This window comes from Caulobacter sp. 1776, assembly GCF_040545685.1.
Taxonomy (GTDB): Bacteria; Pseudomonadota; Alphaproteobacteria; order Caulobacterales; family Caulobacteraceae; genus Caulobacter.
Map to the genome: position 1 here is coordinate 279,557 of NZ_JBEPMI010000003.1, position 55,850 is coordinate 335,406.

The 55,850-nt window shown below is 67.9% G+C and carries 52 protein-coding genes, 3 tRNA genes and 5 pseudogenes (2 of these 60 running past the window's edge); 29 read left to right on the top strand and 31 right to left on the bottom strand.

Translation table 11 applies throughout. The features are described 5' to 3' along the window. Positions 1-152 carry the 5' portion of a TIGR01244 family sulfur transferase gene (locus ABIC66_RS09855; RefSeq protein ID WP_354069819.1) on the bottom strand. The gene continues 256 nt to the left of window position 1, outside the view, so the window shows 152 of its 408 coding nt (coding positions 1-152); the start codon lies at positions 150-152; its stop codon lies off the left edge, out of view. Between the two features lie 640 nt (positions 153-792). On the opposite strand from ABIC66_RS09855, the gene ABIC66_RS09860 reads away from it, so the two are divergent. Both ABIC66_RS09860 and ABIC66_RS09865 read left to right on the top strand, forming a co-directional pair. Further along, the gene (locus ABIC66_RS09860) at positions 793-3,921 is read left to right on the top strand and encodes a TonB-dependent receptor (RefSeq protein WP_354069820.1); all 3,129 of its coding nucleotides are present in this window, start codon (positions 793-795) and stop codon (positions 3,919-3,921) included. Between the two features lie 119 nt (positions 3,922-4,040). Next, on the top strand, positions 4,041-4,820 hold the full coding sequence (locus ABIC66_RS09865; RefSeq protein ID WP_354069822.1) for a class I SAM-dependent methyltransferase: 780 nt from the start codon (positions 4,041-4,043) through the stop codon (positions 4,818-4,820). A gap of 55 nt (positions 4,821-4,875) precedes the next feature. Here the strand turns inward: ABIC66_RS09865 and sppA are convergent, their stop codons facing one another. Then, positions 4,876-6,663, bottom strand: coding sequence for a signal peptide peptidase SppA (gene sppA, locus ABIC66_RS09870; protein WP_354069823.1), 1,788 nt, complete (start codon positions 6,661-6,663; stop codon positions 4,876-4,878). 189 nt (positions 6,664-6,852) lie between these two features. Here sppA and ABIC66_RS09875 point away from each other — a divergent pair, with 189 nt between their 5' ends. Next, positions 6,853-7,932 carry a hypothetical protein gene (locus ABIC66_RS09875; protein ID WP_354069825.1) on the top strand — a complete coding sequence of 360 codons (1,080 nt, stop codon included), beginning with the start codon at positions 6,853-6,855 and terminating at the stop codon, positions 7,930-7,932. A 116-nt stretch (positions 7,933-8,048) separates the two neighbouring features. Here the strand turns inward: ABIC66_RS09875 and ABIC66_RS09880 are convergent. Beyond that, positions 8,049-8,125 (bottom strand) — tRNA-Pro (locus ABIC66_RS09880). A gap of 165 nt (positions 8,126-8,290) precedes the next feature. On the opposite strand from ABIC66_RS09880, the gene ABIC66_RS09885 reads away from it, so the two are divergent. After that, positions 8,291-8,364: transfer RNA gene (locus ABIC66_RS09885), tRNA-Gln, on the top strand. A gap of 512 nt (positions 8,365-8,876) precedes the next feature. Continuing rightward, on the top strand, positions 8,877-9,305 hold the full coding sequence (locus tag ABIC66_RS09890) for a Ros/MucR family transcriptional regulator (protein WP_354069827.1): 429 nt from the start codon (positions 8,877-8,879) through the stop codon (positions 9,303-9,305). 87 nt (positions 9,306-9,392) lie between these two features. Here ABIC66_RS09890 and ABIC66_RS09895 read toward each other — a convergent pair whose 3' ends face one another. From ABIC66_RS09895 to ABIC66_RS09905, 3 genes are all read right to left on the bottom strand, one after another. Continuing rightward, the gene (locus tag ABIC66_RS09895; protein WP_354069829.1) at positions 9,393-11,213 is read right to left on the bottom strand and encodes an ATP-binding protein; all 1,821 of its coding nucleotides are present in this window, start codon (positions 11,211-11,213) and stop codon (positions 9,393-9,395) included. An 82-nt stretch (positions 11,214-11,295) separates the two neighbouring features. Next, positions 11,296-11,847 carry a GNAT family N-acetyltransferase gene (locus ABIC66_RS09900; RefSeq protein WP_354069830.1) on the bottom strand — a complete coding sequence of 184 codons (552 nt, stop codon included), beginning with the start codon at positions 11,845-11,847 and terminating at the stop codon, positions 11,296-11,298. Beyond that, complete coding sequence (locus ABIC66_RS09905) at positions 11,844-14,045, bottom strand: S9 family peptidase (protein WP_354069832.1); 2,202 nt, start codon at positions 14,043-14,045, stop codon at positions 11,844-11,846. The genes ABIC66_RS09900 and ABIC66_RS09905 overlap by 4 nt, the downstream gene beginning before the upstream one ends. Positions 14,046-14,080: 35 nt before the next feature. On the opposite strand from ABIC66_RS09905, the pseudogene ABIC66_RS09910 reads away from it, so the two are divergent. Both ABIC66_RS09910 and ABIC66_RS09915 read left to right on the top strand, forming a co-directional pair. After that, positions 14,081-15,026 (top strand): annotated as a pseudogene (locus tag ABIC66_RS09910) (trypsin-like serine peptidase). A 74-nt stretch (positions 15,027-15,100) separates the two neighbouring features. Beyond that, positions 15,101-15,291, top strand: a pseudogene (locus tag ABIC66_RS09915) (CsbD family protein); the annotation flags it as partial. A 182-nt stretch (positions 15,292-15,473) separates the two neighbouring features. Here ABIC66_RS09915 and ABIC66_RS09920 read toward each other — a convergent pair. After that, entirely contained in the window at positions 15,474-16,403 is a 930-nt protein-coding gene (locus ABIC66_RS09920) for an alpha/beta fold hydrolase (RefSeq protein ID WP_354069833.1), read from the bottom strand. A 121-nt stretch (positions 16,404-16,524) separates the two neighbouring features. On the opposite strand from ABIC66_RS09920, the gene ABIC66_RS09925 reads away from it, so the two are divergent. Next, entirely contained in the window at positions 16,525-17,334 is an 810-nt protein-coding gene (locus tag ABIC66_RS09925) for an MmyB family transcriptional regulator (protein ID WP_354069835.1), read from the top strand. Here the strand turns inward: ABIC66_RS09925 and ABIC66_RS09930 are convergent. From ABIC66_RS09930 to ABIC66_RS09960, 7 genes are all read right to left on the bottom strand, one after another. After that, positions 17,316-17,789: an OsmC family protein gene (locus ABIC66_RS09930; protein WP_354069836.1), complete on the bottom strand. Its 474-nt coding sequence runs from the start codon at positions 17,787-17,789 to the stop codon at positions 17,316-17,318. The two genes, ABIC66_RS09925 and ABIC66_RS09930, sit on opposite strands and share 19 nt — an antisense overlap. A gap of 4 nt (positions 17,790-17,793) precedes the next feature. Continuing rightward, positions 17,794-18,111 (bottom strand): DUF1272 domain-containing protein, encoded by a 318-nt coding sequence (locus ABIC66_RS09935; RefSeq protein ID WP_354069837.1) that lies wholly within the window; start codon positions 18,109-18,111, stop codon positions 17,794-17,796. Positions 18,112-18,292: 181 nt separating this feature from the next. Continuing rightward, a complete protein-coding gene (locus ABIC66_RS09940) occupies positions 18,293-18,742 on the bottom strand; it encodes a MaoC family dehydratase (RefSeq protein ID WP_354069839.1) in 450 nt (149 codons plus the stop codon). Between the two features lie 185 nt (positions 18,743-18,927). Further along, on the bottom strand, positions 18,928-20,274 hold the full coding sequence (locus tag ABIC66_RS09945) for an Nramp family divalent metal transporter (RefSeq protein ID WP_354069840.1): 1,347 nt from the start codon (positions 20,272-20,274) through the stop codon (positions 18,928-18,930). A 31-nt stretch (positions 20,275-20,305) separates the two neighbouring features. Then, complete coding sequence (locus ABIC66_RS09950; protein WP_354069842.1) at positions 20,306-21,322, bottom strand: nucleotidyltransferase family protein; 1,017 nt, start codon at positions 21,320-21,322, stop codon at positions 20,306-20,308. A gap of 62 nt (positions 21,323-21,384) precedes the next feature. Beyond that, positions 21,385-22,923 (bottom strand): acyl-CoA synthetase, encoded by a 1,539-nt coding sequence (locus ABIC66_RS09955; protein ID WP_354069844.1) that lies wholly within the window; start codon positions 22,921-22,923, stop codon positions 21,385-21,387. A 132-nt stretch (positions 22,924-23,055) separates the two neighbouring features. Beyond that, a complete protein-coding gene (locus ABIC66_RS09960; protein WP_354069846.1) occupies positions 23,056-24,723 on the bottom strand; it encodes a GMC family oxidoreductase in 1,668 nt (555 codons plus the stop codon). A gap of 181 nt (positions 24,724-24,904) precedes the next feature. On the opposite strand from ABIC66_RS09960, the gene ABIC66_RS09965 reads away from it, so the two are divergent. The 8 genes from ABIC66_RS09965 (at position 24,905) to ABIC66_RS10000 (ending at position 31,093) form a co-directional block, all read left to right on the top strand. Next, on the top strand, positions 24,905-26,239 hold the full coding sequence (locus ABIC66_RS09965) for a cytochrome P450 (RefSeq protein ID WP_354069847.1): 1,335 nt from the start codon (positions 24,905-24,907) through the stop codon (positions 26,237-26,239). Between the two features lie 202 nt (positions 26,240-26,441). Next, positions 26,442-27,326, top strand: coding sequence for a crotonase/enoyl-CoA hydratase family protein (locus ABIC66_RS09970; RefSeq protein WP_354069849.1), 885 nt, complete (start codon positions 26,442-26,444; stop codon positions 27,324-27,326). Positions 27,327-27,533: 207 nt separating this feature from the next. Then, positions 27,534-28,757 carry a DUF2336 domain-containing protein gene (locus tag ABIC66_RS09975; protein WP_354069851.1) on the top strand — a complete coding sequence of 408 codons (1,224 nt, stop codon included), beginning with the start codon at positions 27,534-27,536 and terminating at the stop codon, positions 28,755-28,757. Between the two features lie 215 nt (positions 28,758-28,972). Beyond that, positions 28,973-29,392: a Ros/MucR family transcriptional regulator gene (locus ABIC66_RS09980; protein WP_354069853.1), complete on the top strand. Its 420-nt coding sequence runs from the start codon at positions 28,973-28,975 to the stop codon at positions 29,390-29,392. A 196-nt stretch (positions 29,393-29,588) separates the two neighbouring features. Next, entirely contained in the window at positions 29,589-30,083 is a 495-nt protein-coding gene (gene mopJ / locus ABIC66_RS09985) for a motility/cell cycle regulatory protein MopJ (protein ID WP_354070315.1), read from the top strand. Positions 30,084-30,171: 88 nt separating this feature from the next. Then, positions 30,172-30,558, top strand: a complete 387-nt coding sequence (locus ABIC66_RS09990) for a hypothetical protein (RefSeq protein WP_354069855.1) — start codon at positions 30,172-30,174, stop codon at positions 30,556-30,558. Further along, the gene (locus ABIC66_RS09995) at positions 30,555-30,821 is read left to right on the top strand and encodes a DUF5985 family protein (protein WP_354069856.1); all 267 of its coding nucleotides are present in this window, start codon (positions 30,555-30,557) and stop codon (positions 30,819-30,821) included. The genes ABIC66_RS09990 and ABIC66_RS09995 overlap by 4 nt, the downstream gene beginning before the upstream one ends. Then, positions 30,818-31,093, top strand: a complete 276-nt coding sequence (locus ABIC66_RS10000; protein ID WP_354069858.1) for a DUF5985 family protein — start codon at positions 30,818-30,820, stop codon at positions 31,091-31,093. The genes ABIC66_RS09995 and ABIC66_RS10000 overlap by 4 nt, the downstream gene beginning before the upstream one ends. Here the strand turns inward: ABIC66_RS10000 and ABIC66_RS10005 are convergent. The 3 genes from ABIC66_RS10005 to ABIC66_RS10015 are packed head-to-tail and all read right to left on the bottom strand — an operon-like array spanning position 31,090 to position 33,133. Beyond that, a complete protein-coding gene (locus ABIC66_RS10005; RefSeq protein ID WP_354069860.1) occupies positions 31,090-32,001 on the bottom strand; it encodes a ribokinase in 912 nt (303 codons plus the stop codon). The two genes, ABIC66_RS10000 and ABIC66_RS10005, sit on opposite strands and share 4 nt — an antisense overlap. A 26-nt stretch (positions 32,002-32,027) precedes the next feature. Next, complete coding sequence (gene fliP / locus ABIC66_RS10010) at positions 32,028-32,828, bottom strand: flagellar type III secretion system pore protein FliP (RefSeq protein WP_354070317.1); 801 nt, start codon at positions 32,826-32,828, stop codon at positions 32,028-32,030. After that, on the bottom strand, positions 32,825-33,133 hold the full coding sequence (locus tag ABIC66_RS10015) for a FliO/MopB family protein (RefSeq protein WP_354069862.1): 309 nt from the start codon (positions 33,131-33,133) through the stop codon (positions 32,825-32,827). The genes fliP and ABIC66_RS10015 overlap by 4 nt, the downstream gene beginning before the upstream one ends. 116 nt (positions 33,134-33,249) lie before the next feature. On the opposite strand from ABIC66_RS10015, the gene flgB reads away from it, so the two are divergent. Genes flgB through ABIC66_RS10035 form a run of 4 tightly spaced genes read left to right on the top strand, consistent with a single transcriptional unit; the run spans position 33,250 to position 36,553 of the window. Continuing rightward, positions 33,250-33,693, top strand: coding sequence for a flagellar basal body rod protein FlgB (gene flgB, locus ABIC66_RS10020; protein WP_354069864.1), 444 nt, complete (start codon positions 33,250-33,252; stop codon positions 33,691-33,693). Positions 33,694-33,704: 11 nt separating this feature from the next. After that, complete coding sequence (flgC, locus tag ABIC66_RS10025; protein ID WP_354069865.1) at positions 33,705-34,124, top strand: flagellar basal body rod protein FlgC; 420 nt, start codon at positions 33,705-33,707, stop codon at positions 34,122-34,124. Positions 34,125-34,134: 10 nt separating this feature from the next. Beyond that, positions 34,135-34,449, top strand: coding sequence for a flagellar hook-basal body complex protein FliE (fliE, locus tag ABIC66_RS10030; protein WP_047410540.1), 315 nt, complete (start codon positions 34,135-34,137; stop codon positions 34,447-34,449). Positions 34,450-34,507: 58 nt separating this feature from the next. Beyond that, positions 34,508-36,553: a glycoside hydrolase family 2 protein gene (locus tag ABIC66_RS10035; RefSeq protein WP_354069867.1), complete on the top strand. Its 2,046-nt coding sequence runs from the start codon at positions 34,508-34,510 to the stop codon at positions 36,551-36,553. Positions 36,554-36,640: 87 nt separating this feature from the next. Here ABIC66_RS10035 and ABIC66_RS10040 read toward each other — a convergent pair whose 3' ends face one another. Next, positions 36,641-36,808 (bottom strand): hypothetical protein, encoded by a 168-nt coding sequence (locus tag ABIC66_RS10040; protein WP_354069869.1) that lies wholly within the window; start codon positions 36,806-36,808, stop codon positions 36,641-36,643. A gap of 169 nt (positions 36,809-36,977) precedes the next feature. Between ABIC66_RS10040 and ABIC66_RS10045 the strand changes: the two genes are divergently transcribed. Together ABIC66_RS10045 and ABIC66_RS10050 are read left to right on the top strand one after the other, a co-directional pair. After that, positions 36,978-37,742, top strand: a complete 765-nt coding sequence (locus ABIC66_RS10045) for an ATP-binding cassette domain-containing protein (RefSeq protein ID WP_354069870.1) — start codon at positions 36,978-36,980, stop codon at positions 37,740-37,742. Next, complete coding sequence (locus ABIC66_RS10050) at positions 37,735-39,288, top strand: glycine betaine ABC transporter substrate-binding protein (protein ID WP_354069872.1); 1,554 nt, start codon at positions 37,735-37,737, stop codon at positions 39,286-39,288. Before ABIC66_RS10045 ends, ABIC66_RS10050 begins: the two co-directional genes overlap by 8 nt. 88 nt (positions 39,289-39,376) lie before the next feature. Here ABIC66_RS10050 and hutU read toward each other — a convergent pair whose 3' ends face one another. Both hutU and hutG read right to left on the bottom strand, forming a co-directional pair. Further along, on the bottom strand, positions 39,377-41,041 hold the full coding sequence (gene hutU / locus ABIC66_RS10055; RefSeq protein ID WP_354069873.1) for a urocanate hydratase: 1,665 nt from the start codon (positions 41,039-41,041) through the stop codon (positions 39,377-39,379). A gap of 146 nt (positions 41,042-41,187) precedes the next feature. Further along, positions 41,188-41,988 (bottom strand): annotated as a pseudogene (gene hutG / locus ABIC66_RS10060) (N-formylglutamate deformylase); the annotation flags it as partial. Between the two features lie 11 nt (positions 41,989-41,999). Between hutG and ABIC66_RS10065 the strand changes: the two are divergent. Next, positions 42,000-42,146 (top strand): annotated as a pseudogene (locus ABIC66_RS10065) (hypothetical protein); the annotation flags it as partial. Here the strand turns inward: ABIC66_RS10065 and hutH are convergent. Beyond that, positions 42,122-43,663, bottom strand: a complete 1,542-nt coding sequence (gene hutH, locus ABIC66_RS10070) for a histidine ammonia-lyase (protein ID WP_354069875.1) — start codon at positions 43,661-43,663, stop codon at positions 42,122-42,124. The pseudogene ABIC66_RS10065 and the gene hutH overlap by 25 nt on opposite strands. After that, positions 43,648-44,853, bottom strand: coding sequence for an imidazolonepropionase (hutI, locus tag ABIC66_RS10075; protein ID WP_354069877.1), 1,206 nt, complete (start codon positions 44,851-44,853; stop codon positions 43,648-43,650). The genes hutH and hutI overlap by 16 nt, the downstream gene beginning before the upstream one ends. 71 nt (positions 44,854-44,924) lie before the next feature. On the opposite strand from hutI, the gene ABIC66_RS10080 reads away from it, so the two are divergent. From ABIC66_RS10080 to ABIC66_RS10090, 3 genes are read left to right on the top strand one after another with little or no spacing between them, the layout of a single operon-like run. Next, positions 44,925-46,313: a formimidoylglutamate deiminase gene (locus ABIC66_RS10080; RefSeq protein ID WP_354069879.1), complete on the top strand. Its 1,389-nt coding sequence runs from the start codon at positions 44,925-44,927 to the stop codon at positions 46,311-46,313. Next, positions 46,310-47,017, top strand: a complete 708-nt coding sequence (gene hutC, locus ABIC66_RS10085; protein WP_354069881.1) for a histidine utilization transcriptional repressor HutC — start codon at positions 46,310-46,312, stop codon at positions 47,015-47,017. The genes ABIC66_RS10080 and hutC overlap by 4 nt, the downstream gene beginning before the upstream one ends. 40 nt (positions 47,018-47,057) lie before the next feature. Further along, positions 47,058-47,597 carry a DUF1993 domain-containing protein gene (locus tag ABIC66_RS10090; RefSeq protein WP_354069883.1) on the top strand — a complete coding sequence of 180 codons (540 nt, stop codon included), beginning with the start codon at positions 47,058-47,060 and terminating at the stop codon, positions 47,595-47,597. A 5-nt stretch (positions 47,598-47,602) separates the two neighbouring features. On the opposite strand, the gene ABIC66_RS10095 is transcribed toward ABIC66_RS10090, so the two are convergent. The 7 genes from ABIC66_RS10095 to ABIC66_RS10125 all read right to left on the bottom strand — a co-directional run bounded on the left by ABIC66_RS10095 (position 47,603) and on the right by ABIC66_RS10125 (position 52,020). After that, on the bottom strand, positions 47,603-48,016 hold the full coding sequence (locus tag ABIC66_RS10095) for a GFA family protein (RefSeq protein WP_354069885.1): 414 nt from the start codon (positions 48,014-48,016) through the stop codon (positions 47,603-47,605). 40 nt (positions 48,017-48,056) lie between these two features. Then, positions 48,057-48,133: transfer RNA gene (locus tag ABIC66_RS10100), tRNA-Met, on the bottom strand. A gap of 54 nt (positions 48,134-48,187) precedes the next feature. Beyond that, a complete protein-coding gene (gene ybaK, locus ABIC66_RS10105; protein ID WP_354069887.1) occupies positions 48,188-48,664 on the bottom strand; it encodes a Cys-tRNA(Pro) deacylase in 477 nt (158 codons plus the stop codon). A gap of 195 nt (positions 48,665-48,859) precedes the next feature. Further along, on the bottom strand, positions 48,860-50,764 hold the full coding sequence (gene uvrC, locus ABIC66_RS10110; RefSeq protein WP_354070319.1) for an excinuclease ABC subunit UvrC: 1,905 nt from the start codon (positions 50,762-50,764) through the stop codon (positions 48,860-48,862). A gap of 33 nt (positions 50,765-50,797) precedes the next feature. After that, positions 50,798-50,938 (bottom strand): hypothetical protein, encoded by a 141-nt coding sequence (locus tag ABIC66_RS10115; protein WP_354069889.1) that lies wholly within the window; start codon positions 50,936-50,938, stop codon positions 50,798-50,800. A gap of 13 nt (positions 50,939-50,951) precedes the next feature. After that, positions 50,952-51,143 (bottom strand): hypothetical protein, encoded by a 192-nt coding sequence (locus ABIC66_RS10120; protein ID WP_354069891.1) that lies wholly within the window; start codon positions 51,141-51,143, stop codon positions 50,952-50,954. Between the two features lie 10 nt (positions 51,144-51,153). After that, the gene (locus ABIC66_RS10125) at positions 51,154-52,020 is read right to left on the bottom strand and encodes a hypothetical protein (protein WP_354069893.1); all 867 of its coding nucleotides are present in this window, start codon (positions 52,018-52,020) and stop codon (positions 51,154-51,156) included. A 111-nt stretch (positions 52,021-52,131) separates the two neighbouring features. On the opposite strand from ABIC66_RS10125, the gene ABIC66_RS10130 reads away from it, so the two are divergent. The 3 genes from ABIC66_RS10130 (at position 52,132) to ABIC66_RS10140 (ending at position 54,897) form a co-directional block, all read left to right on the top strand. Beyond that, the gene (locus ABIC66_RS10130; RefSeq protein WP_354069894.1) at positions 52,132-52,752 is read left to right on the top strand and encodes a TIGR02466 family protein; all 621 of its coding nucleotides are present in this window, start codon (positions 52,132-52,134) and stop codon (positions 52,750-52,752) included. A 49-nt stretch (positions 52,753-52,801) separates the two neighbouring features. Next, positions 52,802-53,350, top strand: a complete 549-nt coding sequence (locus ABIC66_RS10135; protein ID WP_354069896.1) for a YbhB/YbcL family Raf kinase inhibitor-like protein — start codon at positions 52,802-52,804, stop codon at positions 53,348-53,350. Positions 53,351-53,478: 128 nt separating this feature from the next. Then, positions 53,479-54,897, top strand: a complete 1,419-nt coding sequence (locus ABIC66_RS10140) for an amidase family protein (RefSeq protein WP_354069898.1) — start codon at positions 53,479-53,481, stop codon at positions 54,895-54,897. Positions 54,898-54,979: 82 nt separating this feature from the next. Here the strand turns inward: ABIC66_RS10140 and ABIC66_RS10145 are convergent. Together ABIC66_RS10145 and ABIC66_RS10150 are read right to left on the bottom strand one after the other, a co-directional pair. Beyond that, positions 54,980-55,686, bottom strand: a pseudogene (locus tag ABIC66_RS10145) (DUF998 domain-containing protein). Between the two features lie 159 nt (positions 55,687-55,845). Further along, positions 55,846-55,850, bottom strand: partial view of a M28 family peptidase gene (locus ABIC66_RS10150; protein ID WP_354069900.1) — the 3' portion only. The gene runs 1,699 nt beyond the window's last position; only the last 5 of its 1,704 coding nucleotides appear in the window; the start codon falls outside the window, past its right edge; its stop codon occupies positions 55,846-55,848.

The following is a 55,850-nucleotide window of genomic DNA, read 5'->3' on the forward strand; positions in this document are numbered from 1 at the left end:
ATCGTGGCGCTGGACGGCTGGTTGGGATCCTCGCCGTCGGGGCGGTTGTTGATCACCAGCACGAATCCCTCGGCCGCGGCCCGCGCCATGTCGGCCTCGGTGACCTGCGGGCTGACGGAGAGAGAGTCGGTGACGCGTCGGAAATCGCTCATGGGCTCGCCGAAACAAAAATGCGCGGCGCAACTCGCCGCCGCCGCATCTTCGCGGGGGGCGGGCGCCTAGGCAATGGTCAGCGGTCCCAAGCGGCGTGCCGGCGAAATAGGCGAGGCGGGACGGAACATGCCGAAATCACGGCAAATATTAAAAATCTTTTATCGTTATGCGGCCGAAATAGGAACGATTTGGCGAAAGTCAATCCATGCGAGGGATGTTGTCGCGAAAATTCCTTCGAAACACGAGTTCCGCGAACGGCGTTCCGCGTTGACGAAATAACCCCGAAAAAACAAGCGAATGGTGAAGGTCTTCGACGCGTTTGCGGGGGGCGAGTATTCGTGGCGAGCGCTGATATGTCGAAAAGCGGCGACCCTGTGGCGATTTTGCGACAGGGGGTCGCGATGTGGATTACAATTTTGCAATGACAATTGACCCTCGGCGGCGGCCCCCCCTAACGTCGGCCTAACCGGGGAAATGTTTCCGGGACACCAGTGATCTCGTGGCGCCGTTAGGCGGATTTCCGCTCCAGGTCGGACAAAGTTTCTAGAGGGGTCTTCGTCCGACTTGCCGCCTTGCGCCACGCTCAGAGGGGATTTGAAGACCATGATTTCCACCAAAGGTAGCGCTCGCGCGCGCCTCATGACGTCGACGCTGCTGGCCGGTCTGGCCGCCGTCGCCGCGCCGCTAGCGATCGCGGCGATCGCCACCGCGATCCCCACCTTGGCCTCGGCGCAGGACTATACGAGCGGCACGCTGAACGGCCGCGTCCTGGACTCGGCCGGCGCTCCGGTCGCCGGCGCCGCCGTGACCGTGAAGTCGCAAGCCACCGGCGTGACGCAAAACTCGACGACCGACGGCAATGGTGTCTTCCGCGCGCCCCTGATCCCGACCGGCGCCTATACGGTGACCGTCACCAAGGACGGCTACCAGACCACCAACAACGCCGGCCTGGCCGTCCGCGCCGGCGGTGAGTCGAACTATAGCTTCACCCTCGCCGCCAACGGCGAAGTCTCCGAGGTGGTGATCACCGCGACGGCCCGTCCGGAACTGGACTTCTCGCAAACCACGACCGGCCTCGCCATCGACGTCGAGCAACTGGTCAAGTCGGTCCCCGTGGTCCGCAGCGCCCAGGGCCTGGCCCTGCTGGCGCCGGGCGCCATCCAGGGCGCGGCGGGCAACTACGCCGGCCAGACGGCCATCGGCGGCGCTTCGGTTTCGGAAAACGCCTTCTACGTCAACGGCCTGAACATCACCAACTTCAACACGTACCTGGGCGGCGGCACCGTGCCGTTCGACTTCTACAAGACGTTTGAAGTGAAGACCGGCGGCTATCCCGCCGAGTTCGGCCGCGCGACCGGCGGCATCGTCAACGCCGTGACGAAGTCGGGCTCCAACGATTTCATGTTCGCGGTTCACGGCAACTATGAGCCGGAAAGCTGGCGGTCCAATCAGAAGGACAGCTATCTGAACGCCGGCAACCACCTGAAGCGCGATTACAGGGACCTGATCTTCGAAGCCGGCGGCCCGGTCATCAAGGACCACGTGTTCCTGTACGCCCTGGCCCAGCTGCGCAAGCTGGAAGCCAACCCGGCCAACTCGGCCACCCGTTCGACGGCCGCGACCACGGCGCGTGAAGCCGCCAACCCGCAGGGCGCTGAAAACCTGACCGTCGACCGCTCGGGCCAGCCGTTCTACGGCGCCAAGCTCGACGCCTATCTGACGTCGCGCCAGCACTTCGAAGCCACCTACTTCCGGACCAACGACGTCACCAAGCGCCGCGTGTACGGCTACAACCAGTTCACCGACAAGGTGGGCGCGTTCAAGTCGGGCCAGAACTTCCCGACGGGCGGTGAGAACTTCGTGTTCAAGTACACCGGCTCGTTCACCGACTGGCTCACTCTGTCGGGCGCTTACGGCCGCAACGTCGACAATCAGGCGACCCTGCCGCTGAACACCACCGATCCGCTCGTGCAGGATCAGCGCAGCGGCACAGCCGCCACGATCAGCCAGCAGACCAGCAGCGCGATCGGCGCGCCCTACAACACCAAGCGCAACTTCTGGCGCGCGGACGCCGACCTGTACTTCAATCTGGTGGGCAAGCACCACATCCGCGCCGGTTACGACCATGAAGACAACTATCTGAAGCACTTCTCGGTCTATCCGGCCAACGCGGCTTACACCTACAAGGTCGCGGCCGCCGGCAACGCGCTCGGCCTCGCCGCCGGCACCCAGTTTATCGAAGCCCGGACCTTCATCTCGGGCGGCGCCTTCTCCGGCGAGAACCAAGCCTGGTACGTGCAGGACTCCTGGCAGCTCATGCGCGGCCTGACGCTGAACCTCGGCGTCCGCAGCGACAGCTTCCAACTGGCCGGCTCGAACGGCGTCGTCTTCGCCGACCTGAAGAACAACATCGGTCCGCGCATCGGCGTCACCTGGGACCCGACCGGCGAAGGTCGCGACAAGATCTTCGCGAACTACGGCAAATACTTCCTGCCGATCGCCAGCAACACGGCGTTCCGTCAGGCCGCCGGCACATACGACTTCACGGCGCGCTACTACAATCTGGCCGGCTACACGCCGGATCCGCGCACCGGCCTGCCGACCGGCGGGCTTGGGACGCAACTCGTCGGCTACACGGGCGCCCGCGCCTGCGTCGCCGGCGGCGCCTCGGCCGCGGGCGTCATCGGCTGTACCTACCAGAACGACGGCACGTTCTTCGCCGCCGACCAGCAGCACAGCAAGGAGCTGAAGGCGACGGAAGAGGACGAGTACATCATCGGCTACAGCCACAAGTTCGATAACCTGTGGACCGTCGGTGTCAGCCTGACCTACCGCAACCTGGTCGAAGGCGCCGACGACGTGGCCATCGACTACGCGGTCCGTGCGTATTGTAAGGAAAAGGGCCTCTCCACGGCTCCGGGCGGCGCTTGCGACAACTACGACGGCACGCTCATCGACTACGCGATCATCAATCCGGGTTCGCCCGCGACGGTCCGCCTGCAGTTCCCGCTGTCCACCACGGGCACGGATCTGCCGACCCTGACCTTCACCGAGGCTCAGCTGGCCTATCCGAAGATCAAGCGTGAATATACGGCCCTGGACCTGTCCTTCGACCGCGCCTTCGACGGCAAGTGGAGCTTCCACGGCACCTACACCCTGTCGGAGTCGAAGGGTAACTACGAAGGCTCGTCGTACAGCGACTACGCCAGCGGTCAGACCGACTCGGGCGTCACCCTGCAGTACGATACCCCGACCCTGCTGGAAGGCGCCTACGGCCTGCTGCCGAACCACCACGCCCACGTCTTCAAGGCTTATGGCTCGTATCAGCTGACCGAGAACCTGCTGCTCGGCGGCAACGGCACGATCATCTCGCCCCGCCGCGTCGGCTGCATCGGCTACGATCCGAACGACCCGGTCCTCGAGAACAACTACGGTCCGTCGTACAGCCACTACTGCGGTGGCAAGCTGTCGCCGCAAGGCACGGGCGCGAGCACGCCGTGGACCACCTCGTTCGACGCCTCGCTGCGCTATCAGGTGCCGAAGTTCTTCCCCTATCAGGGCGACCTCGTCCTGCGCGCGGACGTCTTCAACATCTTCAACTCGCGCAAGGCGGTGAACGTCCAGAACGTCGCCGAAAACGGCACGGTGCTCTACACGGCCCCGGCCAGCGGCAGCCCGCTGTCGGCCACCCGTCAGCCGGTGTTCGGCCAGCCGATCACCTTCCAGACGCCGCGCTATGTGCGCGTCGGCTTCGACCTGACCTTCTAAGGTCGACGTCCTTTCAGGACAGAGATGGCGGCGGGCTCCGAAAGGGGCCCGCCGTTTTCTTTTGGGGGCGGGAGGTCACGGGACGGGCGGTCAAGCCGTCCGGGTTGGGGGAAATGGGCGTGTCTGGGACCTTGGCCGCCGCGGCATGGGCGGAGATGTTCGAGCTGATCGACCGTCAGCTCTCGCCGCTGGGGCTCGCCGCCATCGATGCGCTCGCGCCCGCGCGTGGCAGCCTGGTGATCGACATAGGCTGCGGGGCCGGCCAGACCCTGCTGCAACTCGCCGAGCGGGTCGGGCCGGAGGGACGGGTCGTCGGCGTCGACATCGCGCCACGCCTGCTGGAGGTCGCGAGACGTCGCACGGCCGCCCTCGGCCAAGTCGAACTGGTCGAGGCGGACGCCCAGGCGCTGACTCTGTCGACGAGCGGCGTCGACGCGATCTTTTCCCGGTTCGGCGTCATGGCCTTCGCGGATCCCGCGATGGCGTTCGCCAACTTCCGTCGCATGCTGAAGCCGTCGGGCGTCCTGGCGTTCTGCTGCTGGCGGTCGTTGGCCGAGAACGAACTGGACGCCCTGCCCGTCGCCGCCGCGGGGCTGACGGCGATGGTCGACGAGGGGCCCTTCAGCTTCGCCGACCCGGACCATCTGCGGCGCCTCCTGGAGGCGGCGGGCTTTGGCGACATCACCATCCGGGCGCACGACGAGGCCGTGTCGAGCGGCGATCTCGACGCCATGGTCGCGGTGCTGCTGAAGGTGGGAGCCTTGGGAAGGATCGTCCGTGAAAACCCGGACCTGCGGCGCGAGGCCGAGACCCGCCTGCGCCGCGCGTTGCTCGCCCGAGGCGATCCGTCCCGCGTCGCGCTGATGGCGGCCGTCTGGATCGTCGTCGCGAAGCCCTGAGCCAAATCGCACGGAGAAGGCCGCCCGGAACGTCCCCGGACGGCCTTCTCGCTGTTTAATGCACCGGCGTGTCGGCCAGCACCGAAGCGCCGCCCGGCGCCGCGCGCAAGCGGGCGTGGGCCATCTCGTCCAGGATCGCCTGCGAGCGCGGATCGCCCAGCACCCAGGCGGCGGCCGCCAGGGTCTTGGCGGAGGTCTCGCTGACGCCCAGGAAGCGCTCGAAGGCCTCGAACGGCGACTTGCCGCCGTCCATGCGCTTCAGGCGCACGTCGCCGTCCAGCTTGGCCAGGGCCTTGGCCTTGTCGACGGCCTGGTAGAAGCCGCCCAGCTCGTCGACCAGACCCAGCTGCTTGGCCTGCTCGCCGGTCCAGACGCGGCCCTTGGCGATCTCGCGCACGCGCTCGGGCGGCAGCTTGCGGCCCTCGGCGACGCGGCTGATGAAGCCGGCGTAGATGCGGTCCATCCAGCCGGCGAACTTGGCGCGCTGGTCCGGCGTGAAGCCTTCGGCCGACCCGAAGGCTTCCGAATAGGCGCCGCCGACGTGCAGATCCTTGGTGTCGACGCCGAAGCGGGCCAGGGCGTCGCCCAGGGCGAACTTGCCGCCATAGACGCCGATCGAGCCGGTCAGGGTCGAGGGCTCGGCGACGATCGAATTGGCCTGGCTGGAGATCCAGTAGCCGCCCGAGGCCGCGTAGGTCCCCATGCTGACCACGACGGGCTTGCCGGCCGCCTTGGCCGCCTTCATGGACGCCAGGATCTGCTCCGAGGCGGTGTCCGAGCCGCCCGGCGAGGAGACGCGGAAGACGATCGCCTTGACGTCCTTGTCCTCGGTCGCGTTGCGGAACGCCTGGGCCACGTCGTCGGAATAGACGTTGCTGTCGCCGCCGAACGGGCCGCCGCCGCCGCCCGCGCCGGTGACGATCGCGCCCTCGGCCCCGATCACGGCGATGGCCGGGCCGGTCTTGACCGTCGGCGGCTTGGAGCGGGCGGCGTAGTCGTCGAAGTCGACCAGCTTGGCGCCCTTGCCCGCCTTGTCGAGGGCGAAGGCCTGGATGTCGCTGACCTGGCCGACCTTGTCGATCAGGCCCTTGGCTTGCGCCTCCTGGGCGCTGTAGGGGCCGTCCTCCAGCGTCCTGGTCAGGGCGGCCGGATCCTTGCGGCGATCGACGGCGGCGCTGGTCAGGGCGGTGCGATAGACCGAGCCCATCCACGACAGCGTCGATTCCCGGTGGGCCGGGGTGTAGTCGCTATAGAGGTACGGATTCACCGCATTCTTATACTCGTAGCGCTGCTCGTACTCGGCCTTGACGCCGTACTTGTCGAAGAAGCGCTTGAAGAACATCGACTCCGACGAGACGCCGACGGCCTGGAAACTGCTGTCGGGCTGCATCCAGAACTCGCTGGTCGCCGCGCCCAGCATGTAGGTCGAGGTGATCATGCCCGAGGGATAGAGGCCCTGGCTGTGGGCGTAGATCGGCTTCTTGCCGACCTCGCGGAAGTGCTTGAAGGCCAGGCGCAGCTCGTCGGCCGCGGCCGGGGCGACGCCGCCCTCGGGCAGGCGCACCAGGATAGCCTCGACCTTGTCGTCCGTCTCGGCGCGACGCAGCGTCTCGATGATCGACATCACTGAGTCGCCGCCGCCCCCGCTGAAAGCGGCGAACGGGCTCTTGGGGGCTTGGTCGGAGAGGCCGCCGCGCAGGTCCAGCTGCAGCACGGTGTGGGTGGGAACGGGCGCGGGCCGCGCGGCCCCGGCGGCCATCGCGATGAGCAGGAAAGGCACTCCGACCACGAACAACAGAAGGCCGACGAAGACGCCGGCGACGGTCAGGAAGAACTGCTTCATCGGAAATCCTGTGAGAGGTCGGGCCAAGCTACCGGACGCTGCGGCGCGGTCAAATGAACACCTCGAAACAAAGAGGCCCCGGAACGGGGCTCATACTGTTGCGGAGGTTGTAGGTCTGTTGATAGGTCTCCTTGGCCGAGAGCGCCAGCACGAGCGGACCGGCGACGTTCACTTCCACAAAGGTCACCGATGCCGAGGAACCCCTATTGGACCGCGCAGGACGCGGCCAAGATCCAGCCCCTGTTGAAGATCGCGCACGACAAGGTCTTCGCGCCCAGCGTGTACGATTTCTACGAGAATGACGTCCAGGGCGAAGCGGGCATGACCGGGGCCGTGGTCTACCGCATCTATATGCGCACCGACGCCAGCTATTGGTTGGGCGCGAAGGGCGATTATTCGACCAGCATCTCGATCTACGACTCCGAGGGTTACCTGTACGACACCGGCATTTCCAGCCAGTACAACAAGACGGTCGACAAGGCGGGCTACTACTACGTTTCCATTTCCTGGCGCTACGTGCCGGCCGGCACGCCGGGAACGGTGGGGTGGACCTTCGCCGAGGATTTCGGAGACGACGGCAAGGACACCGGCTCGCCGCCCAGCACGACGGTGTCGGTCGCCTGGGCCAACATCCTGCGGACGCCGGGCGACGCCACCCTGCTGTCGCTCAAGGCGCAGACCGACGCCCATGTCGTGAGCGCGCCGCAGGGTGTCGACCAGATCATCAAGATGGCCGGCGCCACGACCTCGGTCGCCACGCTCAGCTACCAGTTCTTTACGGGTAAGATCCCGGGCCTGGCGGGCATCGACTACCTGGTCGATCCCAAGGGGGCGAACCCGAACAATCTCAACAGCGCCTACTACCAGAGCTTCAATCTGGAAAACCGCTACATCAACTTCGCGGTGAACCTGGGTAAGCTGGGCGAGGGCAAGGCGACCTTCGCGGCCAAGTACGGATCGCTGGACCTCTTCGACGCCACGCGAGAGGCCTACAAGACGATCTTCGGCGGAACGCCGACGGACGCCAAGATTCACGCCCTGATCGATACGCGTGCGGATTACTTCGCCAGCTATGGCGGCGACGGCGCGAACGGGATCGGGACCAAGGCCGCGATGGTCGGCTGGCTGCTGGCCGAGGCGGTCAAGGCCGACGTCGGAATGTACGCCAAGGTCAACGACGTCTTCCTCGTCGATCTCGCGGACGGCGCGACCTTCGCGGTCGATCTTGTCGGGGTCTATGGCAGGGCCGTCTACGAATACGCAGGCTGACGGGCGTTGGGCCGGATTCGGCGTCGACCGGGTCCGGCCAGCGCCCGCGCGCCGCCGCTCGGCGTCAATGCGCTGTATTCTCTAGAGTTTTCCCGCTTCTGGCTAGCGGGGGAAAATGGTCGGAGTGGCAGGATTCGAACCTGCGACCCCTGCGTCCCGAACGCAGTGCTCTACCAGACTGAGCCACACTCCGACTTGGAGGCCGGCCTTATAGGTGGGCGTTCCGGAGGGCGCAAGCGCCTTTTTCGAGGTTCGTGTGACAGCCGGAAAAAACTTCTGAAAAGTCCCGTTGCATCCGTCCGACTCGTGCGCTATCTCCACCGCCTCGCCGGGCCCTGACGGGTCTCGCCGTTCCTGCTGGGGAATGGTGTAATGGTAACACTGCGGTTTTTGGTACCGTCATTCTAGGTTCGAGTCCTAGTTCCCCAGCCACTTCCTCCCATCAGTTTTCCGCTGCGCAAGCAGAGGCCTAGGCCTCTACTTGACTGCCGTCGGCGCTAGTCGCCGATCGTCACCGTGACGTCTGTCCCGTGCTCGCGGAGCGACGACCTCCCCCTGCGTCACTCGAGCCGGTCGGCCAAGTCCAGTTTGCGCAACGATCATGTCGAGAAACGCGCGATACGCGACAGCAAGGGCAATCGGCGCCGCCGAATGGGTTGATCGCGCATCAGATGGCGTATTGGCCCGCGCGACGTCTGAGGTCATTTAAGTTGAGTTCGCAGTTGCGAGACAGAGCGGCGCACGCATGGGTTTAACGTGCTGTTTCGCTTCTTATAACGGCGTTGTCAGCGGTATAGTTGACGAAAATTCGCCTCGTTGAACGAGCTCATCGATAGTCGATTGTTACGAGAATTCACGAATCCGGATGAAAATATGGCCTTGAACTACTTGTGTTTCTGAAGCGAGGGTGTATTTGCGGGTAATAGGGGAATGGAGTTGAGATCGTGGAAGACAAAGCTAGCCTGATCGAGCTTACCGCTGAAATCGTGGCCAACTATGTGGCCAATAACGTTACGCCTGTTTCGGAACTTCCGGCGCTGATCCGCGCTACGCACGACGCTCTGGCTGGTATTGGCGCGCCGCCCGCGCCGACCGTCGAGGCCGTCAGCAAGGCCACACCGGCTCAAATCCGCAAGAGCATTACGCCAGAGGCCCTGATCAGCTTCGAGGACGGCAAGCCGTACAAGACGCTGAAGCGCCACCTGACCACGCACGGCATGACCGTGGCCGAGTACAAGGCCAAATGGGGTCTGCCGAACGACTATCCGACCACCGCGCCGGCCTATAGCGAGGCTCGGTCGCAAATGGCCAAGGCCCTGGGCCTGGGCCAAGGCGGTCGCAAGGGCAAGGCGCCGCGCGGCCGCAAGGGCTGATCGGCTTTCAAGCCTTCTAGAACTGGAAAAGGGGACGCGGCGGGCGTCCCCTTTTTTATTGGCCCCAAGATTTCTTGGCCTGAAGACTCAGGCCGCGCCGCGCGCGCTCGTCTGATCCGAGTCCCCGTCTTCGATGTCCAGCGCCAGCACCTTGGCCAGGGCCTCGACCAGCCGCGGAATCTCGACCGGCTTGGGCACCAGGGCGTCCATGCCGGCCTCGGCGTAGAGCGTCCGCTCGTGGGTCAGGACGCTGGCGGTGACGGCGATGATCGGAGTGCGGGGGCGGCCCGTCCGGCGCTCGCCCTCGCGGATCGCCTGGCTGGCCTGGACGCCGTCCATGACCGGCATGTGCACGTCCATCAGGATGGCGTCCCAGCGGTCCTTCTCCCACATGGCCACGGCGTCGCGGCCGTCGACCGCGAAATGGCCGTCGACACCGAGATGGCTCAGCAGGGTCAGCAGCACCGCCCGGTTGGTCTGGTTGTCGTCGACCACCAGGATCTTGGGCGCGGCCCCGTCGTCGAGCTCGGCCGGCGGGATGTCCAGCGCGGCCGGGGTCGGCGCGGCGGCGACCTGGGCCATAGGCACGCTGATCGAGAAGCAGGCTCCGCCTTCCAGTGGGGCCAGAAAGGCGATCTCGCCGCCCATCAGCTCGACCAGGGTCTTGCAGATGGCCAGCCCCAGGCCCGAGCCGCCCGCCCGGCGGGTGCTGGAGCTGTCCAGCTGGGCGAACTTGGTGAAAAGGCGATCGCGCTGGGCCTCGGGGATGCCGACGCCAGTGTCGATGACCCGCGCCGACAGCCTGGCGCCGTCGCCCTCGACGATGACCCGGACCGATCCGGCCTCGGTGAACTTCACGGCGTTGGAGATCAGGTTCGACAGCACCTGGCGCAGGCGCTCGGCGTCGCCCAGGCGCCAGCCGGCCGCCTCGGGCGCGATCTCCAGGCTGAACTCCAGGTCCTTGTCGCGCGCCAGGCCGCCATAGAGCTGGCGCAGGGCGTCGAGCTGGGCGGTCAGGTCGAACGGGGCGGCGACGATGTCCATCTTGCCCGCCTCGATCTTGGAGATGTCGAGAATGGCGTTGATGACGCTGAGCAGCGACTGGCCGGAAGCGCTGATCGTCTCAAGCCGTCGGCGCTGATCAGGCTCCAGCGCGCCGGCGCCCATGATCTGGGCCATGCCCAGCACGCCGTTCAGCGGCGTGCGGATCTCGTGGCTCATGGTGGCCAGGAACTCGGTCTTGGCGCGGTTGGCGGTCTCGGCGGCCAGAGCCAGGTCCTGGGCCTCGGTCTTCAGGCGGCGGTTCTCGGCCAGTTCGCGGGCGAGGTCGGCGTTCAAGGCCTCGCTGGCCAGGCGCGCGCGGACCTCGCGGCCGACGACGCCGCGCATCAGGGCCGACATGCCGATCGCCGCGAAGGCGCCGGCCAGGCCGACGAACAGGTATTGCTCGATCATGTCCGCCGACGCCCGGCCCACCATCGCGGCCAAGCCGGCCATCGCGGCGGCGACGCTGATCAGCGACACCCGCCGGCTCGGCGACGAGATCGCGAAGACCAGGGCCATCAGGACGAAATAGACCAGCTTTTGCGGCTCGAAATGCAGGGTCTGGTAGGCGATGACATTGGCCAGGAAGAGGGCGTTCATGCCCAGGACCACGACCTCCAGCGGCCGGCCCATGATCCGCCCGCGCCGGACGGCGATCCAGCTCCAGAACGCATAGAGCGCCGAGACCGCCGCCAAGCCTTCCAGCACCACCAGCGCCAGGCGCGTCTCGTAGAACGGATGCGATAGACTGATCAGGACATAGTAAATCGCGGCCGCGATCAGGTAGCCGCGGGCGATCGGCACGTAGGCCTGCGTCAGCGCGACCTTGGTCCGCTGTCGTTCGTCAGTCTTCGAAACCGCCAAGACCTGTCCCCGAACTTCCTGAGCCAAGTAGTCTAAAGGCGGGTTGGTTAAGCCTTGTTTCGAAAGGACAATATTTTACAATTCAGACGCCGCTCAGCGACAGTCCGGGGGCGTCTGGCGGGGTTTGGCCACCGCCGTTCAGCGAACGCTGCATCCAAACGAGGTCGACCCAGCGGCCGAACTTGTGGCCCATATCCGGAAAGACGCCTTTCTTTTCAAAGCCCAACGACGCGTGCAGGCCGATCGAGGCGGCGTTGCCGCTGTCGCCGATCACCGCGCACATTTGCCGCAGGCCCAAGGCCTCGCAGGCCTCGATCAGGGCGGTCAGCAGGGCCTTGCCGACGCCGGCGCCGACCGCCTTGGGCGAGACATAGACGCTGTCCTCGACCGTGTAGCGATAGGCCGCGCGCAGGCGGAACGGACCGGCGTAGCAATAGCCGACCACCTCGCCGTCCAGCTCGGCCACCAGATAGGGCAGGCCGCGATCCAGGAAGGCGGCGCGGCGGCGAGCCATCTCGGCCTCGTCCGGCGGGATCTCCTCGAAGGTGCCCAGGCCGTTCAGCACGTTCCAGGCATAGATGCCGGTGATGGCCGGCACGTCGGCGTCGGTCGACGCCCTGATCAGCAAACTCACGCTTTCGCCCAGCCCTGTTCCACCGCCCACACCGCGAAGGCGTAGTCCAAGGCGATCTCCTTGAGGAAGTCAAAGCGTCCGGACGCGCCGCCGTGGCCGGCGTCCATATTGATCTTCAAAAGGACAGGCTTGCCGCTGGTCGAGGCGGGCCGCAGCTTGGCGACCCACTTCTCGGGCTCCCAGTAGGTGACGCGGGGATCCGACAGGCCGCCCGTGGCCAGCACGGCCGGATAGGGCTTGGCCGCGACGTTGTCGTACGGCGAGTAGCTGGCGATGTAGTCGTAGGCTTCCTTGTCCTCCAGTGGATTGCCCCATTCGGGCCATTCGGGCGGGGTCAGCGGCAGGGAGGTGTCGCTCATGGTGTTGACCACGTCGACGAACGGCACGGCGGCGATGATGCCGGCGAACAGATCCGGCCGCATGTTGGTGATCGCGCCCATCAGGAGGCCGCCGGCCGAGCCGCCATAGGCCACCGTGTTCGAAGGCTTGCCGTAGCCGGCGCCGTGCAGGTGCTCGGCGCAGGCGATGAAGTCGGTGAAGGTGTTCTTCTTCTTGAACTTCTTGCCGTCCAGGAACCAGCCCCAGCCCTTTTCCGAGCCGCCGCGCGGGCAGGCCGTGGCCCAGATCCAGCCGCGGTCGACCAGGGAGAGGTTCCGGATCGAGAAGCTGGGCTCCATGGCGATGCCGTAGCTGCCGTAGCCGTACAGCAGCAGCGGGGCCGAGCCGTCCAGCTTGGTTCCCTTCTTCATCAGGATGAAGATCGGCACGTCGGTCCCGTCCGAAGCCTTGGCGTTCAGGCGGCGGGTCTCGTACTGGGCCGGATCGTGGCCAGAGGGGATCTCCTGGGTCTTGCGCAGCGTCCGCTGGCGCGAACCCATGTCGTAGTCGAACCACTGCCGGGGCGTGGTCATCGAATTGTAGACGAAGCGGACCGTGTCGGTATCGTACTCGTAGCCGCCCTCGAGGCTCAGGGCGTAGGCGGCCTCGTCGAAGCCGATCGTGTGCTCGTCGCCGCCGGTAGAGGTGACGACCACCTGGTTCAGGGCGTCGACCTTTTCCAGCCGCACGAACCAGCGCTTGAAGGCCATGGTCCCGGAGATCAGCCGGCCCGGCTGGTGGGCGATCCAGTCCTTCCAGTGAGCCTTGCCGGTCGCGGTCTCGGGCGTGGTGACCAGCTTCCAGTCGACCGCGCCGTCGGCGTTGGTGCGGACCACGAAATGGTCGTTCCAGTGCTCGACCTCATAGCGCAGGCCGACCTCGCGCGGATGGAAGACCACGGGCGTGGCCGTCGGCGCAGCGGCCGGGATCAGCAGGGCCTCGCTGGTCTCCTGGTTGCCGCAGGAGATGACGATGAACTTCTCCGAGGCGGTGACGCCGACGCCGATGAAGAAGCCTTCGTCAGGCTCGTCATAGATCAGCACGTCGTCCTGGGCCGTTCCGCGCGCCGGGCGGCGATAGATCTTGGCCGGGCGGCCGTTGTCGTCCCGGAAAGTCCAATAGAGCCATTGGCTGTCGGGCGAGAAGCAGAAGTCGCCGGTGGTGCTCTCGACCGCGCTCTCCAGCACCGCGCCGGTCGCCAGGTCCTTCACGTGGACGCGGTAGACCTCCGAGCCCTGCTCGTCGACGGCCCAGGCGTAGAGCTTGTGGTCGGGCGAGTGGCTGGCCGCGCCGACCTGGTAGAAAGCCTTGGCCTTCGACTCGGCCTCCTCGTTCAGCAAAATCTCCTCGACGCCGCCATCGTGGGGCTTGCGGGCGTGAATCGGATGCTGCGCGCCCTTCTCGAAGCGGGTGTAATATTCGAACGGACCGTCCTTGGCGGGGACCGAGGCGTCGTCCTCCTTGATGCGACCCTTCATCTCCTCGAACATCCGCGCCTGCAGCGCTTCGGTCGAGGCCAGCATCGCCTTGGTGTAGGCGTTCTCGGCGGTCAGGTGCTCTTTGACGTCGGCCTTGATCAGGCTGGGATCGCGCAGGACCTTCTGCCAGTTGTCGTCCTTCATCCAGGCATAGTCGTCGACGCGGGTGCGACCCAGTTGCTCGATGGTCTTGGGGACCTTTCGCGCGACCGGGGGGCTTGCCGTGTGACTGGGGCGAGCGGCGTCTGAGGACATGGCGGTTCCGAAAGCTATTCCAGGGAGGACTGCGGGGGATGACGTAAGCGTGGCGGCCGCGCGCGTCATCATCTGTCGCCGGTTCATGGCCAGAATTTTCCCCAACAGGCTCTAACGCGCGACTGCGGCAGAACGACAACTTGCGGCGCGAGATTCCTGTGGTCAAACTCTCTCAATAGTCGGGCGACTAGCAGTAGCTGAGCGTAACAAGGGGGCGTCATGCCGTTGGATCTATCCGTCGACCTGATCAAGGCGACGGTCCAGCTTGAGCAGCCACTGGGCGACGGGTCTCGGACCGTCGGCACCGGCTTTCTGATTTCCGATCCGACCCCGGACGGCAAGCCGCGGACCATCCTGATCACCGCCGCCCACGTCTTCGAGAAGATGCCCTCGATGTCGGCGAAGATCGGTTACCGCATCCAAGGCGAGGGCGGCGTCTGGCGCTACGATCCCGAGACGCTGAAGATCCGCGACGGCGACCATCCGCTGTGGGTCAAGCATCCGACCCGCGACGTCGCGGCCCTGGTGGTCGAGGCCCCCGAGGAGTTCGTCAAGGCCGCCATCCCGATCAACTACCTGGCCCAGGACGACACCTTCAACAAGTTCAACCTTGGCCCCGGCGACGAGATGATGGCGCTGGGCTTCCCGCGCGGTCTGGCCGCCAACCCGGCCGGCTTCCCGATCCTGCGCTCGGGCCGCGTGGCTTCGTATCCGCTGGCCCCGGCGACCAACTTCCCGACCTTCCTGATGGACTTCTCGGTGTTCCCCGGCAATTCCGGCGGCCCGGTGTTCATGGCCGAGGGCGCGCGTCGCCGGCCGGGCGCCAGCGAGAGCCAGGAGGTCCAGTTCGTGGCCGGCCTCTTGACCCAGCAGGTCGAACTGTCGGGCGAGCGCCTGGAAATCGGCATCGTCACCCACGCCAAGTTCATCCGCGAGACCCTGGCCATTCTGGACAGGGTTCCCGGCTCGGCCATCACCCAGGCCAAGGCCTCCAAGCCCGAGCCGGCGATGCCGGGCGCGACCCCGGCCGTGGCGGTGTCGGCCATGGCGATGGGCGCGTCTCACTAGGTTTTTCAACGGAACAAGCCCGCTCGCGGCCCGTTTCTTCTGCAACGCACAACAGCAGACAGCAGGAGCGAGCCATGAGCACCAATCGTGTCGAAGGCGCTATCGACAAGGGCGCCGGCGCCATCAAGGAAGCGGCCGGCAAGGCCACCGACAACGAACGCCTGGAAGCCGAGGGCGCCGCCCAGAAGGCCAAGGGCGACATCCAGAACAAGGTCGGCAAGGTCCAGGACAAGATCGGCGACGCGATCAAGCACTGAACGCCCAGCCACGACTGAACGAAGCGGCCGCCGGAGCGATCCGGCGGCCGTTTTGTTTTGCTCCTATGGTGTCATCCCGGAAGCCTCGCAGAGCCTATCGGGACCCAAGGGCCAAGCGCGGCGAAGTGGCCCCTGGGTCCCGGTTCTCCGCTGCGCTGCGACCGGGATGGCACGCTGTTGGGGCGGTAGATTAGGTCCGAGCGAACGCGAGAATGTCCCCGTTCAACCGCTCGATGTGGGTGAACATCAGACCGTGCGGGGCGCCCTCGTAGACGATCAGCTTGGCGTTCGGCGCGAGCGCCGCGTAGCGCTTGCCGCTGGTCTCCAACGGGGCCGAAACGTCCTTGTCGCCGTGGATGATCAGCACCGGCACCTTCACGCCGGGAATCTCGGACCGCAGGTCGGCGGTGGTGGAGGCGCGATTACATTCAACCAGGGCCTTGGCTGTCGTCCCCAGCATCAGCCCTCGGATCCAGTCCATCATCTCGGGCGAGGTCTGCGGCGTCACGAACGGGCGGGCGTTCTCCTCCAGCCACCGCGGATAGTCGCGCAGCAGCACATGGGTGCGGAACTGCTCGAACATCTCGGCGGGGAGACCGGTCGGGTTGTCCGCCTTGCGGGCCGGGCAGGGGCTCATCGGGGCCAGGAACAGCACCTTGCTCACCCGAGCCCCGCCATGGCGGCTGAAATAGCGGACGATCTCGCCGCCGGCCATCGAGTGGCCGACCAGCACCACGTCGCGCAGATCGAGCTGCTCCAGCACCGCCGCCAGGTCATCGGCCAGGGTGTCGTAGTCGTAGCCGTTCCCCGGCGCGTCCGAGCGGCCGTGACCGCGCCGGTCGTAGGACACGCAGCGCAGGCCTTCTTCCGAGAGCGCTGCGGCCTGATAGGCCCAGCATTCGGACGGCAAGCCCCAGCCGGCCAGGAACACCACCGGACGGCCTTCGCCCCAGTCGCGGTGATAGAGCCGGGTTCCGTCGCGGGCGACGATCGAGGCCGGGCGCTTGGCAGCGGCGGGCTTCGGCGCGGCGGTCGCCGGCAGGCTGGCGACGATGGCCCCGATGCCGGTCAGCACGGTGATCGCGTGGCGGCGGGGCAGGGGAGTGGTGGCGGCGGTCATGGCGGTCTCCGGCGAGGTGTCGCTCGTCGTTCGAGCCAGGTCAGGATTTGACCGATCGCGCCGACCGTCGATTACGCGGCAGGTAATGGCGAAGGCGCGCGGCTGGCCCTAGCTTCCGCTCATGAACATCGCGACCACCCCCGCACCCGCCAAGGTCCCGACCATCGGCGAACGCCTGCGCGACTGGCGTCGGAAGCGCCGACTAAGCCAGCTGGACCTGGCGCTCGACGCCGAGATCTCGACCCGCCATCTGTCGTTCCTCGAGACCGGCCGCGCCACGCCCAGCCGCGACATGGTCCTGCGCCTGGCCGAATGCCTGGAGGTTCCCTTGCGCGAACGCAACGCCTTGATGCTGGCCGCCGGCTATGCGCCGGTCTTCCCCGATCGCGCGTTCGATGACCCGAGTCTGGCGACGGTCCGCGCGGCGGTCGAGGCGGTGCTGCACGCCCACATGCCGTTCCCGGCCCTGGCTATCGACCGGCGCTGGATCATGCTGTCCAGCAACGCCGCGCTCGCGCCCTTGCTGGCGGGCGTGTCGCCGAAACTGCTGGACGGGCCGGTCAACGTGCTGCGGGTCAGCCTGCATCCCGAGGGCGTGGCCCCGCGCATCGCCAACCTGGCCGAATGGCGCGGCCACATCCTCTCGCGCCTGCGCCGCCAGCTGGCCGACAGCGGCGACGCCGAGCTGGCCGACCTGATCAAGGAGCTGTCGGCCTATCCCGGCGGCGAGGCCCACCCCCGCGCCGGCGAGGGCCTGATCGCCGCGCCGCTGCGCCTGAACACACCGGACGGCGAACTGTCGTTCCTGTCCGCCACCATGACCTTCGGCTCGCCGCTGGACGTCATGGTGTCGGAACTGGCGATCGAGACCTTCTTGCCGGTCGACGCGGCGACGGCCAGGGCGCTCGGGGCTCAGTCGATCTCTTCGTAGGTCGCCGCGTAGTCGACCGGGAAGTTCACCGACCGGGCGATGAAGCAGACCTTGTGGATCTGGTGATGCACCGCGTCGGCCTTGGCCAGGTCGGCGCCGCGCTGCACCTTGATGTGCGGCTTCAGGGTCGCGCTCAGGAAGCGGCCGGCCCCGTCGGGCGTGCTCTCGCCCACGCCGATCGGCTGGTCCTGGTAGCCGCGCACCACGATCCCGGCGCTGGAGGCCAGGTGCAGGTACCAAAGCATGTGACAGGCGCTCAGCGAAGACAGCAGCAGGTCTTCCGGATTGTGCAGCGTCGGGTCGCCGCCCAGCAGCGGATCGTTGGAGCAGTTGACGACCGGCTTGCCGGGCGTGGCGATGTTCCAGGTGCGGTCGTAGCCGCGATAGGTCTTCGTGCCTTCGCCCCGGTCGCCGGTCCATTCGATCAGGCAGGTGTAGTCGTGCTGCTTGGCCATACGCTCAACGCTCCTCTGGCGCCGTGTCCCTCAGCCGCGCGGTCATGGCGGCGATCTCGTCCCGGCTCCAGCGGCTGTATTTGCGGACGTCGCTGGCCGGATTGAAGCCCAGGCCGAGTGAAATGTGCGGATGGCGGTAAGCCTGCCTCGGTCGGATCGGGCGGGGCGCGAAACCGCCGCCGCAGGTCGGGCAAACGTTCTGCAGCGCCGTCTCGGCGCAATCGGCGCAATAGGTGCACTCGTAGCTGCAGATCCGGGCGTTCAGGGCGTCCGGCGGCAGGTCGAGATCGCAGAGTTCGCAGTTCGGGCGCAGCTGGAGCATGGCGTCGCTTAGCGCGGGCGGGGGGCTGGCGAAATGACGGAGAAGCCTCGTTTTCCGCCATTCCAACTCCGTGTCATCCCGGCCGCAGCGAAGCGGAGAGCCGGGACCGCCCCAGGCTCGGCGCTTTCGGCGGTCCCGGATCGGCCTTCGGCCGTCCGGGATGACAGGAGGGGAAGGGGAGCTACTCCCCGTAGATCACCGAGATCGTCTCGGCCACGCAGGCGGGGCGTTCCTCGCCCTCGATCTCGATGGTGCACTCGTTCTTCATCTGCAGGCCGCCGGACTTGGGCTCGACGGAGACCAGCTTCTGGCGCATGCGCACGCGCTTGCCGACCCGGACCATGCCGGTGAAGCGGACCTTGTCGCAGCCGTAGTTGATGCCGCGTGTGACGCCCGTGATCCGCAGGATGCCGGCGCCCAGCATCGGAATCAGCGACAGGGTCAGAAAGCCGTGGGCGATCGGGCCGCCGATCTCCTTGGTGGCGCGCTCGACGTCGACGTGGATCCACTGGTGGTCGCCGGTGGCCTCGGCGAACAGGTTGACGCGCTCCTGGGTGACCTCGACCCAGTCGGACACCCCGATCTCCTGACCGACCAGGCTGGCGACGTCGGCGTAGGCGACTTCCTTCATGGCGTTTTCTCCCCACTCAACTTTGGCAAACAGTTGTTTGGATACGTGGCATGACGATGGGTGGAGGGCAAGCTATGAAGCCTGTCATCCCGGCCGCAGCGAAGCGGAGAGCCGGGACCGCGCCAGGCTCGGAGCTTCCGGTGGTCCCGGATCGGCGCGCCGCGCGCTTGTCCGGGATGACAGCTCTAGTTGAAGGTCGAAACCACCAGCCAGACGTTGGCCGCCGAGATCACCACGAACAGAAACCAGGCCACGATCCGGGTGGGCCAACCGTTGGCGAAGGCGCCCATCAACCCCTTATCGTCGGTGAAGCGCAGCAGCGGCCAGATGGCGAACGGCAGCTGGGCGGAAAGCACCACCTGGGTCAGGACCAGCAGTCTGCCGACCGAGCCTTCGCCCATCGTCATCACCCCGATCAGGGCCGGGACGATGGCCAGGCCGCGGGTGATCAGCCGCCGCTGCCAGCATGGGATCTTCAAATCGAGGAAGCCCTCCAGGATCACCTGGCCGGCGATCGTGCCGGTGAAGGTCGAGCTCTGGCCCGAGGCGAACAGGGCGACGGCGAACAGCGCCCCGGCCAGCACCCCGCCGGTGACCGGCGCCAGCAGTTGGTGCGCCTCCTCGATGCCCGCGACCTCCCGCAGTCCGGTTCCATGGAAAGCCGAGGCCGCCAGCACCAGGATGGCGGCGTTGATGAACAGCGCCAGGAACAGCGAGACGACGGTGTCGATGGTCGACAGCCGGATGGCCGCCCGCTTGCCCGGCTCGTCGGCGGGGGTCACCCGCGTCTGCACGATCGACGAGTGCAGATAGAGGTTATGCGGCATGATCGTCGCGCCCAGGATGCCGATCGCCAGATAGAGGGCGTTGCCCTGCTTCAGCGCGTCCAGCGACGGGACCAGCCCGCGCGCCACGTCGGCGGCGTTCGGCGGGGCCAGGATCAGCTGAACCAGGAAACACACCCCGACCGTCAGGATCAGGCCCAGGATGATCGCTTCCAGCTGCCGGAAGCCTTTGCCCTTCAGGCCCAGCACGATGACCGTGTCCAGCGCGGTCAGCAGCACCCCCGCCCACAGCGGTATGCCCAGCAGCAGCTTGAAGGCCAGGGCGCTGCCCAGCACCTCGGCGATGTCACAGGCGATGATGGCCAGCTCGGCCAGCAGCCATTGGATCTTGACCGCGCGCGGCCCGAACCGCTCACGCGACATCCGCGCCAGGTCCTTGCCGGTGACCAGGCCCAGCCGCATGGCCAGGGTCTGCAGCACGATGGCCGCCAGGCTCGACAGCACGACGACGAACAGCAAGGACGTCCCGTACCGCGATCCGGCCTCGATGTCGGTCGCCCAGTTGCCGGGGTCCATGTAGCCGACGCTGACCAGCAGACCGGGGCCGGCGACGCGCAGCATCCGCTTCCAGGTCGATAGGCCGTCCGGGACGGCGACGGCGCCGCGCACCTCCGCCGGACAGAACGGCGCGGTGGCGGTCTTGGGAAGCGAGAACCGGGGGAGACGGTCGAGCAGGGCGGCGAGCATATGGCCTAGTTAGAGGTGGGCCTCGCCGCTGTCAGCCCTCCAGGGCCGCGCGGGCGGTGTGGGGCAGTAGGCTGACCGCCTGGTCGAGCAATTCACGCCACGCCTCGCCACGTTCGCGGGCTTCGGCATAGGCGTCGCGCAGGGCGAAGGGGTCGTCCTCCGCGAGGATCTCGATCAGTTGCGCGGCCTGTAGCCGGTCCTTGAGGCCCTTCTCCGGATTGACCTTGCGGTCGCGGCTGACGATCAGCTTGTGCACGGCATAGCGCGCGGGGGAGGGGACATTCACCAAAACGCCGGCGCCGTGTAGCAGGGCGGTTTCGATCGGATCGCGTAGAAGAAAGTCCATGAAAGTCAGAGGGACTGCGTCGCTACCAAGCGCATTTAGGAAAGATGGCGCATCACGTGGCGCACCTCGATTGGTCGTCAGCACGTCGACCCGATAGCGTTCGCCCAGCGAGTAGCTGGTAGCCTTCGCGGCATCGAACACATAGCTAATGGGCGCGAAGCGTGGATCAAGGTCGCGTAAAATCTCCAGGACAGGTCGTTCCAATTCATCGTCAATTTTGGAAGAAACGCCAAAATCCTGCGCGATATCTAGGTCTTGTGTCGCCATGCTGGAAATCGCCAGGCGGGCGGCCAAGTGCGCCGCGTAGGTTTGGTAGGCGATCGTACCGACAATGAGGGCTCTTAGTCGGAAGGCCCCCGCCTGCGCCAGTAGGGCGACGATCTCGCCCGTTATCCGATCAGGCTTCGGAACGCCGGAGGCAATGATCGCCGCTACCAGTCGGCGCCGGTCTTCTACATCGGCGCGATACTCTCCGTGACTTTCCATCCGTTCGCGGAGGTCGTCGCTGTCAGGTCCTATATAGATTTGCTTGCGGCTGTAGTCTCCGCCGGTTGGCAATTGGACGTACCAATAGAGGCGACCCTTCACGGTTTTGGAGACGAAACTCGATCCGGCCGGAAATTCGCCGAAACGCGCGAGGCGCAGGCGTTCGATCAATTCCGCGTAGCTGTTGCTCGCCGAAAATGGCAGGCGCTGGATCATATCGGCAAGTTATACGCAAATCCGAAATCTGCGTATAACTTTTCCGCGCGGGCGTCCGACGTTCAGATGATCCGGCTCTCGCTCTTGCCCCAATAGGCGTCGCGGATCAGCCGCTTGTAGAGCTTGCCGGTCGGGTGCCGGGGCAGTTCGGCCATGAAGTCGATCCGGCGCGGCGACTTCACGTGGCTGAGATTGGCGCGGGCGAAGGCCAGCAGCTCGGCGGCGAGGGCGGTCTGGTCCTCGGCCGGGTCCATCGGCTGGATCACCGCCACGACCTGCTCGCCCATCTCCTCGCACGGCGCGCCCACGACGGCGGCGTCGGCGACCTTGGGGTGGGTGATCAGCAGGTTCTCGATCTCTTGCGGATAGATGTTCACCCCGCCCGAGATGATCATGAAGCTCTTGCGGTCGGTCAGGTAGAGATAGCCGTCCTCGTCCGCCCAGCCGACGTCGCCCAGCGTCGTCCAGCCGTGCTTGTTGTAGCTCTCGGCCGTCTTCTCCGGCGCGTTGTGATAGTTCACCGCCGGGCCGTTGGCGAAATAGACGGCGCCCTCGGTGCGGGGCGGCACGGGGTCGCCAGCGTCGTCGCAGATCCGCAGCTCGCCCAGCACCGCCTGGCCGACGCTGCCCTTGCGGGCCAGCCAGTTGGCGGAATTGATCCAGCAGAAGCCGTTGCCCTCGGTGCCGGCGTAGTACTCGTAGATCACCGGACCCCACCAGGCGATCATCTGCTCCTTGACCGGAACGGGGCAGGGCGCGGCGGCGTGGACGGCCGACGTCATCGAAGACAGATCGTACTGGGCGCGCGCCGCCTCAGGCAGCTTCAGCATCCGCACGAAGTGGGTCGGGACGAACTGGCCGCAGGTGATGCGATGTTTCTCGATCAGGGCCAGGGCGGCCTCCGGATCGAACTTCTCCATCACCACCACCGTGCCGCCCAGCTTGTGGACGGTCATGCACCAGCGCAGCGGCGCGGCGTGATAGAGCGGGGCGGGCGAGAGGTAGACGCTGTCGGCCGAGAAGCCGAACAGCCCCTGGGCCATCGCCTGCAGGGCGTGGGGCGCGTCGATCGGCCCGCCGCTGAGGGCCGGCTTGACGCCCTTGGGCCGGCCGGTGGTGCCGGACGAATAGAGCATGTCCGAGCCGGCGGTCTGGTCGGCGATCGGCGTGGTCGGCTCCGACGCGCGGGTCTCTTCGAAGTCGGCATAGGCGCCCTGGGGACCGCCGACGGCGAACCGGGTCAGGTCGGGGACCAGCCGAGCGACCTCGTCGATCAGCGGGCCCATGGCGGTGGAGGTGACGAACACCTTCGCCCCGCAGTCCCTCAGGATGTACTCGACCTCGCCGGCGGTCAGCTTGGTCGAGATGCAGACGTAGTAGAGGCCGGCCCGCTGCGCCGCCCAGGTGATCTCGAACAGGCGGGCGTTGTTCTCCATCAGGATGGCGACGACGTCGCCGGGCCGCAGGCCCAGCGACCGGAACAGATGCGCGCCCTGGTTCGACCGCGCGTCCAGCTGGGCGTAGGTCACCACCTCGCCCGAGCCGGCCATGACGTAGGCGGGTTTGTCCGGTTGCGTCTGGGCGTGAAGGTGGGGGTGCATCGCGATATCTCAGCTAAAGCTGTCATCCCGGGCGTAGCGGAGCGGAGACCCGGGACCGCGGAAAACTCGGCGTTCGTGGTGGTCCCGGCTCGGCGCGCTTCGCGCTTGGCCGGGTTGACACGGGTTTTCAGTCTAGGCCGCCACCGTCTGCTTCGCCGCCGCGCGGATCATGTCGCTGGCCTTCTCGGCGATCATGATCGTGGGCGCGTTGGTGTTGCCCGAGACCAGGCGGGGCATGACCGAGGCGTCGACGACCCGCAGGCCCTCGACCCCCCGCACGCGTAGCTGGGCGTCGACCACCGCCATCGGGCCCTGGCCCATCTGGCAGGTTCCGACCGGGTGGTAGATCGTCGAGCCGGACAGCCGCGCATAGGCCAGCAACTGCTCGTCGGTGGCGAACGCGCCGCCCGGATTGAGCTCGCTCTCGACATAGGGCGCGAGCGCTGGGGCCTGGCCGATCCTGCGGCCCCACTTCAGGCCGGCCACCGCCACCTCCTGATCCAGCGGATCGGCCAGGTAGTTGGCGAAGATCGTGGGGTAGGCGCTGGGATCGGCCGACTTGATGCGGATGTGGCCGCGACTTTCGGGGCGCAGCTGGCAGGGCGCGATGGTCAGGCCGGGCGCGGCCTCCAGCTCCATCTTCTGCTCGTTGACCAGCTTATCCAGGTCCATGGTGGCGGGCAGGATGTGGAACTGGATGTCGGGTCCTGCCAGATCCGGACGGGATTTACAGAAAGCCGCGATGTGCGCCGCCGAGAGGGTCAGGAGCCCCTTGCGCTGGAACAGGTAGCGCAGCGCCTCGCCGGCCAGACGGCCGCCTTTCGACTGTTCGTTGACCGAGACGACGCCGGGCTTCAGCCGATAGCGCACGCTCATCACATAGTGGTCTTGCAGGTTCTCCCCGACCCCAGGCAGGTCGGCGACGACGTCGATCCCGTGGCGGCGCAGCAGTTCGCCGGGACCCACGCCCGACAGCTGCAACAGCTGGGGCGAGTTGATCGCCCCGCCGGCCAGGATCACCTCGCCGCGCGCCTTGGCGATGCGCTGGACGCCGTTCTGGGTGAACGCGACGCCGACCGCCCGCTTGCCCTCGAACAGGACCTTGCCGGCCAGGGCGTTGGTCTCGACCTGGAGGTTTGGCCTGGTCATGGCCGGATGCAGATAGGCCACGGCGGCCGAGCAGCGCTGGCCGTTCTTGACCGTCAGCTGGTAGTAGGTCGCGCCCTCCTGGTCCGAGCCGTTGACGTCGTCGTTGCGCGGGATGCCGGCCTGTTCGCAGGCCTCGATCACCGCGTCCGAAACGGGGTGCCGGGTGGTGACGTCCGAGACGTTCAGCGGGCCGCCGGTGGCGTGCCAGTCGCACTCGCCGCGTTCCTGGTGCTCGGCGCGGCGGAAGTAGGGCGCGACGTCGTCCCAGCCCCAACCTTCGCAGCCCAGCTGCCGCCAGCCGTCGTAATCGGCGTGCTGGCCGCGGATGTAGAGCAGGCCGTTGATCGAGGACGAGCCGCCCAGCACCTTGCCGCGCGGCCAGACGTGGGTGCGGCCGCCCGTGCCGGGATCGGGCTCGGTGGTGTAGAGCCAGTTGACCTTGGGATCCTTCAAGGTCGACGAGTAGCCGACCGGGATGTGGATCATCAGGTTCGAGGCGAACTGTCCGAGGTTCTTGGTCGGCCGGTCGTCGCCGCCGGCCTCCAGCAGCACGACCTTGAAGCGCCCGCCCTCCGACAGCCGGGCGGCCAGCACGCAGCCGGCCGAACCGGCCCCCACGATCACGTAGTCGGCCTCGATGATCGCGGTCATCGCTCTCTCCCTTTGCGCGCCCGTCTGGACCCCGTCAGCGTGTGGCCCGCGTGATCGGTGTTTAGTTGAGAGCATGCGCCCAGCTTTCGTGATCGCGCAAGTTGCCGTCGCGGCGCCGTTGGTTCGACGGGTTTCCGGAGTATCGTCGCGCCGCATAACGACGTTCGAGAGCGAGGGGGCGATGGACCTGATCAGCCAGACGGTCGTGGACGGCGTCGCGGGGCCCGGCGCGCCGCCGACCTATCCGACACTGGGCGAGGTCGATCTCGCCGACATCTTCCGCTTCACCCGGGGGCAGCCCTGGGCCGACTTTGCACGGATGCGCAAAGAGGCCCCGGTCATGTGGCATGGCGAGCCGTTCGGCGGGCCGGGTTTCTGGGCGTTGACCCGCTACGACGACGTCCAACGGGTCAACGGCGATCCGGAGACCTTCTCGTCCCAGCGCGGCGGCATCCTGATGTCGATGGGTTCGCCCGAGAAGCGCCACGCCCTGCTGTTCCGGGCGTCGATGGACACCATGATCAATCTCGACGCGCCGCATCATTTGCAGCTGCGCCGCGAGCACATGCCCTATTTCACCCCCTCCTATCTGCGCGGCCTGACCGAGCGGGTGAGGGCCGAGGTGACCCGGCTGCTGGACGCGATGGAGCCGCTGCTGGAGGGCGGCGCCGAGATCGACATGGTCGAGCACTTCAGCTCGATCCTGCCGCTGTTCACCCTGTGCGAGATCCTGGGCGTGCCGCCGCAGGATAGAGAAAAGTTCCTCACCTGGATGCACTATCTGGAGCGCGCTCAGGACCTGGCGGTGCAGAACGCCGCCGCTCCGATCGCCCCGACCCTGGAGCTGATGCAGTTCGTCCAGGACTTCAACACCGGCGTCGAGGAGATGTTCGACTACGGCCGTCGGATGCTGCTGAGGCGCCGCGAGGATCCGAAGGAGGACCTGATGACGGCCATTGCTCGGGCCCAGGTCGACGGGGCTTTGCTGGCCGACGAATATCTGGACGGCTCGTGGCTGCTGATCGTGTTCGCGGGCAACGACACCACCCGCAACACCCTGTCTGGGGCGATGAAGCTGCTGACCGAATTCCCGGACCAGAAGCAGAGGCTGATCGATGACCCGTCGCTGCTGCCCGGCGCGGTGGACGAGTTCATCCGCATGGTCAGCCCGGTGATCTACATGCGCCGCACGGCCACTCGCGACGTCGAGGTCGACGGCCAGCTGATCCGCGAGGGCGAGAAGGTCGTGATGTACTACGGCGCGGCCAACCGTGATCCGCAGATGTTCCCCGAGCCGGACCGGCTGGACGTCACCCGGGTCAATGCGGGCAAGCACATCGCCTTCGGCTATGGCCCCCACACATGCATCGGCAAACGCGTGGCCCAGATCCAGCTGGAGGAGGCCTACCGCCAGATCCTGGCGCGGTTCCCGGACCTGAAATGGACCGGAAACATCGAGATCGCGCCGAACAACTTCGTCCACGCGATCAGCAAGCTCGGGGTGAGAAGAGGGTGACCCGCGAGCGCCCCCTCCGTCTCGCTGCGTATCCGCAGCGATCCATCTCCCCCGCGCGCGAGGAAGGATGAAGCGGTTTTCTCCTCACCCGTGAAACGGGGAGGTGGCGCGGCGCGGATACGTGCCGTGACGGAGGGGGCGCTAAGCCGTTGCCCTCAATTCATACGCATGTTTGATTGCCTGAAAGCCAGGAGCACATCCCATGTCGCAACCCACGTTCGAGACCCTGCTCTATGCCGTCGAGGACGGGATCGCGACGATCACCCTGAACCGTCCGGAGCGGATGAACGCCTTCACCGCCCGCATGATGAAGGACCTGATCGAAGTGTTCGACCTCACCGACGCCGACGACGCGGTGAAGGTGGTGATCATCACCGGCGCGGGGCGCGCTTTCTGCGCGGGAGCCGACCTGGGCGCCGGCGGGGCCACTTTCGACCGCACCTCCCCCCAGGCCCTGGAGCGCGAGGAGGGCAAGGTCGGCGACGTCTATCGCGACGGCGGCGGCCGCGTGACCCTGCGGATGTACGACAGCCTCAAGCCGATCATCGGCGCGATCAACGGCGCGGCGGTCGGGGTGGGCGTCACCATGCAGCTGCCGATGGACATCCGGATGGCCTCGACCGAGGCCAAGTTCGGCTTCGTCTTCGCCCGGCGTGGCATCAATCCCGAGGCGGCCTCGTCCTGGTTCCTGTCGCGGCTGGTCGGCCTGCAGACGGCGCTGGAGTGGTGCTATACCGGCCGCGTGTTCCCGGCCCAGGAGGCGCTGGACAAGGGCCTCGTCCGCTCGCTGCACGCGCCCGACGACCTGCTGCCCGCCGCCCGCGCCCTGGCCCGCGAGATCGCCGACAACACCGCGCCGGTCTCGATCGCCCTGACCCGCCAGCTGCTGTGGCGCATGGCCGGCGCGGCGCATCCGATGGAGGCCCATAAGGCCGACAGCCGGGCCATCCAGTCGCGCGGCGCGTCCGGCGACGCCAAGGAGGGCGTGACCTCATTCCTGGAAAAGCGCGCGCCGGTTTATCCGAACAGGGTCTCGAGCGACCTGCCGGACATCTGGCCAGGGTGGGAAGAGCCCGAGTTTCGGTAACGCCATAGCGCCCCCTCCGTCACGTCGCCTATCGGCGCCGCGCCACCTCCCCCGTTTTACGGGTGAGGAGGGTGCAGCTTCGTCCTCCCCCGCTTGCGGGGGAGGTGGATCGCTGCGGATACGCGGCGAGACGGAGGGGCGCTCTCGGGCGCTTTGCCGCGCCCTTCACTCATCACCCGTTAAGCACGATCTGTTCTTGTCCTTGCGATGAGCGAAGCCGCCCTGACATCCTCGTTCGGACAGGCCGAGGCCCCCAAGCCCTCGCCGCGCTCGCGCTCGGCCCTGCTCAAGCGCCTGGCCGACGTGGTCTGCTTGCCGACCAGCCGGATCAACGCCTTCGAACGGTCGATGACGGCCGATCTGCTGGTCGAGATGCTGCGCGACGCCAATGTCACCGAGCGCGAGAAGGTCGCCCGGCGCCTGGCCATGCTCAACGAGATGCCCGGGGTGCTGGTCCGCCTGCTGCTGCGCGACGAGCTGCCGGTGGCGCGCGCCCTGCTGGTCGACGCCGAGAAGCTGTCCGACGCCGATCTGATCAGCTGCCTCTACCACGCCACCCAGGAGCATCGCCGTCTGATCGCCCAGCGACGCGGCGTCAGCGAGGTGGTGGCCGACGCCCTGATCGACATGGTCGAGCCGCCGGTGATCGAGGCCCTGCTGCGCAACGACCTGGTCAAGATCAGCCACCAGGGCGTCGAGAACATCGTCGCCGCGACGCGCGACGCCCAGTATCTGATCCCCCTGCTGCTGCGCCGGGCCGAGCTGCGGCCCAGCCACGCCTATGTGATGTTCTGGTGGGCTGACGCCGAGGCGCGCAAGACGATCCTCCAGCGCTTCGCGGTATCGCGCGAGATCCTACAGGACGCCGTCGGCGACGTCTTCGCCCTGGCCTCGGCCGAGGGCTGGCAGGACCCGCTGTCGCGCAAGGCCCTGCAGTTCATCGAGCGCCGCCAGCGCAATCGCGCGGCCATCGCCAAGAGCCCTTACGACAGCCTGGATGCGGCGATCGCGGCCGGCGAGACGGGCATCACCCGAGAGATCGCCGAGGAGATCTCGTATCTCTCGGGCCTGAAGCCGATGACCGGCGCCAAGATCTTCACCGATCCGGGTGGCGAGCCCCTGGCCATCCTCTGCAAGGCCACCGGCCTGCCGCGCGCGGCCCTTCGCCAGCTGTGGCGCGGCCTGCGGCGACAGGAAGTCGACCGCAGCGGGGCCACCGACCATGCCCTGGAACGGGTGCTGACCGTCTATGACACGATCGCCGTCGACCGGGCCCAGACGGTGCTGCGCTACTGGAACTGGTCACTGACCTCGGCCCTGACCCCGGCGCTGCTGAAGGCGATCCGCGAGGGCGACGAGGCCGCCGTCGACGAATACTCGGCGCCGCAACGCGCGGCCATGTTGGCGCTTTCGCGCGATTTCGGGCGTTAACGCCGGAATATCGCCGATATCTCACTCGTGCTGCTTGCCGTGTTCAGGAACTCAACCGCCCTTACTCACGGTATGGCCGGTTCAGCCAAGATCGCGAACACTGGTCTATTACGCATAATCTCTTGGCGAGGCCGTATTGCCCGCCGTTGGCAATCTTTGTATGCAGCCCTCGACTGATCCGAGAATCAGCAAGATTTGGCGACCGGCGAGGCCATATGGAAGATCAATCCGACCTGATCGAGATGACGGCGGGCATCGTCTCCGCCTATGTCGGCAACAATGTGGTCGCGACCGCTGACCTGCCGGCCCTGATCAAGCACGTGCATGCCGCGCTCGCCACCGTTGGGACTCCGGCCGCCGAACCGGCGCCGGCGCCCAAGGAGCCGGCCGTGCCGGTCAAGCGCTCGATCACCCCGGACTATCTGATCTGCCTCGAGGATGGTCGGAAGTTCAAATCGCTGAAGCGCCACCTGCGCACCAAGTACGACATGACCCCCGAGGAATACCGTTCGAAGTGGGGTCTGCCCAAGGATTACCCGATGGTGGCGCCGAACTACGCCGAGGCGCGTTCGAACCTCGCCAAGCAGATGGGCCTGGGCCAGGGCGGCCGCAAACCGGCTCGCAAGGCGAAATAGTCGAGTCGGAACAAAAGCTTGGCCGTAGTGGCCTTCGAAGACCTCAGCGCCCGCCGTCCGAAATCGGACGGCGGGCGTTGTCTTTGGCGGTTGACTCAATATGGGAATCTTGTCGCGCGGCATGTTTTTCACTTGCCGCCGATTCGTTCCTTAAGCGATAGTGAATCGAAGTGATTCCAATAGCTTGTTAAGGACTCTGAAGATGTCCGCGCAATTGAGCGCATCCGCTACGGCGGCCCGCGCTCATCAGGAGATGTTCGCCTACTGGGCGTCCCTCCGTCGGGGGGCTAGCCTCCCCGCGCGCGTCGACCTGCATCCCGCAAGCATGAAACGGCTGCTGCCGACGGTGTCGTTGATCGACGTCGTCAACGAGCCGCGCGACTACCGCCTGCGCCTGGCCGGCACCGGCCTCTACGGCGTCTACGGCCGCGAGATCACCGGCCGGATGATCGGCGACGTCTACAACACCGCCGCCTTCGACTATTGGCGCAAGGAGCTGGACAAGGTGGTCGACGAGCGTCGCCCCGGCGTCGGCGTCCACAGCCTGGCCTGGCGGGGGTCTCCGCACATGTCGATCCTGTGGCTGCGCCTGCCGCTGGCCAGCAACGGCAAGGACGTCGACATGATCCTCGGCTACGACGCCGTGGTCGGCGCCGCCTCCGAGGGCGTCTCGGGCATCCGCGCGGCCTGATCGCCGGAGAATTCCCCACGGCTCAGCTTGTCCGGCCGGCGAACCTGCTTAAGGTCGCGCGCTTCAGAGGGCCGCTACCGAAGACCGCGTGACCGGGGATCCAGACGTTCTCAGCTTCATCCGCGAACACATCCGATCGGTGTGGGCGCTGGAGCTGTTGCTGAAACTGAAGGCGGACCCCGAGCGGTGCTGGTCGGCCGACGATCTAGTCGAGGCGATGCGCGCCAGCCATGCGCTGGTGGACGCCAATCTGAGGGCCCTGATGAGCGCCGGCCTGGTGGTCCCCGACGATCGCGGCTGTTTCCGCTATCGCCCGGCCGCTCCGGCCCTGGGGCTCCTATGCGATGAACTGGAACAGACCTATCGCGTTCGGCCGGTGACCGTGATCCGCTGGATCTCGGCGCCGGTGGAACGGCTGAAGTCTCTGGCGGACGCCTTCAGGTTCTCCGGCAAGCCCAAGGGAGGGGACAAGTGACGCCCGCCGTCGTCTACGGACTCTGCCTGCTGGCCAGCCTGCTGTGCGCGGGTCTGCTCGCGCGGGCCTGGGCCAAGGCCCGCACGCGCCTGCTGCTCTGGACCGCCATCTCGTTCGGCTTCCTGGCCCTGAACAACCTGCTGCTGGTCGTCGATCTGGTGCTGCTGCCCATCCAGGTGCAGCTTTGGTGGCCTCGTCAGCTTGCCCTGATCGCGGCGATCGGCGTGTTGGTCTACGCCTTCATCTGGGAGGTGGACCAATGAACCCCGTGGAGGGTCTGGTCGCCGGAGGCCTCGCCACGGGCTTCCTGGTGCTGGCGGCGTTTTTCCTTCGCTTCTGGGGCCGGACGCGCGAGCGGCTGTTCCTGGCCTTCTCGGCCGCCTTCGCGCTGATGGCGCTGAACCAGGCCCTGCCGGTCGTGCTGAACATTCCGCAGGAAGAGCGCGGCGGGATCTATCTGATCCGGCTGGCCGCCTTCCTGCTGATCATCGTGGCGGTGATCGGCAAGAACCTGAAGCGCGACCCGAAGGCTTAGCCCTCCAGGAAGACCTCGACCTCGCGACGGGACGGCATGGACGGCGCCGCGCCGGCCTTCTGCACCGACAGGGCGGCGGCGGCGTTGGCCATCTCGACGGCGTCGCGCAGGTCGATGTTGCCGGCCAGGGCCGCGGCCAGGGCGCCGCAGAAGCAGTCGCCCGCGCCGACGGTGTCGACCGCCTTGACCTTCTTGCCCTCGATCAGGAATGCCTCGTCGCGGCGCACGGCGGCGACGCCGGCCGAGCCCAGGGTGACGATGATCGTCTGGTCCGGACGGCTCATCAGCTTGCGGGCGGCGACCGACACGTCTTCCAGGCGCACCGGCTCGCGGTCGAGCTTGGCGTAGGTCGCCAGTTCGGTCTGGTTCAGGATCAGGATGTCGGTCAGCGGAAACAGGGCCGCGCCCTGGGGCAGGGCGGGGGCGGCGTTCAGCACGCGCAGGGCGCCCTTGGCCGCGCCGGTGCGGAACAGGGCCTCGATGGCGGTGGGCGGCGTCTCCAGCTGGCAGAGCAGCACGCGCTGACCCTCCAGCGGGGTCGCGGAGACCTGTTGCGGCGTGACCTTGGCGTTGGCGCCGGCGGTGACCACGATCATGTTCTCGGCGCTGGCGGCGACCCAGACGTGGGCCTGGCCGGTGGCCACGCCGTCCAGCTCCATCACGTCAGCCACCTGCACGCCGTACCCGGCCAGCTTGGCTTTCAGGCTCTTGCCGGTCTCGTCGGCGCCGACCGCGCCCATCAGACGGGTGGGCGCGCCCATCCGCGCGGCGGCGACCGCCTGGTTGGCGCCCTTGCCGCCCAGGAATAGCTCCAGGGACAGGCCCGCCACGGTTTCGCCCGGGCGGGGCAGGTCGTCCACCCGCGCCACGGCGTCCAGATTGATCGAGCCGAGAACGAAAACAGTCATGGTCTTGGTCTTCTAGAGTTTTCTGCCTAACCGCCGCCGCCGCGCTGGAAGCTCTCGACGAGACTGCCCGCGACGAGTCGCCAGCCGTCCACTAGCACGAAGAAGATGAGCTTGAACGGTAGGCTGATGGTGGCGGGCGGCAACATCATCATGCCCATGCTCATCAGCACGCTGGCCACGACCAGGTCGATGACCAGGAATGGGATGAACAGCAGGAAGCCGATTTCGAAGGCCCGCTTCAGCTCCGAGATCATGAAGGCCGGGGTGACCACGTTCAGCGGCGTGTCCTGCGCCGTCTTGGGTTTGGGGATCTTCGACAGGCGGACGAACAGGGCCAGATCCTCGCGGTCGACCTGGCGCAGCATGAAGCCCTTCACCGGGCCGCCGGCGGCCTCGAAGGCCTCGGGCAGCTCCATCTGGTGGTCCAGCAGCGGCTTGATGCCGGCGTCGTAGGACTTTTCGAAGGTTGGGCCCATGACGATGGCGGTCAGGAACAAGGCCAGGCTGATGATCACCGGGTTCGGCGGGCTCTGCTGGATGCCGATGGCGGTGCGCAGCAGGCCCAGCACCACCACGATCCGCACGAACGAGGTGGTCATGATCACGATCGACGGGGCCAGCGACAGCACGGTCATCAGGCCGACCAGCTGCACGACTCGATCGGTCAGGCCCGCCCCGGTGCCGAGGTTGATGTTCACCGCCGACTGGGCCAGGGCCGCGGCCGGCATGACGGCGCAGGCAATAGCCGCCAGCACCGAGATGATCGCGGCGCGGCGCACGTCCTCGGCCTTGGCGCCCGTCACGGATTTGATCAGGTCGCGCATCAGGCCACGGGCTCCGGAGCGGGGGCGGGGAGGGACGTCGCGACGCCCGGCTGGGGGATCCAGTCCAGCAGCTTGCCGTCGCCCAGCATCACCAGGCGCTCCTCGCCGTCCAGGCTGACGATCAGCAGGCGGCGTGTCGGGTCCAGCGCCAGGCTCTCGACGATCCGCATCCGGCGGTCCTGGCGGGCGGCGATCATCCGGCCCACGGCGTCGGGGCCGAATTTGCGCAACGCCCAGGCGGCCAAGCCGATCAGGCCTAGCGTGACCGCCAGCGCCGCCAGGGCGCGGATGAATTCGATGACGTCCATGGCGCGAAAGGGCCGCCTAAGCGAGACAAGATGGCGCAGGGCGAATGCCCCGCATACCCTGGTGTGCCTGACGCTTCTTAATGCCGGATTAACCCTGTTTCTTCACCATGATCGCCATGGGTCCGGACGACATCCCTCTTATCGGCATGCTGAAAAGCCGCCTCGGTTATCTGACCGAGCGGCAGAAGGTTGTCGCCCAGAACGTCGCCAACGCCGACACCCCCGGCTATCGCCCCAGCGACCTGAAGCCCTACAGCTTCCAGGCCTCGCTGATGAACCAGGGTTCGGGCGCGGTCTATCGTGGCGGGCCCAGCGCCCCGACCTCGGGCGTGACGATGATGGCCACCTCGGCCGCCCACATGGCCCCGTCGAACGCCCCCAGCGCTTGGCGGGCGACGTCGGGCGCCGATTCGGAAACCACCCTCGACGGCAACGCGGTCTCGCTCGAGGACCAGATGCTCAAGATGACCGACGCGCGGATGAACTACGACGCGGCGATCAGCTTCTACCAGAAGTCCATGAACATGCTGCGCATGGCCGCGCGCAAGCCGAACGGCTGAGGATTTAGGCGATGCCCGAGATCAAATCCAACGCACTGGCGACCATGGCCGTGGCCTCGTCGGCCCTTCGCGCCCAGCAGGGCCGCATGCGGGTCATCGCGGAAAACCTGGCCAATGCCAACTCGACCTCGCGCACCGCCGGCGGCGATCCCTACCGCCGCCAGGTGCCGGTGTTCCAGCCGACCAAGGTGCAGGGCGCCGAGGGCGTGCAGATGCTGCGCGTCGATCCCGACCAGAGCGAGTTCAAGACCGAATACGACCCCGGCAACCCGGCCGCCGACGCCAAGGGCTACGTCAAGCTGCCCAACGTCAACACGCTGGTCGAGGCGCTGGACATGAAGGAGGCGCAGCGCGCCTACGAAGCCAACCTCAACGTCATCGAGACCGCGCGCTCCATGGAAGCGCGCACCCTCGACATCCTGAAGAAGTAGGGGCTAGGCCATGATCACCGCGCTCGCCGCCGCCAAGGCCTACGCCTCGCAAGGCGCCATGGGAGTCGGTTCCATCGGTGGGATCGGCGGCTCCGAGAAGAAGGGCGGCATCGACTTCGGCGAGCTCTTGAAGTCGACCATGGACGGCGCGACCAAGGCCTCGAAGGTCGCCGAACACAAGATCGCCGATCAGGTGGCCGGCAAGGCCGAATTGGTCGACGTCGTCACCGCCATCAGCTCGGCCGAGGCCAGCCTGGAGACGGTGATGGCCGTGCGCGATCAGGTGATCTCGGCCTACCAGGAAATCATGCGGATGCCGATCTAGGCGACGTTTCGGCGTCCCTGGGTTTATTCCCGCGCGCGGTGTGCTTTAGTCACGCCGCATGAGCTTCTCCCACCTCGTCCGCCGCGTCGGCGCCGCCCTCGTTCTGGCGGCCGTCTGTCTCGCCGCGCCCGTGTCGGCCGCGCCCCGCCAGGTCTGGCCGCTGGACGCGGGCTGGCGTTTCCTGAAGGCCGACGCGCCCGAGGCGGCCAAGACGGATTACGAGGACCAGGGGTGGGCGAGCATCGCCCTGCCGCACACCTTTAACGCCGCCGATGGCGCCGACGGCGGCGGCTACTATCGCGGCCCCGCCTGGTACCGGCGGACGCTCGACGCGCCCGCGCCGAAGGCTGGTGAGCGCAGCTATCTGGAATTCGACGGCGCGGCCCTGGTCGCCGACGTCTGGGTCAACGGCCGATTGGTCGGCCGGCACGAAGGCGGCTACGCCCGCTTCCGCTTCGACGTCACCGACGCGCTGCGGCCGGGTGCGAACGTGCTGGCCGTGCGGGTCGACAACAGCGCGAGCAAGACGGTGGCGCCGCTGGGCGGCGACTTCACGGTGTTCGGCGGCCTCTATCGCTCCGTCCGCCTAGTCCGGACAGCCGACCTGCACCTGGACATGCTCGACTACGGCGGGCCCGGCGCCTATGCGCGCGCCGAGGGCGGACGAGTGAAGCTGACGGCCAGGGTTCGGAACGATCGCGCCCAAGCCGCCCGCCTCGACGTGACGGCCCGGCTGAACGACGCGGCGGGAAAGATCGTGCTGAGGCTTCGGACCCAAGTCGTCGTCCGTCCCGGGGAGACGGCGCCGGTAACCTTGAGCGGCGTCGTGAACCGGCCCCGATCGTGGGACGGCCGTCGCGATCCCTACCTCTATCGCCTGACGACGTCGGTGGTCGAAGGGGGACGGGTTCGCGACGCGGTGACGACGCCGCTGGGCTTCCGAACCCTGACCCTCGATCCGGCCCGAGGCGCGCGCCTGAACGGCCGGCCGATCGGCCTGCATGGCGTCAATCTGTTCCACAGCGGCCGACCGGACCGGGGCCTGGCGGTGTCGGACGCGGACATCGACGAGGACTTCGCCATCCTCCGCGAGCTGGGCGCCACCGCGCTGCGGTTCGTGCATTTCCAGCATCCGCAACGGGCCTATGACGACGCCGATCGCGACGGCTTCCTGGTCTGGACCGAGATCCCGCTCAATAGCGCCGTCGATCCCGACCCGGGCTTCACCGAGAACCTGGTCCAGCAGACCCGCGAGCTGATCCGCCAGACCTACAACCATCCCTCGGTGTTCGTCTGGGGCCTGGGCAACGAGATCTACAAGTCCGACGAGACCAGCCAGCGGGTGCTGTCGGCCGTGCAGGCGGCGGCCCGCGAGGCCGATCCGTCGCGCCCCACCGTCTACGCCCATTGCTGCGGACCGGACACCGCGCCGCATACCCGCGTCACCGACGTCATCGCCTTCAACAAGTACTTCGGCTGGTACCCCGACCAGGTCGGTGAGATCGGCGACTGGGCCGATCGGGCGCACGCCGCCGCGCCGGGGCGGGCCATGGCGGTCAGCGAGTATGGGGCGGGGGCCTCGATCCTGCACCAGGAGGATCCGCCGGCCCGCCCCAAGCCGAACGGCCGCTGGCATCCCGAGCAGTATCAGGCCCTGTTCCACGAGAACGCCTGGCGGCAATTGCGCGCCCGTCCATACCTGTGGGCCCAGTTCGTCTGGGTGGGATTCGACCTGGCCTCCGACGGGCGCGACGAAGGCGACCGGCCGGGGATCAACGACAAGGGCCTGGCCACCTACGACCGCAAGACGCGCAAGGACGCCTACTATTGGTACAAGGCCAATTGGTCCGACGCGCCCATGGCCTATGTGACCAGCCGGCGCTTCACCGAACGGACCTCGCCGACCGTCGACGTGAAGGTCTATTCCAATCTCAAGTCGCTCAGGCTGGTGCTGGACGGCGCGGACCTGGGCGAGCGTCCGGTCGTGGATCACGTCGCGCTATGGCCGGCGATCACGCTGCGGGAAGGCGTCAACAGGCTGACCATCGCCGACCGCGACGCCGTGCGCGACACCGTGGCCTGGACCTATCGGCCGTCGCGCTGAGCGAAAAGAAGGGCCGCGTCCGAGGGAGACGCGGCCCAGTTCGCTTCAGGGGAGATGAAAAACGCTACGCTTACTGAACAGTGTGGTTCACGGATGCAGGAACGCCTTGGCGACCGTCAGCAGGCCGCCCCAGACGACCGCGTTCAGCACCGAGGCCAGCAGCACCGCGAAGCCGAGGGGCCATTGGCGGGGCGCGCGGGCTCGAGCGCGAGCGGGGCGCGGATCGAACGGACGGGCTTGCGACGCGACGGTCATGAGACGCTCCTTGAACCTGTCCTCATGGTCGAGATTGACTCGGCCTTCGCGAACCTGACGACCTGTCGCGCGCCGCCTTGTCGCACCCCAGAGCGCGCGAATGGGCTTGGGGCTTTGATTCAACGCTCGAGGTCGGCGATGGTTGAGTCTCGCGCCGCCCGGAGCCCGCATGACCGAAGCCATCGTTCTCGACCGGGCGAGCAAGACCTACGGCGACCAGGTCGTGCTGGCGGAGACGTCGCTCGCCATCGCCAAGGGGCGCTTCGTCGCCCTGGTCGGCGGGTCGGGCGCGGGCAAGACCACGTTGCTGAAACTGATGAACGGCCTCTCCGCGCCGACGACCGGCCGCGTGCTGGTCGAGGGCGCCGACATCGCCGCGCGACCGGGACCGGAGCTGCGGCGCGGGATCGGCTACGTGTTCCAAGAGATCGGCCTGTTCCCGCACATGACCGTGGCCCAGAACATCGGGATCACCCCGAACCTGCTGGGCTGGCCGGAAGGGGATATCGCCGCGCGAGTCGACGAGCTGCTCGATCTGGTGGCCCTGCCGCGCGAGGCGGCCGGCCGCGCGCCGTCGGAACTGTCGGGCGGCCAGCGCCAGCGGGTGGGCGTGGCGCGCGCCTTGGCGGCGCGGCCGTCGATCCTGTTGATGGACGAGCCGTTCGGGGCGCTGGACCCCGTCACCCGCGTCGCCCTGGCCGATGACGTCCGCCGCCTGCACGAGACCCTGGGCCTGACCACGGTGATGGTCACCCACGACGTTGGCGAGGCCCTGCTGCTGGCCGACGAGGTGGTGGTGATGGCCGGCGGCAAGGTGCTGGCCAACGCCCCGCCGCGCGACCTGCTGGCGGGGCATCCCGATCCCGCCGTCGCGGCCCTGATCGCCGCGCCGCGTCAGCAGGCCGAACGCCTCGCGGAGCTGGCCCGTGGCTGATCGTGTCAACGCGGCCCTGGCCGTCCTGCCCGAGCGCCTGGGCTGGCATGTAACCCTTTCCGCCTCGGCCCTGGCCCTGGGCCTGGCCATCGCCCTGCCGCTGGGGATCGCCGCCGCTCGTAGTCCGCGCTTGAAGTGGATCGCCCTGGCGACCGCCGGCTTGGTTCAGACCATTCCCAGCCTGGCCCTGCTGGCCCTGTTCTATCCGTTGCTGCTGCTGCTTTCGGGCCTGGCGACCAAGGCGTTGGGTCACGGGTTCCCCGCCCTGGGCTTCCTGCCGTCGCTGCTGGCCCTGACCCTCTATTCGATGCTGCCGATCCTGCGGAACGCGGCGGCCGGCGTCTCGGGCGTCGACCCGGCCGTGGTCGAAGCCGCGCGCGGCGTCGGCATGACCGACCGTCAGCGGCTGTGGCGCGTCGAGCTGCCCCTGGCCGCCCCGGTGATCATGGCCGGGGTGCGCACGGCCGCCGTCTGGACGATCGGCGCGGCGACCCTGTCCACGCCCGTCGGCCAGACCTCGCTGGGCGACTACATCTTCTCAGGGCTGCAGACCGAGGACTGGGTGGCGGTGCTGGTCGGCTGCGCGGCCTCGGCGGGCCTGGCCATGGTCGTCGACCAGCTGCTGGGCCTGATCGAGGACGGGGTGGCGCGACGCGATCCGAAACGCCTGTGGGCCGGCGGCGCGGGCCTGGCGCTCGGCCTGCTGGCGGCCGTGGCGCCCCTGGCCGGCGCGGCGCTGTCGCAGGGCCAGCCGGCCTATGTGATCGGGGCCAAGAACTTCTCCGAGCAGTACATCCTGGCCGAGCTGATGGCCGGCCGGCTGGAGCGTGAAGGAGCCAGTGTCCAGCGGCGCGTGAACCTCGGCTCGGCGGTGGCCTACCGCGCCCTCGCGGCCGGCGAGATCGACGCCTATGTCGACTATTCCGGCACCCTGTGGGCCAACGTCCTGAACCGGACCGACAATCCTGGCCGCCAGGCGGTGCTGGACGGCCTGCGGGCCGAGCTGAAGGCGCGCGACGGCGTCGTGCTGCTGGCCCCGCTGGGCTTCGAGAACGCCTACGCCCTGGCCATGCGCCGCGACCGCGCCGAGGCGCTGGGCGTCAAGACCCTGGCCGACCTGGCCGCCAAGGCCCCGGATTTGGTCATGGGCGGCGACCTGGAGTTCTTCTCGCGGCCGGAATGGGCGGCGGTGGTCAAGGCCTATGGCCTGCGCTTCAAGGCCAAGCGCCAGTTCCAGCCGACCTTCATGTACCGCGCCCTGGAGAGCCGCGAGGCCGACGTGATCTCGGCCTTCTCGTCGGACGGGCGCATCGCGGCGGACGACCTCGTGTTGCTGGGCGACCCGAAGGGCGCGCTGCCGCCCTATGACGCGGTGATCCTGGTCTCGCCGAAGCGGGCCGGGGACCGGCGGCTGATCGCGGCGCTGAAGCCGTTGGGCGGGAGCATCGCCGTCAAGGCGATGCAGGCGGCCAACTACGCGGTCGACCGCGACACCGGCAAGAAGAGCCCGGCGGAGGCTTCCCAACTCTTGTCATCCCGGCCGTAGCGAAGCGGAGAGCCGGGACCGCCGGAAGCGCCAGTGCTTGCTGCGGTCCCGGATCGGCGCGCTGCGCGCTTGTCCGGGATAACAGCTTTCAAAGAATCCCCGGCAGGTCCAACCCCTTCTCCCGCGCGCAGTCGATGGCGATGTCGTAGCCCGCGTCGGCGTGCCGCATCACCCCGCTCGCCGGGTCGTTCCACAGCACCCGCGCGATCCGCTTGGCCGCCGCCTCCGTCCCATCGCAGACGATCACCATGCCCGCGTGCTGCGAGAAGCCCATGCCGACCCCGCCGCCATGGTGCAGCGACACCCAGGTCGCGCCCGAAGCGGTGTTGAGCAGGGCGTTCAGCAGCGGCCAGTCCGACACCGCGTCCGAGCCGTCCAGCATCGCCTCGGTCTCGCGGTTGGGCGAGGCGACCGAACCCGAGTCGAGGTGGTCGCGGCCGATCACGATCGGGGCTTTCAGCTCGCCGCTCGCGACCATGGCGTTGAAGGCCAGGCCCAGGCGGTGGCGATCGCCGAGGCCGACCCAGCAGATCCGCGCCGGCAGGCCCTGGAACTTGATCCTCTTCCCGGCCATGTCGAGCCAGTTGTGCAGGTGCGGATCATCCGGGATCAATTCCTTCACCTTGGCGTCGGTGCGGGCGATGTCCTCGGGATCGCCCGACAGCGCCGCCCAACGGAACGGCCCGATCCCCCGGCAGAACAGCGGCCGGATATAGGCCGGCACGAAGCCGGGGAAGTCGAAGGCATTGGCGACGCCTTCCTCCAGCGCCATCTGGCGGATGTTGTTGCCGTAGTCGACGGTCGGAACCCCAGCGGCCTGGAAGTCCAGCATGGCCTGTACATGCACCGCCATGGAGGCGCGAGCGGCCTTGTCGACGCTGGCCGGGTCGCGCGCCTTGGCGTCGGCCCATTGGTCCAAGCTCCAGCCGGCCGGCAGGTAGCCGTTGATCGGGTCGTGGGCGCTGGTCTGGTCGGTCAGCAGGTCGGGACGGACACCGCGCTTGTACAGCTGCGGCAGCAGCTCGGCGGCGTTGCCCAGCAGGCCGACCGAAATCGGGGTCTTGGCCATGCAAGACTCTTCGATCCAGGCCAGGGCCTGGTCGACGCTGTCGGTGGACTTGTCCAGATAGCCGGTCCGCAGGCGCATCTCGATCCGCGACGGCTGGCACTCGATGGCCAGGCACGAAGCGCCGGCCATCACCGCCGCCAGCGGCTGGGCCCCGCCCATGCCGCCCAGGCCGGCGGTCAGCAGCCACTTGCCCGACAGATCGCCGGCATGGTGCTGGCGGCCCATCTCGACGAAGGTCTCGTAGGTGCCCTGCACGATGCCCTGGGCGCCGATATAGATCCACGAGCCGGCGGTCATCTGGCCGTACATGGCCAGGCCCTTCCGATCCAGTTCGTTGAAGTGCTCCCAGGTGGCCCAGCGCGGCACCAGGTTGGAGTTGGCGATCAGTACTCGGGGCGCGTCGGCGTGGGTGCGGAAGACGCCGACCGGCTTGCCGGACTGGACCAGCAACGTCTCGTCATCCTCGAGCCGGCGCAGGGTCTCGACGATCTTGTCGAAGCTCTCCCAGTCGCGGGCGGCGCGGCCGATGCCGCCATAGACGACCAGCTCCTCGGGTCGCTCGGCGACGTCGGGATGCAGGTTGTTCATCAGCATCCGCAGCGGGGCCTCGGTCAGCCAGGACTTGGCGCTGAGCTCGGTCCCGGTGGCGGGGCGGATGACGCGGGTATTGTCGCGGCGGGTCATGGGATCCTTTCTCCTCACCCGCGCGGCGGGGAAGGTGGCGCGGCGCCGATAGGCGACGTGACGGAGGGGGCGCTGGCGGCGGCGGACGCCCCCTCCACCGCCGTTCGGCGGTCCTCCTCCCCCGCGGGCGGGGGAGGAGAGGAAGCCGCGAATTCGAGACAGGCCTTCAGGGCCTCTTCCAGCACCGCGCGCAGCGGTTCGGCGCGGTCGGGGTGGAAGGGCGTGGGCCAGGTGTCGGGTGTCGGGGGCTCATTCGGATCGTCCATGTAGCCCCGACAGGCCAGCTCCATCTGGATGGCGTGAACGCCGGTCGCGGGCTGGCCGTAGTGGCGGGTGGTCCAGCCGCCCTTGAAGCGACCGTTGGTGACGCGCGAGCGACCCGAGGCGTCGCAGGCGGCCTCGACCGCGGCGGCCAGGGCGGGATCGCAGCTCTGGCCGCTGTTGGTCCCCAGATTGAACTGCGGCAGCTCGCCGTCGAACAGCCGAGGCACGCGTGAGCGGATCGCGTGGGCCTCGTACAGCACCAGGGTCGGATGCTGCCCGCGCAGGCGGTCGATCTCGGCGCGCAGAGCGGCGTGGTAGGGCTCGAAATATGCGGTCCGGCGGCGGTCGATCTCGACCGCGTCGGGCCCGCCGTCGCGATACAGCGCCTCGCCGTCGAACGTGGTGGTGGGCGTGAGCTCGGTCGTTGCCTGGCCCGGATAGAGCGAGGCGCCCGACGGGTCGCGATTGACGTCGATGACCGTGCGCGAGATCGCCGTCCGCACCAGGGTCGCGCCCATCTCCTCGGCGAAGGCGTAGAGCCGATCGACCCACCAGTCGGCGTCCTTGCGGGCCAGCCACGGGGAGACGAGGCGGGGCTCGATGTCGGCGGGGATCTCGGTTCCGGTGTGGGGGAGGGAGATGATCAGGGGGGCTTGGCCGCGCACGACAGTCAGCCAATCCATCGAAGCAATTTTCATCGTGTCATCCCGGCCGCAGCGAAGCGGAGAGCCGGGACCCAGGGGCGGCCGCAATGCACTGGCCCCTGGGTCCCGGATCGGCCCTGCGGGCCGTCCGGGATGACACGGAAAAAGGTCATCATCGCGCCACCCCCGGCAGGTAGCCCGCCGCTTCGATCACCGCGCCTGAGCGCACCAGTGCGTTGGCGGCCTCCAGATCCGGGTGGAAGTGGCGGTCGTCGGACAGATAGGGCACCTGGCTCCGCGTCAGCGTCCGCACCGCCTCCAGCGCCGCGCTCGAGCGCAGCGGCGCATGGAAGTCGCAGCCCTGCGCCGCCGCCAGCAGTTCGATGCCCAGCACCGCCGTGGCGTTCTCGACCATGCCCATCAGGCGCCGCGCGCCGTGGGCGGCCATCGAGACGTGGTCCTCCTGGTTGGCCGAGGTCGGGATCGAGTCGACGCTGGCCGGATAAGCCTTCTGCTTGTTCTCCGAGACCAGGGCCGCGGCGGTGACTTGCGGGATCATGAAGCCGGAGTTCAGGCCCGGCTTGGGCGTCAGGAACGCGGGCAGACCCGACAGCGCCGGGTCGACCAGCATGGCGATGCGCCGCTCGGCGATCGAGCCGATCTCGCAGACCGCCAGGGCGATCATGTCGGCGGCGAAGGCCACCGGCTCGGCGTGGAAGTTGCCGCCCGACAGCGCCTCGTCCGTTTCCGGGAAGATCAGCGGATTGTCCGAGACGCCGTTGGCCTCGGTCTCCAGGGTCACGGCCGCCTGGCGCAGGACGTCCAGGGCCGCGCCCATCACCTGCGGCTGGCAGCGCAGGCAGTAGGGGTCCTGGACCCGCTCGTCCTCCTTCAGGTGCGAGGCGCGGATCTTGGAGCCGCTCATCAGGCCCCGCAGGGCGGCGGCGGTCTCGATCTGGCCGGCGTGGCGGCGCAGGACGTGGATGCGTGGATCGAACGGCGTGTCCGAGCCCTTGGCCGCTTCCGTCGACAGAGCTCCGGTGACCAGGGCCGACTGGAACAGCCGCTCGGCCTCGAACAGGCCCGCCAGGGCGTTGGCGGTCGAGAACTGGGTGCCGTTCAGCAGGGCCAGGCCTTCCTTCGGGCCCAGGGTCAGGGGCGATAGGCCGGCCGCCTTCAACGCCTCGGCCGCCGGCAGGCGCTGGTCGCCGACGAAGATCTCGCCGACCCCGATCATGGTCGCGGCCATGTGGGCCAGCGGCGCCAGGTCGCCCGAGGCGCCGACCGAGCCCTGACATGGCACCACCGGCGTCAGGCCCCGGACCAGCATGGCTTCCAGCAAGCGCACGGTCTCGACCCTTACGCCGGAAGCGCCTTGCGCCAGGCTGGCCAGCTTCAGGGCCAGCATCAGGCGGATGACCGGCGCGGGCGAGGGCTCGCCGACGCCGGCCGCGTGCGACAGGACGATGTTCCGCTGCAGGGTCGCGAGGTCCGCGTCGCCGATGCGGACGCTGGCCAGTTTCCCGAAGCCGGTGTTGATCCCGTAGACCGGCTCGCGGCGGGCCAGGATGCGCTCGACGGCCTTCGCGCTCTCGGCGATCACCGGCCAGGCGGTGTCGGCCAGACGCGCCGTCGCCCCGCGATAGATCGCTTTCCACTCGGCCAGCGGGACCGCGCCGGGTCGAAGAACAAGGTCGGTCACTGGCCTCTCCACACGCGCGCATGGAGCGGGTTGAAGCCCATGCGATAGACAAGTTCGGCGGGACGCTCGATGTCCCAGATGGCGAGATCGCAGGCCTTGCCGGCCTCCAGGGTCCCGCGGTCATGCAGCAGGTCCAGGGCTCGCGCGGCCTCGCGCGTGACCCCGGCCAGGCACTCCTCGACGGTCATCCGGAACAGGGTGGCGGCCATGTTCATGACCAGCAGCGGCGAGGTCAGGGGCGAGGTGCCGGGATTGCAGTCGGTGGCCAGGGCCATCGACACGCCGGCGGCGCGCAAGGCCGCGATCGGCGGGACCTTGGTCTCGCGGGTGAAGTAGTAGGCGCCGGGCAGCAGGGTCGCGACCGTCCGCGAGGCGGCCATGGCCGCGACCCCGGCCGCGTCCAGGTGCTCCAGATGGTCGGCCGACAGCGCATCGAACTCGACCGCCATCACCGCGCCGGAGAGGTTCGACAGCTGCTCGGCGTGCAGCTTGACGGGCAGGCCGTGATCGCGCGCGGCCTCGAACACGCGACGGATCTGGGCGGGCGAGAAGCCGATGCCTTCGCAGAAGCCGTCGACCGCGTCGGCCAGGCCGCGCGCGGCGATGGCCGGGATCATCTTCTCGCAGACCAGGGCGATGTAGGCGTCGGGATCGTCGCGGTATTCGGGCGGCAGGGCATGGGCGCCCAGGAAGGTCGCGCTGACGCCGACGCGACGGACCTCGCCCAGCGCGCGGGCGGCGCGCAGGCTCTTGATCTCGTCGTCCAGCGACAGGCCGTAGCCGGACTTGATCTCGACCGTGGTGACGCCCTCGGCGATCAGGGCGTCGAGACGAGGCAGGGCGGCCTGGATCAGCTCCTCTTCAGAGGCCGCGCGGGTGGCGCGCATCGTCGAGACGATGCCGCCGCCGGCCCGGGCGATCTCTTCGTATGAAGCGCCGGCCAGGCGCAGCTCGAACTCGTGGGCGCGGTCGCCGGCGAAGACCAGGTGGGTGTGCGGGTCGATCAGGCCGGGGGTGATCCAGCGGCCTTCGCAATCGATCGTCCTGGCGGCTTGGAAAGCGGGCGCGTCGTCGGCCGAACCGGCATAGAGGATGCGGCCGTCGCGGGCGGCGATCACGCCGTTCTCGACGATCCCAAGGCCCTCAAGCGCAGGGTCGAGGGTGGCGAGACGGCAAGTTATCCACAGGGTGTCGCACTGCATCGGTCCGTCTCCCTCACTTGTCGTCGAGCTTAATATGTATAGACATATTTGCGAACGATGAGGCTTGTCCAGTGACCGACACCCAAAATCCGACGAGCCATCCCGAGTCCTCGACGGCGGTCTGGTGTGAGAGCGCGCTGTTGGCCGACGGCTGGGCGCGGAGCGTGAAGCTGACGATCGCCGACGGTCGCATCGCGCGGATCGACACCGATGCGAGCGCCGGCGACGCCGTCCGTCTCGGTCCCGCCCTGCCGGGCCTGGGCAACGTCCACAGCCACGCCTTCCAGCGCGCCATGGCCGGCCTGGCCGAAATCCGAGGCGATACGGGCGACACCTTCTGGACCTGGCGCGAGGTCATGTACCGCTTCCTGGAGCGGCTGGACCCGGACATGGCCCAGGCCATCGCCGCCATGGGCCAGATGGAGATGCTGGAGGGCGGCTTCACGCGGGTGGGCGAGTTCCACTATCTGCACCACGCGCCCGACGGCGGCTTCTACGACAACCCGGCCGAGATGGCCGCGCGGATGGCGGCGGCGGCGCAGGAGACCGGGATCGGGCTGACCCTGCTGCCGGTGTTCTACGCCCATTCGAACTTCGGCGGCCTGCCGCCCACCGACGGCCAGAAGCGCTTCATCCACGACGTCGACGCCTTCGCGCGGCTGGTCGAGGCCTGCCGGGGGATCGTCGCCGGCCTGCCCGAGGCGGTGGTCGGCATCGCGCCGCACAGCCTGCGCGCGGTGACAGCCGAGGAGCTGGACGCCATCCTGCCGCTGGCCGCCGGCGGACCGATCCACATGCACGTCGCCGAGCAGACCAAGGAGGTCGACGACTGCCTGGCCGCCACCGGCCAGCGTCCCGTCCGCTGGCTGATGAACCACACCGAGGTCGACAAGCGGTGGTGCCTGATCCACGCCACCCACATCAACGCCACCGAGACCGAGCGCCTGGCCAAGAGCGGCGCGACGGCGGGGCTCTGCCCGGTGACCGAGGCCAATCTGGGCGACGGGATCTTCCCGACCCCGGACTATCTGGCCGCTGGCGGAAGCTTCGGAATCGGCACCGACTCCAACATCCTGATCAACGCCGCCGAGGAGTTGCGGACGATGGAATACGCCCAGCGCCTGTCCCGCCGCGCCCGCAACGTGCTGGCCAGCGGCCCGCGCCGCTCGACCGGCGGCGACCTGTGGCGCGCGGCGACCATGGGTGGGGCCCAGGCTTTGGGCGTCGGGCGCGGCGGCCTGCGGCGGGGCGCGCCGGCCGACTTCGTCACGCTCGACGCCAACCATCCGAACCTGGTCGGCCGCTCGGGGGATGCGCTGATCGACAGCCTGGTCTTCGCCGGCGGCGGGATCGACACGGTCTGGCGTCATGGCAAGCAGCTAGTCTCCGACGGCCGCCACCACGCCCGCGACGCGATCGCCGGCCGATACGCCGCCACCCTCAAGGCCTTGCTGACGTGACCGCGCCGCTGCATCAGCGCATCCGCTCGGACATCGAGGCCCGCATCCGCTCCGGCGAGTGGGCGCCCGGCCACCGGGCCCCGACCGAGGCCGAGCTTCTGGCCGAGTACGGCTGCTCGCGCATGACCGTGAGCAAGGCGATGACCGCCCTGGTCGAGGCCGGGTTGATCGTGCGCCGCAAGCGCGCCGGTTCGTTCGTGGCCCGGCCCAAGGTCCACGCGCCGGTGCTGAACATCCCCGACATCCAGTCCGAGATCGTCGCGCGCGGCGAGGCCTACGCCTTCCGCCTGCTGTCCCGTCGCGCGCGGGCCGCCGATCGCGACCGCCCGGAAGAGGTCGAGCTGGCGGCCGGCGGCAAGTTGCTGGCGCTGGACGGCGTCCATGACGCCGGCGGCCGGCCGTTCGCCCTGGAACGCCGCCTGGTCTCCCTGAAGGCCGCGCCCGGCATCGAGGCCGCCGACTTCGCCGAGCACCCGCCTGGGGCCTGGCTCTTGGAGCATGTCGCCTGGACCGAGGCCGAGAGCCGCATCAGCGCCATCAACGCCGACGCCGAGGACGCCCGCCTGCTGGCTCTGGACGAGGGGACGGCCTGCCTGGTCGTCGACCGCCGCACCTGGCGCGAGGGCCAGCACGTCACCCGCGTGCGGCAGGTGTTCCCCGGCGAGGCCTATGACCTGGTCGCGCGGTTCGGGCCTGGCGCCTAGGCGCGAGTCCGGCTTACCTCCTCGCAACCGGAGGAAGCCCATGGACCTGTACGCGCTCGCGATCCCCACCTACGCCCAGATGCTCAAGGGCCTGTCCGCCCAGTTGACCAAGGGCGAGGCCTTCGCCGCCGAGCATGGCCTGTCGCCTGACGACCTGCTGGGCGCGCGGCTGGCGCCGGACATGTTTCCGCTGTCGACCCAGGTGCGGTTCGTCTGCACCCAGGCCAGCGACCTGCTGCGCCACCTGACCGGCGCGGAGTCGTTCGCCCCGGCCGACGACGCGAGCGATTTCGACGGCGCGCGGGCCCAGCTGGCCGACGCCGCCCAGCGGATCCAGGCCACGCCGCCCTCGACCTTCGACGGTGTGGCGGACAAGCCGATCGCGCTGACCATGCCCAACGGCATCGTCTTCGACATGACCGGCGCGCAGTTCGTCCGCGACTGGGCCTTGCCCCAATTCTACTTTCACCTGACGACCGCCTACGCGATCCTGCGCCATAAGGGCGTGGCGCTGGGCAAGCCGGACTGGGTCAGCCACATGTTCGCGTATATTCGTCCGGGGACGTTTCCGGGCGGCTAGGCGGCCTAGTCCGGCATCGTCTCGAACAGGGTCACGCCCTCGGGCAGCACCACCCAGGCGGGCCGGTCGCGATTGAACAGCGCCATGGCCGGCCTGAACAGGCTCGGATCGTCCAGCGAGCCGGCATAGATCGTGTGCGAGTCGCTCAGGCCGTGCTCGCCGCCGAACACCAGGCCGCCGCAGGTCGGGCACGAATTGCGGGTCGCCTCGCCGCCCCGGAAGGCGCGGCTGCGATACTGCCGCGTCGGCCCGGTGATGGTCAGGGCCTCGGCCGCAAAGCCCATGAACGGGATGAAGCCCGACCCCGACGCCCGGCGGCAGTCGGGACAGCAGCAGACGCCCATATAGTCCGGGGCGCGATCGGCCTCCCAGCGCAGAGCGCCGCACAGGCAGCCGCCTTTGAAGGTCGTTTCGGTCATGGCGGGAGCCTAGGACGCGGCGCGAAGCCCGGTCAATTCCTGGTGGCGGGGGGCGGGATCGAACCGCCGACCTGTGGGTTATGAATCCACCGCTCTAACCATCTGAGCTACCCAGCCGCACCAGGAGGCGCGGCTTATAGGCGAGAAACGTGGGGCGTTTCAAGCGCCGGCCTACTCGGCCACGATCGCCGCCGTCACCGCGCCCAGCGCCTTCACCGCGTCCGCCGGAGCCAGCTTCACCTGCAGGCCGCGCTGGCCGCCATTGATGAAGACGTAGGGCTCGGCCAGGGCGGCTTCTTCCAGCACCGTCGGCAGGCGCTTCTTCTGGCCGAACGGGCTGACGCCGCCGACCTTGTAGCCGGTGATCCGCTCGGCGTCGGGCACGGGGGCCATGGCGGCCGACTTGCCTTTCAGGGCCGCGGCCAGCCTCTTCATGCTGACCTCCTTGTCCGAGGGCAGGATGGCGCAGGCGGGCTTGCCGTCCAGCATCACCACCAGGGTCTTGAGCACCCGGCGCGGATCCTCGCCCAACGCCTCGGCGGCCTGCAGGCCCACGCGTTCCGATCCGGGATCGTAGTCGTATGTGTGCAGCTCGAACGCGACGCCGACCTTGGTCAGCGCGATCGTGGCGGGGGTGCTCTTGGACATGCTCCGGGTGATACATGAGGTGGGCCAGGCGGTGGAATACGGATCTCGAATTCCGTGAGCGCGGCGGCCGCTTCGCAACGCGCTGTTGATGTCGCCGTCCCCGGTCTTGCCGACGACCTCGACCTTGGCGAGCCCCGGTTGGCGGAGGAGGCGTTGGCGCGGTGTACGAAGGGCGCTCAGCGCCACCCCGCCCCCTCACCCCTTCCGGAAAAACCCATGAATCCGCTCGGCCAGGGCCAAGCTGACCCCCTCGACCTTGACCAGGTCCTCCACGCTGGCCCGGCCCACGCCCTTGGCTGAGCCGAACGCGTGGAGGAGGGCCTTCTTGCGGCCTGGGCCGACGCCTTCGATCTCGTCGAGCGGGTTCTTCTTCAGGTCCATGCTGCGGCGGGTGCGGTGGGCGCCGATCGCGAAGCGGTGGGCTTCGTCGCGCAGGCGCTGCAGATAGTAGAGCACCGGCGACTTGGGCTCGAGCATGAACGGCGGCTGGCCGGGCAGGAAGAACCGCTCCAGCCCCGCGTCGCGGTCCGGGCCCTTGGCGACACCGACCACGGCGATGTCGTCGACGCCCAGATCGGCCATGATCTCCAGCGCCGCGTCCAGCTGGCCCTTGCCGCCGTCGACCAGGACGAGGTCGGGGCGGTTGTCGCTGTCGCCTTCCTCCTCCTCCTTGACCAGGCGGGCGAAGCGGCGCTTCAGCACCTCCTTCATCATGCCGTAGTCGTCGCCGGGGGTGAGGTCGGTGCTCTTGATGTTGAACTTGCGGTACTGGCCCTTCATGAAGCCCTCGGGCCCGGCCACGATCATGCCGCCGACGGCGTTGGTGCCCTGGATGTGGCTGTTGTCGTAGACCTCGATCCGCTCGGGCGGGGCCTCCAGCTTGAAGGCCTCGCAGACCCCGGCCAGCAGCTTGGTCTGGGCGCTGCCCTCGGCCATCTTGCGGCCCAGCGCTTCGCGAGCGTTGGTCAGGGCGTGGGTCACCAGCTCGGCCTTCTCGCCGCGCTTGGGGACGGCGATCTCGACCTTGCGGCCGCTCTTCACGCAGAAGGCTTCCGAGAGCAGGCCCACCTCGGCCGGCTCCAGATTGGTCAGGATCAGGCGCGGGATCGGCTTGTCGTCGTAGAACTGGCCCAGGAACGCGGTGAGGATCCGCTGCTCCTCGGTGGTGGTCTCGTCCTCGGACTCGTCAGCGTTGCCGGTCACGCGCGGGAAGTAGGCGCGATTGCCCCAGTTCTGGCCGGCCCGGAAGAAGAACACCTGCACACAGGCCTGGCCGCCCTCGACGTGCAGGGCGACAACGTCGGCCTCGTCCACGGTCTCGGGATTGATCTGGGTCTCCTGGGCGACGCTGGACAGGGCGCGGATGCGGTCGCGCAGGCGGGCGGCGCGCTCGAACTCCAGCTCCTCGGCGGCGGCCTCCATCTCCTTGGCCATGGTCGCCATCACCGCGCGGGATTTGCCGCGCAGGAAGGCCTCGGCCTGGTCGACCAGGGCCTGGTAGTCCTCCTTGCCGATCAGGCCGGTGCAGGGGGCGGCGCAGCGCTTGATCTGGTGCAGCATGCAGGGCCGGTCGCGCGTCTCGTAGACGCTGTCGCTGCACGAGCGGAGGAGAAACGCTTTCTGCAGGGTGTTCAGCGTGCGGTTCACCGCCCAGGCGCTAGCGAACGGCCCGAAATAGTCGCCCTTGATCGTGTGGGCGCCGCGGTGCTTGCGCAGCTGCGGGGCGTCGTGGTCGCGGCGGATGACGATCTCGGGGAAGCTCTTGTCGTCGCGCAGCAGCACGTTGAAGCGCGGCTTCAGCTGCTTGATCAGGTTGATCTCGAGCAGCAGGGCGTCGGCTTCGGTGCGGGTGGTGATGAACTCCATGGCCCGCGTCGCGTCGACCATGTTGGCGATGCGGTTGGTGTGGAAGCGGCCTTGCGCGTACTGCACGACCCGCTTCTTCAGGCTCTTGGCCTTGCCGACGTACAGCACCTCGTCGGCGTCGCCGATCATCCGGTAGACGCCGGGCGCGTCGGGCAGGCGCGTGACCTCGTCCTTGATCAGGGCGGCGCCGGACAGGCGGGGGGAGGAGGGGGTGTCGGTGGTCACCCAGCCGATATAGGTGAATCGTCGCCTCTGTGCATGCTGCGGCTAGGGGAAGGATACGACCAGCTTGAAGCTGCCGTCGGTGTTGGCGATGCGAACGACCGTGGCGCCTTCGCTCTTAAAGTCGCTCTCGACCTGATCCACCATGTCGGCGGGCACCTTTTTCAGCGTGAATTGTCGCGACATTGTAGCCTGCCTTCTAGAGTTTCAGATGGGCCGTGACGCGGGCGTGAAGGCGACGATGGGTCGGCAGATAGAGCAGCAGGGAGGGGCTGGTCTCTTTCGCCCCAAGGGTCTGGAAAGCTTCGACCAGCTCGGCCTTGCGCTTCGGATCGATCTCGCCGTCCGGCTTCAAGAAGGCGCTCAGCTTGTCTAGGTGTCGGGTGCGCATCGGATACCTCCTATTGGATGTTCAGGTCCTTGACCGCCTGGGCCTGGAGCGCGGGTGAAACGCCGCCGTAAAGAAGCTCGCTGATGCTGCGACCGTCCGCGTTCTCATCGAGCCACTTCTTCAGCTTGGCGGCGTTGGCATCGTTGACCGCGCCGTCCGGTCGCCAGTATCGGCGCAGCTTCTTGGCGGCTTCGGTGTAGCTGTACTCAGCTTCCGTGACCCGTTTCAGCTCCATCTTGGCGTCGACCGCTTTTGCGCCGGCGTCGGTGGTCACCCTAGTCACGGCCCCGGTAAGAGTGCCTGCGGCGTAGTACGCCTTTAGATCGGTTACTGCCGCATCTAGCGTGTAGTCCGCGACCGAACGCGCTTTGTTTTGGATGATGCGAGTCATCACTTCGTCGCGAGAGGCCTCCATCTGGGCCTTGAGCGCGGGCAGCGTTTGATTGAAGAACAGTTCCTTCTCGACACTACCTCTGAAGCCTAAAAGCAGACCGGCATAGGTCGTGAGATAGGTCTTGGTCCTGGCGCTCTTGGCGAGTGTCGCGGCCGCCGTGACTCCCGACGTCGCTAGGTCGGACCCGACCACGAAGAGCTTCTGGTCCGAGGAAAGGTTTTGCGCGAAGGCCTGATAGCTGGTCTCGATAGCCGCCGCGCACTTGTCGACGAAGGCGTTGCGCGCGACGCGCCGCTGTTCGTCGCTACTGCCTTTGTTGTCATAGTCATTGCTGTTGGGCGCGTCGTTCTTAGCGAAGACGGGGCAGGACGAGACCTTGGCCACGTCGATCGTGGTCGCTGGCGCGCCGGTAAAGCCGCTCATGCACCCGCCCAGGCCGAGCGCCGACACCACACAAGCCGCCACAATGAAAGCTGAACGCATTCTCCGCCCCCTTGGAAGAACACCGATATACTACTTTCACACTTACCATTCCGAACGACAACCATAAAGTGTCTTTGACATCCCCGATCCGGGTGGACTACGCCGCGCCCCATGACCACGCGCCCGCTCTTCGTCACGCCGCTCTATGAAGCCAGCCTCGCCGGCGAGAAGGGCTTCGAGACCTTCATCGACCAACTGCACGACGCCTGCGTCGCCATCGCCGAGGACGACGAGGCCGGCCAGGCCTGGGCCTACAACAAGGGCTATCTGGGCTACACCTCCTACGCCTCGCTGAACGACCTGCCGCAGCGCGACAGCCTGTTCGCCGAGCTGAAGAAGAAGCTCGACCGGCACGCGGCGGCCTTCGCCAAGGACCTCGCCTTCGACCTGGCCGGCGGCAAGCTGATGATGGACAGCTTCTGGATCAACATCCTGGAGCCGGGCGGTCAGCACAGCGGCCACATCCATCCCCACAGCGTCATCTCCGGCACGGTCTACGTCACCATCCCGCCGGGCGCCTCGACCCTGAAGTTCGAGGATCCGCGCCTGCCGATGATGATGGCCGCCCCGACCCGGCAGGACGACGCGCCCGAGACCTTGCGGCCGTTCGTCTACGTCCAGCCGGCGCCGGGGACGGTGCTGCTGTGGGAGAGCTGGCTGCGCCACGAGGTGACGCCCAACCAGGCCGACGAGCAGCGGATCAGCATCAGCTTCAACTACGCTTGGCGCTAGGGAAACTTGGCCGGAGGGCGAGGGGTTCTCTCCTTGAGGAGACCCGCCCATGGCCCAAACCCCCGAACACTCCGGCGCCGCCATCACCATCCAGAAGGTCCAGCCGTTCGGTGAGGGCGACATCGTCCTGACCACCCCGTCGCTGGACGCCGACGGCCATCTGGAGGACCGCCACTCAGCCTATTACGAGAACCGCTCGCCGCCGCTGGTCTGGACGCCGGTCGAGGGCGCGCAGGCCTACGCCATCGTGGTCGAGGACCCCGACGCGCCGCGCGAGCGGCCGTTCGCGCACTGGCTGATCTGGAACATCCCGGGCGAGGCCACCAGCCTGCCCGAGGGCCTGCCCAATAAGCCGAACCTGGGGCAGATCGGCGGCGCGATCCAGGGCGTCAATGACAACGGCTCGGTCGGCTGGTTCGGCCCGCGGCCGCCGCCGGGCCACGGCCTGCATCGCTATCACTTCCAGATCTTCGCCCTGGCCGAACGGCTGACGTTCGGGCCCAACATCCCGCTCGAGACCCTGGTCAGCGCGCTGAAGGGCGACACCTTGACGGAAGGGGTGATGATCGCGACCTACGAGGCGCCGGAAGCGCAGTAGAGCGCGCTTGCCCGCCGCCGGTTTCCCCGCCGCCTACCAACAAACTGGGGACGAAGTTTTTCCGTTCAAGAATTGGCGAACGCCGTTTTATGCGCAGGATGCGCAACCCTCAGCACAGAGGGTCAGCCATGACTTCGCCAACCAACGACACGCTCGCTCACGCGAGCGCGACGACGCTCGCCGCCGCCGTCCGCGCCAGGACGGTCAGCGCCCTGGAGCTCACCGACGCGGCCATCGCCCGGATCGAGGCGCGGGACGGACCGATCAATGCGGTGGTCGTCCGCGACTTCGACAGCGCGCGCGACCAGGCCCGGCGCGTCGACCAGGCCGTCGCCGCCGGCGGTGACCTGCCGCTGGCCGGCGTGCCGATGACCATCAAGGAGTGCTTCAACATCGCCGGCCTGCCGACCACGTTCGGCCTGGAGTTCGCCCGACACTATCGCCCGACCGAGGACGCCGTCGCCGTCCGCCGCCTGAAGGACGCCGGGGCGGTGATCCTGGGCAAGACCAATGTCGCCACGGGCCTGGCCGACTACCAGGTCGACAATCCGATCTATGGCCAGACCCGCAATCCCCACGACCTGAGCCGCTCGTGCGGCGGCTCGTCGGGCGGCTCGGCCGCGGCGCTGGCGGCTGGCTTGGTTCCGCTGGAGCTGGGCGGCGACGCCGGCGGCTCGATCCGCATCCCGGCCTCGTTCTGCGGCGTCTATGGCCACCTGTCATCGGTCCCGCTGATCTCGCTGGAAGGCCACGGACCGCCCGGCGGCGGGATCATCGTCGGCCGCGCCTGGGCCGCCGCTGGGCCGATGGCGCGCACAGCCGACGACCTGGCCTTGGCGTTGAAGGTGCTATCAGGTCCCGAAGGCCGGGACGCGGTCGCCTATCGCCTCGACCTGCCGCCGCCGCGCCATGCGGGGCTGTCCGGCTATCGCGTCTTCGTCCTGACCAGCCACCCGACCGCCTCGGTCGACGACGAGATCGTCGCGGCCATCGACGACCTGGCGGCCAAGCTGGAAAAGGCCGGGGCCACGGTGTCACGGCAGAGCGACCTGCTGCCGTCCCAGGCCGACTCCCAGGCCCTGGCCGAGAAGTTCGGCTGGACCTACCGGACCGGCATGGACGCCAACGTCAAGGACACGCCCGAGGCGCCCAAGGGGACGATCAAGGACTATTACGACTGCCTGATCGCCCAGGAGGTGCTGCGGCGCGCGTGGGACGTGTTCTTCCGATCGTTCGACGTGTTGATCTCGCCCTGCTACGCCTCGGCCGCGTTCAAGCAATATCCCGAGCCCGATCCGTGGCCGGGCCTGAATCGGACGCTGCGGGTCAACGGGACCGAGATCCCCTACGCCCCGCAGAGCGCCTGGCCGCTCTATTCGGGCATGCCGCACCTGCCGGCCACCGTCGCGCCGATCGGGCGCACCCGCGAGGGCCTGCCGATCGGCATCCAGTTTATCGGGCCGTTCCTGGAAGACCTGACCCCCATCGCCTTCGCGGCGCGCGTCGCCGAGGCGTTCGGAGTGACGGCGGAGGTGGCGCGGGCGTAACGGGTTCCGCCCATTCATTGTCATCCCGGCTCTTCCCCCGGCTTTCGCCGGGGTACGGCCGGATGACAATGAAGGTCAGCGCCTACGGACCGCAGACCGCCGGCTCGGCCGCTATCGCGCTCGTCTTCCAGCCGCGCTCCAGGGTCCAGGCGGCGATGGCCAGCCACAGCAGGCCCAGGAAGGCGTGGCCCCGCTGCCAGTAGCCGACGTCGTGGCCGGTGCGCACGTTCCACACCCCCGTCAGCAAGGCGAAGACCAGCAGCAGGCCCAGGAACCAGCCCAGCGAGAAATGGGCCAGGCGCCGATATCCCGGCTTGCCCCACAGGGCCCAGGCGGCGAACAGCGGCGCGAATTGGATGGCCAGGCCCACGCCGCAGGCGCGGTGCATCGGATCGGGCCAGTGGAACACGCCGGCGAAGAAGGCCCCAAGGCCGGTCAGCGCCACGAACAGGCCCGCGAACGCCGAGACGATCCGCCGGCCGCCGGCCTCTTCCAGGGCGTGGGTGAAGCCGGCCCCGGCCAACAGGCCCGCGACGCCGGCGACCATCATGCCGTAGTTGAAGACCTCGGGCAGGGGGGCCTTGGGACCGCCCAGCTCGCTGATGAACTGGGCGCCGGCGTCGAACCCTGGGAACAGGCGCTGGGCGATCAGCACGTCGGCCACCATGATGGCCGGCGCGATCACGCCGATCTTCAGGAAGGCGCCGGTGCGGGCGGTCACGCGCTCAAGGTCCCTCGATCACGAAAAAGAGAGGGCGGCAGAATCCCTTCCGCCGCCCTCCGGGTCAATGGCTTATCGCGGCTCTTCCCGATCCCGCGCTTACCGGCGAAAGCCGGGACCCAGATCCATGGCGCTTGGGCTGATCGGAAGAGCGCCACGCTCCTAGAATCCACCCCGGCGCTCCGCCATCTGGGCCCCGGCTTTCGCCGGGGAGAGCGGATTGGAAATCACT

Bases quoted from the DNA above. Each gene is read 5' to 3' on its own strand.
- ABIC66_RS09860 (WP_354069820.1), top strand. From the start codon at position 793: ATGACGTCGACGCTGCTGGCCGGTCTGGCCGCCGTCGCCGCGCCGCTA.
- sppA (WP_354069823.1), bottom strand. From the start codon at position 6,663: ATGAAGCAGTTCTTCCTGACCGTCGCCGGCGTCTTCGTCGGCCTTCTG.
- ABIC66_RS09875 (WP_354069825.1), top strand. From the start codon at position 6,853: ATGCCGAGGAACCCCTATTGGACCGCGCAGGACGCGGCCAAGATCCAG.
- ABIC66_RS09905 (WP_354069832.1), bottom strand. From the start codon at position 14,045: ATGAACCGGCGACAGATGATGACGCGCGCGGCCGCCACGCTTACGTCA.
- ABIC66_RS09920 (WP_354069833.1), bottom strand. From the start codon at position 16,403: ATGACCGCCGCCACCACTCCCCTGCCCCGCCGCCACGCGATCACCGTG.
- ABIC66_RS09925 (WP_354069835.1), top strand. From the start codon at position 16,525: ATGAACATCGCGACCACCCCCGCACCCGCCAAGGTCCCGACCATCGGC.
- ABIC66_RS09930 (WP_354069836.1), bottom strand. From the start codon at position 17,789: ATGGCCAAGCAGCACGACTACACCTGCCTGATCGAATGGACCGGCGAC.
- ABIC66_RS09935 (WP_354069837.1), bottom strand. From the start codon at position 18,111: ATGCTCCAGCTGCGCCCGAACTGCGAACTCTGCGATCTCGACCTGCCG.
- ABIC66_RS09940 (WP_354069839.1), bottom strand. From the start codon at position 18,742: ATGAAGGAAGTCGCCTACGCCGACGTCGCCAGCCTGGTCGGTCAGGAG.
- ABIC66_RS09945 (WP_354069840.1), bottom strand. From the start codon at position 20,274: ATGCTCGCCGCCCTGCTCGACCGTCTCCCCCGGTTCTCGCTTCCCAAG.
- ABIC66_RS09950 (WP_354069842.1), bottom strand. From the start codon at position 21,322: ATGATCCAGCGCCTGCCATTTTCGGCGAGCAACAGCTACGCGGAATTG.
- ABIC66_RS09955 (WP_354069844.1), bottom strand. From the start codon at position 22,923: ATGCACCCCCACCTTCACGCCCAGACGCAACCGGACAAACCCGCCTAC.
- ABIC66_RS09960 (WP_354069846.1), bottom strand. From the start codon at position 24,723: ATGACCGCGATCATCGAGGCCGACTACGTGATCGTGGGGGCCGGTTCG.
- ABIC66_RS09965 (WP_354069847.1), top strand. From the start codon at position 24,905: ATGGACCTGATCAGCCAGACGGTCGTGGACGGCGTCGCGGGGCCCGGC.
- ABIC66_RS09970 (WP_354069849.1), top strand. From the start codon at position 26,442: ATGTCGCAACCCACGTTCGAGACCCTGCTCTATGCCGTCGAGGACGGG.
- ABIC66_RS09975 (WP_354069851.1), top strand. From the start codon at position 27,534: ATGAGCGAAGCCGCCCTGACATCCTCGTTCGGACAGGCCGAGGCCCCC.
- ABIC66_RS09980 (WP_354069853.1), top strand. From the start codon at position 28,973: ATGGAAGATCAATCCGACCTGATCGAGATGACGGCGGGCATCGTCTCC.
- ABIC66_RS10000 (WP_354069858.1), top strand. From the start codon at position 30,818: ATGAACCCCGTGGAGGGTCTGGTCGCCGGAGGCCTCGCCACGGGCTTC.
- ABIC66_RS10005 (WP_354069860.1), bottom strand. From the start codon at position 32,001: ATGACTGTTTTCGTTCTCGGCTCGATCAATCTGGACGCCGTGGCGCGG.
- ABIC66_RS10015 (WP_354069862.1), bottom strand. From the start codon at position 33,133: ATGGACGTCATCGAATTCATCCGCGCCCTGGCGGCGCTGGCGGTCACG.
- flgB (WP_354069864.1), top strand. From the start codon at position 33,250: ATGGGTCCGGACGACATCCCTCTTATCGGCATGCTGAAAAGCCGCCTC.
- flgC (WP_354069865.1), top strand. From the start codon at position 33,705: ATGCCCGAGATCAAATCCAACGCACTGGCGACCATGGCCGTGGCCTCG.
- fliE (WP_047410540.1), top strand. From the start codon at position 34,135: ATGATCACCGCGCTCGCCGCCGCCAAGGCCTACGCCTCGCAAGGCGCC.
- ABIC66_RS10035 (WP_354069867.1), top strand. From the start codon at position 34,508: ATGAGCTTCTCCCACCTCGTCCGCCGCGTCGGCGCCGCCCTCGTTCTG.
- ABIC66_RS10040 (WP_354069869.1), bottom strand. From the start codon at position 36,808: ATGACCGTCGCGTCGCAAGCCCGTCCGTTCGATCCGCGCCCCGCTCGC.
- ABIC66_RS10045 (WP_354069870.1), top strand. From the start codon at position 36,978: ATGACCGAAGCCATCGTTCTCGACCGGGCGAGCAAGACCTACGGCGAC.
- hutU (WP_354069873.1), bottom strand. From the start codon at position 41,041: ATGACCCGCCGCGACAATACCCGCGTCATCCGCCCCGCCACCGGGACC.
- hutI (WP_354069877.1), bottom strand. From the start codon at position 44,853: ATGCAGTGCGACACCCTGTGGATAACTTGCCGTCTCGCCACCCTCGAC.
- ABIC66_RS10090 (WP_354069883.1), top strand. From the start codon at position 47,058: ATGGACCTGTACGCGCTCGCGATCCCCACCTACGCCCAGATGCTCAAG.
- ABIC66_RS10095 (WP_354069885.1), bottom strand. From the start codon at position 48,016: ATGACCGAAACGACCTTCAAAGGCGGCTGCCTGTGCGGCGCTCTGCGC.
- ybaK (WP_354069887.1), bottom strand. From the start codon at position 48,664: ATGTCCAAGAGCACCCCCGCCACGATCGCGCTGACCAAGGTCGGCGTC.
- ABIC66_RS10115 (WP_354069889.1), bottom strand. From the start codon at position 50,938: ATGTCGCGACAATTCACGCTGAAAAAGGTGCCCGCCGACATGGTGGAT.
- ABIC66_RS10120 (WP_354069891.1), bottom strand. From the start codon at position 51,143: ATGCGCACCCGACACCTAGACAAGCTGAGCGCCTTCTTGAAGCCGGAC.
- ABIC66_RS10125 (WP_354069893.1), bottom strand. From the start codon at position 52,020: ATGCGTTCAGCTTTCATTGTGGCGGCTTGTGTGGTGTCGGCGCTCGGC.
- ABIC66_RS10130 (WP_354069894.1), top strand. From the start codon at position 52,132: ATGACCACGCGCCCGCTCTTCGTCACGCCGCTCTATGAAGCCAGCCTC.
- ABIC66_RS10135 (WP_354069896.1), top strand. From the start codon at position 52,802: ATGGCCCAAACCCCCGAACACTCCGGCGCCGCCATCACCATCCAGAAG.
- ABIC66_RS10140 (WP_354069898.1), top strand. From the start codon at position 53,479: ATGACTTCGCCAACCAACGACACGCTCGCTCACGCGAGCGCGACGACG.